Annotated in this window: 50 protein-coding genes, 2 pseudogenes and 1 riboswitch (1 of these 53 running past the window's edge); of the genes and pseudogenes, 38 read left to right on the top strand and 14 right to left on the bottom strand. The window is 41.5% G+C overall.

Features of this window, described 5'->3' with window-relative positions:
• A protein-coding gene (gene pyk / locus IPP77_12475) for a pyruvate kinase (protein ID MBL0310450.1) crosses the window boundary here: on the bottom strand, positions 1 to 1,285 show its 5' portion. 146 nt of this gene lie to the left of the window's left edge; the window shows 1,285 of its 1,431 coding nt (coding positions 1-1,285); it begins with the start codon at positions 1,283 to 1,285; its stop codon lies beyond the left edge, outside the window.
• 6 nt (positions 1,286 to 1,291) lie between these two features.
• Positions 1,292 to 1,756: an IPExxxVDY family protein gene (locus tag IPP77_12470; protein ID MBL0310449.1), complete on the bottom strand. Its 465-nt coding sequence runs from the start codon at positions 1,754 to 1,756 to the stop codon at positions 1,292 to 1,294.
• A 345-nt stretch (positions 1,757 to 2,101) separates the two neighbouring features.
• Here IPP77_12470 and IPP77_12465 point away from each other — a divergent pair.
• Both IPP77_12465 and obgE read left to right on the top strand, forming a co-directional pair.
• Positions 2,102 to 2,676 (top strand): annotated as a pseudogene (locus IPP77_12465) (adenylate kinase).
• 73 nt (positions 2,677 to 2,749) lie between these two features.
• The gene (gene obgE / locus IPP77_12460) at positions 2,750 to 3,763 is read left to right on the top strand and encodes a GTPase ObgE (protein MBL0310448.1); all 1,014 of its coding nucleotides are present in this window, start codon (positions 2,750 to 2,752) and stop codon (positions 3,761 to 3,763) included.
• Here obgE and IPP77_12455 read toward each other — a convergent pair.
• Positions 3,760 to 5,298 carry a glycosyltransferase family 39 protein gene (locus tag IPP77_12455; GenBank protein ID MBL0310447.1) on the bottom strand — a complete coding sequence of 513 codons (1,539 nt, stop codon included), beginning with the start codon at positions 5,296 to 5,298 and terminating at the stop codon, positions 3,760 to 3,762. The genes obgE and IPP77_12455 overlap by 4 nt on opposite strands.
• Positions 5,299 to 5,569: 271 nt before the next feature.
• Between IPP77_12455 and IPP77_12450 the strand changes: the two genes are divergently transcribed.
• From IPP77_12450 to IPP77_12425, 6 genes are all read left to right on the top strand, one after another.
• Positions 5,570 to 5,758 (top strand): YHS domain-containing protein, encoded by a 189-nt coding sequence (locus tag IPP77_12450; protein ID MBL0310446.1) that lies wholly within the window; start codon positions 5,570 to 5,572, stop codon positions 5,756 to 5,758.
• Between the two features lie 9 nt (positions 5,759 to 5,767).
• A complete protein-coding gene (locus IPP77_12445; protein MBL0310445.1) occupies positions 5,768 to 6,766 on the top strand; it encodes a ketoacyl-ACP synthase III in 999 nt (332 codons plus the stop codon).
• A gap of 753 nt (positions 6,767 to 7,519) precedes the next feature.
• Positions 7,520 to 8,212, top strand: coding sequence for a hypothetical protein (locus IPP77_12440; protein ID MBL0310444.1), 693 nt, complete (start codon positions 7,520 to 7,522; stop codon positions 8,210 to 8,212).
• Between the two features lie 116 nt (positions 8,213 to 8,328).
• Positions 8,329 to 8,565 (top strand): hypothetical protein, encoded by a 237-nt coding sequence (locus IPP77_12435; protein ID MBL0310443.1) that lies wholly within the window; start codon positions 8,329 to 8,331, stop codon positions 8,563 to 8,565.
• Positions 8,528 to 9,034: a hypothetical protein gene (locus IPP77_12430; GenBank protein ID MBL0310442.1), complete on the top strand. Its 507-nt coding sequence runs from the start codon at positions 8,528 to 8,530 to the stop codon at positions 9,032 to 9,034. Before IPP77_12435 ends, IPP77_12430 begins: the two co-directional genes overlap by 38 nt.
• Positions 9,035 to 9,045: 11 nt before the next feature.
• A complete protein-coding gene (locus IPP77_12425) occupies positions 9,046 to 10,500 on the top strand; it encodes a hypothetical protein (protein ID MBL0310441.1) in 1,455 nt (484 codons plus the stop codon).
• 650 nt (positions 10,501 to 11,150) lie between these two features.
• Here the strand turns inward: IPP77_12425 and IPP77_12420 are convergent.
• The 5 genes from IPP77_12420 to IPP77_12400 all read right to left on the bottom strand — a co-directional run bounded on the left by IPP77_12420 (position 11,151) and on the right by IPP77_12400 (position 19,449).
• Positions 11,151 to 12,575 (bottom strand): efflux transporter outer membrane subunit, encoded by a 1,425-nt coding sequence (locus IPP77_12420; GenBank protein MBL0310440.1) that lies wholly within the window; start codon positions 12,573 to 12,575, stop codon positions 11,151 to 11,153.
• Positions 12,565 to 15,792, bottom strand: a complete 3,228-nt coding sequence (locus IPP77_12415; GenBank protein MBL0310439.1) for an efflux RND transporter permease subunit — start codon at positions 15,790 to 15,792, stop codon at positions 12,565 to 12,567. Before IPP77_12415 ends, IPP77_12420 begins: the two co-directional genes overlap by 11 nt.
• A gap of 26 nt (positions 15,793 to 15,818) precedes the next feature.
• Positions 15,819 to 16,904, bottom strand: coding sequence for an efflux RND transporter periplasmic adaptor subunit (locus IPP77_12410; GenBank protein ID MBL0310438.1), 1,086 nt, complete (start codon positions 16,902 to 16,904; stop codon positions 15,819 to 15,821).
• A 127-nt stretch (positions 16,905 to 17,031) separates the two neighbouring features.
• On the bottom strand, positions 17,032 to 17,484 hold the full coding sequence (locus tag IPP77_12405) for a hypothetical protein (protein ID MBL0310437.1): 453 nt from the start codon (positions 17,482 to 17,484) through the stop codon (positions 17,032 to 17,034).
• Between the two features lie 906 nt (positions 17,485 to 18,390).
• The gene (locus IPP77_12400; protein MBL0310436.1) at positions 18,391 to 19,449 is read right to left on the bottom strand and encodes a hypothetical protein; all 1,059 of its coding nucleotides are present in this window, start codon (positions 19,447 to 19,449) and stop codon (positions 18,391 to 18,393) included.
• A gap of 122 nt (positions 19,450 to 19,571) precedes the next feature.
• Between IPP77_12400 and rplD the strand changes: the two genes are divergently transcribed.
• The 5 genes from rplD to rplV all read left to right on the top strand — a co-directional run bounded on the left by rplD (position 19,572) and on the right by rplV (position 22,149).
• Positions 19,572 to 20,204, top strand: coding sequence for a 50S ribosomal protein L4 (gene rplD, locus IPP77_12395; protein ID MBL0310435.1), 633 nt, complete (start codon positions 19,572 to 19,574; stop codon positions 20,202 to 20,204).
• Between the two features lie 27 nt (positions 20,205 to 20,231).
• Positions 20,232 to 20,522, top strand: a complete 291-nt coding sequence (gene rplW, locus IPP77_12390; GenBank protein ID MBL0310434.1) for a 50S ribosomal protein L23 — start codon at positions 20,232 to 20,234, stop codon at positions 20,520 to 20,522.
• An 87-nt stretch (positions 20,523 to 20,609) separates the two neighbouring features.
• On the top strand, positions 20,610 to 21,434 hold the full coding sequence (gene rplB / locus IPP77_12385) for a 50S ribosomal protein L2 (protein ID MBL0310433.1): 825 nt from the start codon (positions 20,610 to 20,612) through the stop codon (positions 21,432 to 21,434).
• A gap of 31 nt (positions 21,435 to 21,465) precedes the next feature.
• Positions 21,466 to 21,738: a 30S ribosomal protein S19 gene (rpsS, locus tag IPP77_12380; GenBank protein ID MBL0310432.1), complete on the top strand. Its 273-nt coding sequence runs from the start codon at positions 21,466 to 21,468 to the stop codon at positions 21,736 to 21,738.
• Between the two features lie 21 nt (positions 21,739 to 21,759).
• Positions 21,760 to 22,149, top strand: coding sequence for a 50S ribosomal protein L22 (gene rplV / locus IPP77_12375; protein MBL0310431.1), 390 nt, complete (start codon positions 21,760 to 21,762; stop codon positions 22,147 to 22,149).
• Between the two features lie 136 nt (positions 22,150 to 22,285).
• On the opposite strand, the gene IPP77_12370 is transcribed toward rplV, so the two are convergent.
• The 3 genes from IPP77_12370 to IPP77_12360 form a co-directional block, all read right to left on the bottom strand.
• A complete protein-coding gene (locus tag IPP77_12370; GenBank protein MBL0310430.1) occupies positions 22,286 to 23,032 on the bottom strand; it encodes an outer membrane beta-barrel protein in 747 nt (248 codons plus the stop codon).
• A gap of 71 nt (positions 23,033 to 23,103) precedes the next feature.
• Entirely contained in the window at positions 23,104 to 24,735 is a 1,632-nt protein-coding gene (locus IPP77_12365; GenBank protein MBL0310429.1) for an NAD+ synthase, read from the bottom strand.
• Positions 24,736 to 24,744: 9 nt separating this feature from the next.
• Entirely contained in the window at positions 24,745 to 25,470 is a 726-nt protein-coding gene (locus tag IPP77_12360; protein MBL0310428.1) for a PorT family protein, read from the bottom strand.
• Between the two features lie 32 nt (positions 25,471 to 25,502).
• Between IPP77_12360 and IPP77_12355 the strand changes: the two genes are divergently transcribed.
• The 5 genes from IPP77_12355 to IPP77_12335 all read left to right on the top strand — a co-directional run bounded on the left by IPP77_12355 (position 25,503) and on the right by IPP77_12335 (position 29,023).
• On the top strand, positions 25,503 to 26,609 hold the full coding sequence (locus IPP77_12355; protein ID MBL0310427.1) for a hypothetical protein: 1,107 nt from the start codon (positions 25,503 to 25,505) through the stop codon (positions 26,607 to 26,609).
• 60 nt (positions 26,610 to 26,669) lie between these two features.
• Positions 26,670 to 27,527: a hypothetical protein gene (locus IPP77_12350; GenBank protein ID MBL0310426.1), complete on the top strand. Its 858-nt coding sequence runs from the start codon at positions 26,670 to 26,672 to the stop codon at positions 27,525 to 27,527.
• 138 nt (positions 27,528 to 27,665) lie between these two features.
• Entirely contained in the window at positions 27,666 to 28,091 is a 426-nt protein-coding gene (locus IPP77_12345; GenBank protein MBL0310425.1) for a hypothetical protein, read from the top strand.
• A gap of 154 nt (positions 28,092 to 28,245) precedes the next feature.
• Entirely contained in the window at positions 28,246 to 28,626 is a 381-nt protein-coding gene (gene gcvH / locus IPP77_12340) for a glycine cleavage system protein GcvH (protein ID MBL0310424.1), read from the top strand.
• On the top strand, positions 28,613 to 29,023 hold the full coding sequence (locus IPP77_12335) for a VanZ family protein (protein ID MBL0310423.1): 411 nt from the start codon (positions 28,613 to 28,615) through the stop codon (positions 29,021 to 29,023). Before gcvH ends, IPP77_12335 begins: the two co-directional genes overlap by 14 nt.
• Here IPP77_12335 and IPP77_12330 read toward each other — a convergent pair.
• Entirely contained in the window at positions 29,013 to 30,176 is a 1,164-nt protein-coding gene (locus IPP77_12330; GenBank protein MBL0310422.1) for a DUF3078 domain-containing protein, read from the bottom strand. The two genes, IPP77_12335 and IPP77_12330, sit on opposite strands and share 11 nt — an antisense overlap.
• Positions 30,177 to 30,286: 110 nt before the next feature.
• Here IPP77_12330 and IPP77_12325 point away from each other — a divergent pair, with 110 nt between their 5' ends.
• The 5 genes from IPP77_12325 to IPP77_12305 all read left to right on the top strand — a co-directional run bounded on the left by IPP77_12325 (position 30,287) and on the right by IPP77_12305 (position 37,380).
• Positions 30,287 to 30,499: a hypothetical protein gene (locus IPP77_12325; GenBank protein MBL0310421.1), complete on the top strand. Its 213-nt coding sequence runs from the start codon at positions 30,287 to 30,289 to the stop codon at positions 30,497 to 30,499.
• Between the two features lie 504 nt (positions 30,500 to 31,003).
• Positions 31,004 to 31,333, top strand: coding sequence for a hypothetical protein (locus IPP77_12320; protein ID MBL0310420.1), 330 nt, complete (start codon positions 31,004 to 31,006; stop codon positions 31,331 to 31,333).
• A gap of 1,050 nt (positions 31,334 to 32,383) precedes the next feature.
• Positions 32,384 to 33,964 (top strand): site-specific DNA-methyltransferase, encoded by a 1,581-nt coding sequence (locus tag IPP77_12315; GenBank protein ID MBL0310419.1) that lies wholly within the window; start codon positions 32,384 to 32,386, stop codon positions 33,962 to 33,964.
• Positions 33,965 to 33,967: 3 nt separating this feature from the next.
• Positions 33,968 to 34,765, top strand: a complete 798-nt coding sequence (locus tag IPP77_12310) for a Fic family protein (GenBank protein ID MBL0310418.1) — start codon at positions 33,968 to 33,970, stop codon at positions 34,763 to 34,765.
• Positions 34,765 to 37,380, top strand: a complete 2,616-nt coding sequence (locus IPP77_12305) for a DEAD/DEAH box helicase family protein (GenBank protein ID MBL0310417.1) — start codon at positions 34,765 to 34,767, stop codon at positions 37,378 to 37,380. Before IPP77_12310 ends, IPP77_12305 begins: the two co-directional genes overlap by 1 nt.
• Positions 37,381 to 37,437: 57 nt before the next feature.
• On the opposite strand, the gene IPP77_12300 is transcribed toward IPP77_12305, so the two are convergent.
• A complete protein-coding gene (locus IPP77_12300) occupies positions 37,438 to 37,911 on the bottom strand; it encodes a hypothetical protein (protein MBL0310416.1) in 474 nt (157 codons plus the stop codon).
• A 188-nt stretch (positions 37,912 to 38,099) separates the two neighbouring features.
• On the opposite strand from IPP77_12300, the gene IPP77_12295 reads away from it, so the two are divergent.
• Together IPP77_12295 and IPP77_12290 are read left to right on the top strand one after the other, a co-directional pair.
• Positions 38,100 to 39,236 carry a Fic family protein gene (locus tag IPP77_12295; GenBank protein ID MBL0310415.1) on the top strand — a complete coding sequence of 379 codons (1,137 nt, stop codon included), beginning with the start codon at positions 38,100 to 38,102 and terminating at the stop codon, positions 39,234 to 39,236.
• A 564-nt stretch (positions 39,237 to 39,800) separates the two neighbouring features.
• Positions 39,801 to 40,493: a fibronectin type III domain-containing protein gene (locus IPP77_12290; protein MBL0310414.1), complete on the top strand. Its 693-nt coding sequence runs from the start codon at positions 39,801 to 39,803 to the stop codon at positions 40,491 to 40,493.
• A 267-nt stretch (positions 40,494 to 40,760) separates the two neighbouring features.
• On the opposite strand, the gene IPP77_12285 is transcribed toward IPP77_12290, so the two are convergent.
• Positions 40,761 to 41,228, bottom strand: coding sequence for a low molecular weight phosphotyrosine protein phosphatase (locus tag IPP77_12285; GenBank protein MBL0310413.1), 468 nt, complete (start codon positions 41,226 to 41,228; stop codon positions 40,761 to 40,763).
• A 161-nt stretch (positions 41,229 to 41,389) separates the two neighbouring features.
• Here IPP77_12285 and IPP77_12280 point away from each other — a divergent pair, with 161 nt between their 5' ends.
• From IPP77_12280 to IPP77_12220, 13 genes and pseudogenes are all read left to right on the top strand, one after another.
• Complete coding sequence (locus IPP77_12280) at positions 41,390 to 42,355, top strand: Gfo/Idh/MocA family oxidoreductase (GenBank protein ID MBL0310412.1); 966 nt, start codon at positions 41,390 to 41,392, stop codon at positions 42,353 to 42,355.
• Between the two features lie 48 nt (positions 42,356 to 42,403).
• Positions 42,404 to 44,257: an asparagine synthase (glutamine-hydrolyzing) gene (gene asnB, locus IPP77_12275; GenBank protein ID MBL0310411.1), complete on the top strand. Its 1,854-nt coding sequence runs from the start codon at positions 42,404 to 42,406 to the stop codon at positions 44,255 to 44,257.
• On the top strand, positions 44,244 to 45,476 hold the full coding sequence (locus tag IPP77_12270; protein MBL0310410.1) for a glycosyltransferase: 1,233 nt from the start codon (positions 44,244 to 44,246) through the stop codon (positions 45,474 to 45,476). Before asnB ends, IPP77_12270 begins: the two co-directional genes overlap by 14 nt.
• A 120-nt stretch (positions 45,477 to 45,596) precedes the next feature.
• On the top strand, positions 45,597 to 46,931 hold the full coding sequence (locus IPP77_12265; protein MBL0310409.1) for a hypothetical protein: 1,335 nt from the start codon (positions 45,597 to 45,599) through the stop codon (positions 46,929 to 46,931).
• A gap of 4 nt (positions 46,932 to 46,935) precedes the next feature.
• Positions 46,936 to 47,723: pseudogene (locus IPP77_12260) on the top strand (glycosyltransferase).
• Positions 47,724 to 48,767 (top strand): DUF354 domain-containing protein, encoded by a 1,044-nt coding sequence (locus tag IPP77_12255; protein ID MBL0310408.1) that lies wholly within the window; start codon positions 47,724 to 47,726, stop codon positions 48,765 to 48,767. It begins immediately after the preceding pseudogene.
• 4 nt (positions 48,768 to 48,771) lie between these two features.
• Entirely contained in the window at positions 48,772 to 49,917 is a 1,146-nt protein-coding gene (locus IPP77_12250) for a glycosyltransferase family 4 protein (protein MBL0310407.1), read from the top strand.
• A gap of 67 nt (positions 49,918 to 49,984) precedes the next feature.
• Positions 49,985 to 50,080, top strand: a riboswitch (SAM riboswitch).
• Positions 50,081 to 50,164: 84 nt separating this feature from the next.
• A complete protein-coding gene (gene metH / locus IPP77_12245) occupies positions 50,165 to 53,851 on the top strand; it encodes a methionine synthase (protein ID MBL0310406.1) in 3,687 nt (1,228 codons plus the stop codon).
• A gap of 65 nt (positions 53,852 to 53,916) precedes the next feature.
• On the top strand, positions 53,917 to 54,930 hold the full coding sequence (locus IPP77_12240) for a fatty acid desaturase (protein ID MBL0310405.1): 1,014 nt from the start codon (positions 53,917 to 53,919) through the stop codon (positions 54,928 to 54,930).
• The gene (locus IPP77_12235) at positions 54,927 to 55,271 is read left to right on the top strand and encodes a hypothetical protein (protein MBL0310404.1); all 345 of its coding nucleotides are present in this window, start codon (positions 54,927 to 54,929) and stop codon (positions 55,269 to 55,271) included. Before IPP77_12240 ends, IPP77_12235 begins: the two co-directional genes overlap by 4 nt.
• A gap of 274 nt (positions 55,272 to 55,545) precedes the next feature.
• Complete coding sequence (locus tag IPP77_12230; protein ID MBL0310403.1) at positions 55,546 to 55,917, top strand: hypothetical protein; 372 nt, start codon at positions 55,546 to 55,548, stop codon at positions 55,915 to 55,917.
• Between the two features lie 116 nt (positions 55,918 to 56,033).
• Complete coding sequence (locus tag IPP77_12225) at positions 56,034 to 56,981, top strand: hypothetical protein (GenBank protein MBL0310402.1); 948 nt, start codon at positions 56,034 to 56,036, stop codon at positions 56,979 to 56,981.
• A gap of 1 nt (position 56,982) precedes the next feature.
• The coding region (locus IPP77_12220) for an O-antigen ligase family protein (GenBank protein MBL0310401.1) at positions 56,983 to 57,671 on the top strand (689 nt) is incomplete at its 3' end.

Genomic DNA, 57,671 nt, shown 5'->3' with positions numbered 1-57,671 from the left:
CTACAAATTTGTCATAGTAAAAGGCGCGTACTCCCCAACACAAACTGAGCGAATTCAACAAGTCGGCATTTTCTGTGAAGATGTATATATCTGCCTTAGGCCGAAAACTGGATAGCATGAAACCGGTGTATCCGCTAAAAGTCATGCCAACAATCGCTTTGGCACTCAACTCTGAACTTAAACGGGCACCATTATAGCATATAGCATCACTGACAAATGAATCCGAAGACCGATGTGCTTTTTGCTCCTTATCATAGATAATATTGGTGTGTTCGATGTTGGTTAGAATCTTTTCCATCACCTGAATCACCTTGACCGGGTGTTTTCCTACCGATGTTTCACCACTCAACATAACCGCATCAGCACCATCTATTACTGCGTTCGCTACATCAGTAATTTCTGCACGAGTAGGATTTGAGTTTTCAATCATACTATCCATCATTTGCGTAGCTACCACTACCGGTTTGGCGTATTTAATACAGCGCAGAATGATGTTTTTTTGAATCATAGGCATTTTCTCCTGAGCCACCTCGACCGCCAGATCTCCCCGGGCTATCATAATACCATCTGCTACTTTTATTATCTCATCCAACTCTTTTAAAGCTTCCGGCTTTTCAATTTTAGCCATCACCTTCATGTAGGAATTCTTTCTGCCGATGATTTTTTTCAGATCCAGCACATCCTGTGGTGAGCGCACAAAAGAAAGCGCAATCCAGTTTGCCCCATTCTTGATAGCAAACTTTAAATCCTTTTGGTCTTTAGGAGTCAGAGCCGGAACCGTGGTTTTTGTATCAGGCAGATTAACACCCTTGTTATTGCTAATTTTTCCACCATTGATCACTTTGGCAGTAATGGAATTGCGACGATTTGTTTTCATCACCCGCAATTCAATTTTCCCATCATCAATCAATATTGAATCACCAATCTCTACTTCTTTAGGTAGCCGTTCATAGCTGATAAAAATCTTTTTAAAAGTACTAACACATTCTTTATTAGTGATTTCTACCAGTTGATCCTTTTCCAGCACTTCCATATTGTCGCGTACCTGCCCGATACGAATCTTCGGACCCTGTAAATCGGCAAGGATAGCAATATTCAGATTGTGCATTTTATTAATGACCCGCACCTTATTGAAGCCCTCCAGATGCACCGATTCCACCCCGTGGCTCATGTTGAAGCGAAAAACATTCACACCTGCAGCTACCATCTTCTCCATGGTAATGATGTCGCTGCAAGCAGGTCCATAAGTGGCTATTATTTTTGTTTTATTGACATGTACTTTCATAAATTCTTAACTCTTTTGGGATTTGAAGGATTTGCGTGACGGCTTCTCTTCTTCATAGATGAGCCGTTCGCGATTTTTTATTTTTTTCAGTGGTATTTCTGCAACCATTAACATGTCGGGAAGTGCCTGAAGGTCATCGGTCGTTTGTTTCATCTTTTCATCAGAAAATCTGCCATCCACCCGCACAATAAAATCAAAATTATTAACCTCCGGCAGAAGAAATGCTCCGGGGATTTTATTTGCAAATACCGTAAAACAAATTTCGTCTGTTTCACGTTCTGCCCTAAAAACTCCAAACAGATTATTTCGGCTGCTATCGGAAGTCTCAAATGAAATATCCTTAAGTTTCTGGAAATCACAGCATAATATCTGATTCAGTTGAAAACAGAATCTGTACTCCTTGAGTGCCGAAGCCACCCCTACCAGACGGTAACCGGTCTCTGGCTCATTTTTAATTTTTCTATCTGTCACAAGTGTTCAAATGCGATATGAAATTAGAATTACTTGGGAGAACTAATCTGATACCTAGGTTAATAACCGATAATGTTATCTACCTATCGTTCTATTCATAGAATGCGACATTAGCACCCACAAAAGCATTAACTTCTCCTTCTCAAAGAATTAGTTCCATACCGCATTTGGTTTAATCATCATTTACAGTTCATAAAGTTAGCCAACCAAGCCGGTAATTTCATCCGAAGTTTTGATTCAAGGAATATATGGCGACCTATTCTCTTTGTTTAATAGTCCACATTGCAAATTTGGATATCGTTCAATTTTCTATTTATTTATATTCGCCGCCAATAATCCTGAAACATGCTCAATATCATTTTATTCGGCCCCCCGGGGAGCGGCAAAGGAACGCAAGCAGAGAACATCATTTCACAGTATGGATTGATTCATCTTTCCACGGGAGATATGTTGCGGGCTGAAATCGCCGCACAAACCAATCTGGGATTAGAAGCAAAGACCCTGATGGACAAAGGCGCGTTAGTGCCTGATGTAGTGGTTATCGGAATGATTGAATCGAAACTAGTAGCAACAAACAGGCTAAAGGCTTTGTATTCGATGGGTTTCCCAGAACGGTCAAGCAGGCAGAAGCTCTGGATGAACTGCTAAAAAAATATAAGTCACCGATTAAATTGGTGCTCTCTTTATATGTATCTGAGCAAGAGCTTACTGCTCGTATTCTGAAAAGAGGGCAATCGTCCGGCAGAGCAGATGATCAGAATGAGGAGATTGTCCGAAATCGCGTGGCTGAATACCGTAACAAAACAGAACCGTTGGTCTCTTTTTATCGGAACCAGCATAAATTACAACAAATTGTCGGTGAGGGAACCATCGAAGAAATATTTGCGTTGCTTTCCAAAGAAATAGATAAGGTGAAATAGTTGCGAGTTAAAAGTCCATAGATGGTACTCCGATCTGACTTTAAACTAAAACCTCGTTAAACTAAATAATGCTATGGCTTCCGAAAACTTTATTGATTACGTAAAAATATTTTGCAAAAGCGGAAAAGGTGGTGCAGGAGCCTCGCATTTTCACCGGGAGAAATTTATAACCAAAGGCGGGCCGGACGGAGGTGATGGAGGCCGTGGAGGACATGTCATTCTGCGCGGAAACAAGCAACTGTGGACGCTGCTTCATTTGAAGTATCAAAAGCATATAATAGCAGAGGACGGTGATAGAGGGCAAGGCACCCTATGTTCGGGCAAAGGTGGCGAAGACAAAATTATTGAGGTGCCAATTGGCACCGTAGCACGTGATGCGGAAACTGGACAGATAGAGGTGGAAATTACTGAAGAGGGGCAAGAATACATCATCATGGAAGGAGGCAAAGGGGGCTGGGGCAACCACCATTTCCGTTCTCCCACTCGTCAAGCACCCACCTATGCGCAGCCGGGAATACCCAGCAAGGAAGGTTGGAAAGTATTGGAATTGAAACTGTTGGCAGACGTGGGCTTGGTAGGCTTTCCAAATGCCGGTAAGTCCACATTAATATCAGCGGTATCCAATGCCCGGCCTGAAATTGCGGATTATCCTTTCACCACGCTTGTGCCTAATCTGGGAATGGTGAATTATAGAGGCGGCAAAAGCTTTGTAATGGCTGATATTCCCGGAATCATTGAAGGAGCATCAGACGGTAAAGGATTAGGATTGAGATTCCTGCGTCATATTGAGCGAAACGCGCTCTTGCTATTTTTAGTTCCGGTAGATAGCCCGGACATTATTAAGGATTATCAGATTCTGCTTTCAGAGTTAGAAAAGTTCAATCCTGAATTGTTGACGAAAGACCGGATGCTGGCCATTAGTAAATGCGATTTGGCGGATGCCGAATTATTGAAAATGATAGAGAAGGATTTGAAAAAGAAGAGGTCAATTAAATTGCCTCCGGTGCTGTATATCTCTGCCGCTACTAATCTCGGAATAGAGAAGATGAAGGATGAAATAATGAAATTGTTGCACCGGAACAATTAATCAGCTACCCGAAGTTTCATTTCATAGGGCAATTTCAAAATCAAGCTATCGTTGCGGATATAATCAGGCAAATCTTCTCGATTAAAGACAGCCAGTTTCACCCCTCGACTATGTAAATCTTGAACCTTATATTCCTCAATAGGACTATACGCGGTGTTGCCCGTATAAAACATACATTCCACTCGCTCGAATCCGTTGCACCAGATTATTACATAATCCTTGGGCAAAGTGAGTCTTGCTGCCTTAAACGATTCGGTATTGATTTTCTTCGCTAACCGGTTGCGACCATAGTAGCTTTCATCCATCAATGAAGACCAGAAAATATGATAAAGACGAAGGTTTTGGTATGCTCCAAGGCTCAGAAGAATAAAAAGTAGCGCGTGAAAAACCTTTCCCGGCAGACGAGCAAAGAGCCATTCAACCACCCATACAAATCCGCTGGCAATCAATAAATACATTAAAGGCATCACCATCAACACATATCCCGGCAATTTCGTAGCGGCCAAAGAGAAAAAGATATATACGGCTAATACTCCAATGAATAGGGGGAATGAAAATTTGAACTTCTCTTTCCTTAAACCCAAAGTACCTATTCCAACAATAATAAAGGGAAACAGCATCTGATACTTGGAGGTAATTTGTTCTACATAATACCAAATAGCATGTTTGTGATCTTCTAGGACTTCAGAAAAATGTCGCGCACTAAAAGAATATTCCCAGACAGCTTCCTGATGAAATGACAGAAGAATATATATCTGCCAAGGCAGCGCCACCAATACGCAAACCAGCAACCCTTGCAACAAGACCTTGAATACATTTCGAGTGAAGAAATCTTTTTGAATAAACAAGTGGCCGAAGCCAAACATTCCAAAAACCAACATCCCCGTTACCCATTTACATAGTACCGCCGCCCCCGCCAAAGCACCCATCAACCAGACCCATTTAATGTTTTTACTTTGTTCATATTCCAACCAAGCCCAGATTGACGCAGTAACATAAAACATGAAACTGATATCGTTATGATCCATTCCTTCAACTCCCGTCACCAGCATCATTAACGGAAACGATGTAGCTATCAGTAAGCCGCCTACATATCCGGTTCGCTCATTAAATGCGAGGCTTCCAATTCGATAGGTTATGAGTACAAGCAGGGACGATAAAACAATAGACGGCATCCTTACCGCCATTTCATTCACTCCAAAAACAAATACAGACAAGGCTATCTGCCACAGAAATAAAGGTTGCTTATGTACCCAAATATGATTCCCCGTCCAATCTTTAAAATCAATGGGCAGTACCGGACGCTCAACCATCGTTGGTTTCCAGGGGTGAGCAATCAAATTCTTTCCCACCAAAGCATGAAAGCGCTCATCCCAATCGTTCAAATAGGGAAATAATGTGGCGGCCCAATACCGGGTGAGGAAAGCAGCGATCACCAAAATTGCCAGAGATAATTTCTTCTTCCCTGCCAGAAAAAGAAAAATGCTCGCCAGATATAAAACGCATGAAACTAAGAGTATCTTTTGCTCTATCACGGAGCTATATTAGTATGAATTGATTCATTAAGAATTATCGTCCAAAAAAGATTCGATAAATTTCATTCCGATATGCTCCATCCTGATTTTGAAAATGCCAACCGCTTACGGTATTTACAATTATAGTTTAGCTTTACGCCTCAATAAATTACAACGGATGAATAAAGCAATTATTTTTTGTATGCTGACCGGCCTATTTTTGGTCATGAGTTCTTGCGATTCGCTGAAAAACAAGGCTGGTGATGAGCAAGTCAACACGGTTCCAAAGCCTATGGAAGCCACGATAGATATTCCGGTCACTGCGTTGGCGACCAACAAAGACTTCGTTTGCGGCATGAAAGTAGAAGCAGGTCAAATTGCTGATACGGCCACTTATGAAGGAAAGATTTACGGCTTCTGCTCGAAAGAGTGCAAGGACGAGTTTGTTAAAGATCCGAATTCATATTTATCTCAGAAGTAAGCCCTAATTATGCCCTCAAGTAAAATTACCGGAGTGGGAATGTATGTTCCCGAAAATATAGTAACCAACCATGACTTGGCGAAGCTTTTTGATACCAATGATGATTGGATTACGGAGCGGACGGGCATCAAACAGAGAAGGTTTTTTAAAGAAGGCGATGATTCGGTGTCTAAGATGGCCGCTCGCGCTTCGCAGATTGCGATAGACCGCGCTGGCAAAAAACCGGAAGATGTTGATTTGATTATTCTGGCTACCCTGAGTCCTGATTATGACTTTCCCGGTTCCGGTGTGTTGTTGCAACGCAAGTTGCCTTTCAGAAACATCGCAGCCTTGGATTTACGCGCCCAGTGCTGCGGTTTTGTTTATGGCTTATCTGTGGCCGATCAGTTTATCAAAAGCGGCATGTATAAAACCGTTTTGGTGGTGGGATCCGAAGTTCAGTCTAACTTATTTGAAATGAGCGACCGAGGTCGCAACATGGCGGTTATTTTTGGTGATGGTGCCGGTGCCGCTGTTTTGGAAGCAACCGATGAACCCGGTAAAGGAATTCTCACCACTAAGATTCACAGTGATGGAAAGTTTGCTGAAGAACTCTATCTGGAAAATCCGGGTGGGCGCAAAAAAGTAAGAATCACGAAAGAGATGATTGATAAAGGGGAATTTCTTCCCTATATGAATGGCAAATTGGTGTTCATGAATGCCATTCGTTTTTTCCCGGAGGTGATTCGTGAGGGCCTGAGAGAATGTAATTTGAAAGAGTCTGATTTGAACTTAGTCGTTCCGCATCAGGCCAATGCGCGCATCACTGCGGCAATCAAAAAGGAAATGAACCTGACGGACGATAAAATCGTTTCCAACATTCATAAATATGGAAACACCACCGCCGCTTCGGTAGGTATCGCGCTTTGCGAAGCCTGGGAAGAAGGCAGAATCAAAGATGGTGACTTGGTGGCTCTAGCAGCTTTTGGAAGCGGCTTTATGTGGGCAAGCGCTATTATTCGCTGGTAATAATAAAAGACAGTTCCTGCGGAACTGGGTCTCTACTTTTTACGAAGGTTACTCTATCGCGGTTTTTAAATCCCGTCGTCATGCCAATACCTCTGGCAGAAACTATACTTGCCCATTTATCTAATCTCGCAGGGGTAAATAATTAAAACATAAAGCCTGACAAAAATCACCTTGAATTCCCCTTAACAAATATTAGGAGGTTTGGCTCTATCTATTATTTTCGTTGTAGAATACATAAGGAATTCATTTGCACAAAATGGTTTTTTCTACAAACAAAAATTCTTTTTCCCCCTCTGAAACACCGGTTACTCGTGGTGCTAAGGTAGGTCATTTAACTGCCCTCCTCCCCCAATACCCTTTTATAATATGCAGTAGCTCGCTGCTTGTTGCGGCTGAATTATTCCACGAAATAGCTTTCGCATTTCAAAGAATGAGTCGCTCGCGAGTGGTCGCGGGACTCTCGCGAGGCCTCGCGAGAGTCCCGCGAGTGCTTGCGGGTCTTTCATTTCTGCTTGGCGAGGCTTCATTTCCAAGAATGAGCCGCTCATTTCAAGGAATGAGTCACTCATTCCTGCTCGCGAGCAACGCGCGAGTACTCGCGAGAAACTCGCGAGCAGGAATGGAGGCCTCCATTTTCGAAATTGGCGCGGCATTTCTCAAAATGAATCACTCATTCTTCAAAATGAATGCTTCATTCTCTCTTTTCAGAACATCTCGATTCTCTATTTTTTAACCAAAAAACCACAATTTAACATGGAACAAGGTATTTTCCCTTCAAAAGACGCTGAATTCAGCGTTTATTTCAACATCGCTAGTCCTTATTTAAGTTCTAACGAAGCCCGACTGATGATAGACCCTTCTAAAACAAGTTCGCTGTCGGGTATTATTGTGACTTGGAACGACGTTTTTCCGCGAAGCGTGAACCCGGACACGAACACCACGACCGTCACCAACCAGAAAAATCAAACGAGAGTGGATGCGGAAGTGCTTCTTAGAGATATTTATGCAAACATTCCAAGAAGTTTGCTGAATGAAAACGACAAAACAACTCTGCATCTCGAAGATGCTGACCACGAGCCAACCCCTTCGGGCAAACCCACCAATGCGCCGGTGGTTTCTGTTGCCAAGATTATTCACCGCAGCCACACGCTGCGTTTTCAAAACCCCGATGACCCTAACTCGCATGCTAAACCCAAAGGAGTGCAGAGCGTAGAGGTGTATAAAGCCATTCGGCCCGTGCCACCGTCCGTGCTCGAAACCACCCCTTCGTTGCCACCTTTGACCGAGAACGATTTTCACCACGTAGCCAGCACCGGCAGATACCTCGTTACCATCGAACACAATATGGAAGACGTAGGCAAACTGGCCTATTATCTCGTGCGCTATAAAAACACTCGCGGAGAGTTTGGCCCTTTCTCTCAGGTTTTTTCGGCAGTGATTGCGTAACGGATTGAAACCTTCCAAGTCTTAAAGACTTGGAAGGTTTTTTTAAAAAAAACCCAGGTAGCCGAAAAGGGGATATAGAGTAGGCAAAATAGTATTTACAATTAAATTAATTAAACATGAAAACAAGAGCATTGATTTCCGTATTCTTATTAGGGATTGTAATATTAAAGGCACAAGGGCTTGAAGAAGACGGAGCGTCACAAATAGTCCAACAAGTTTACGTGCCAAGTATTAATACAACATATTATTCTGCTTGTAATATTATGCAGCAGTGCCCAACACGAACCTCACTTATATCAACAGGCGTATTTTTAAATGACGGTCAAGCAGGAATTGCTTCAACCCCCTGTTGATATCCCTGGCAGATTAAATAATATATCAGGACCTGGCGATGCAACAGTTATTATTGAATGCTTACCTTCTAAAGAAATTTGTTTTAAGATTAATCAGATAGCAAATTTCCCATCTGACTTTTTATCTTTAATTGGAGACACAGGGTATGTATCTATTTCTGTTAGTGTAGCATCTGATAATCCTGTACCTGAATCAGCTAATAGCTATATTTCTCTCCGCAACACAATATATCACCAAGCAATGACAGAAACTGAATATAATCATTACAAAAGTTTGTATGGCCCTGCTCAAGAAATTCAAGTTTATGGAACCCTTAGCAGCTATGTTCATGAACCGGGAAGCGAGTTTTATTATATCCAATGTACACCCAGTCCCAGTTGGTGCATTCGTTATGCAAAAATTCCTAGGGGATCTATGGGTGGGCTAACAAGTTTGGAAGCTATTTCAAGTATTATTCACCCTGAATAAAATCTATTCTGATGAGGAGTGTATTTTTTTATTTTTTTTTGGTTACTGGTCTTTCAATTTATGGACAGTCAGATTGCTTAGATTTCAATCTGAGAAAAGAAAAGCCAGTATCCGTAGTTTTTACTATTTATGGTAACGATTGCTTTAATTGTTATATAGGCGCATCGAATGCTTATCAACAATTATATGGAAAGTATCCTGTAGTATTCCTATTAGGAAATGTGCCTAAAAGAATAAAGACCGAATTTGTCTCTACTAAAATTGGCAAAATATCGCCTATTGATACAGTAATAATTAATGACAGTTTATTTTCTTGTTTAAACCCAGAGATAGTTTCTAAGGTATTTATTCTGAAAAATGAAAAAATTCTTTGGAGTTCTGATTTTAAAAATTCATTAGTAGGTGATACTATTGTGGATATTATTTCATCTTTTATTGATGACACCATTGATGTAAGTAAATACGTTGGCACGAAACGAACAAAATTTAATCTTGCAGACGACGGCTACATCTACATTACAAACGACCTGAATTCAAATACATATTGTATAGATGTTGAGAAACGAAAATTAGTTAAGACATATAACTTTAACTTCCTAAGAGATTCCATTCAACTTTTTATTAAAGAATGTGTAATGCTAGACTCAAATGAGCAAGCAAGCAACGTTCTTGCAACAGATCGAATAGATTCAAAAATGGGTAATAGGGTTAATATCATGCCGCCAATTTTTAAAAACCAAAAAATTTATTTGCCTCTAACGTTTTTAATTGAAAAGGCAAGTCCAAATGGGGATGTAGGATGGTATCACGCTCCGTATATAGCCCAATTAAGTTTAGACCTTACTGTTGAAAAGGTATATTCATTACATTATTCAATTCCTGGAAGTGGCAATGTTTTTAATTATCTCAATACTATTTTTGTCCGAGGTGATACATTATTGATGATGACAAGTTCAGAGAATAATGATTCTTTAATTGCTCAATATTACTTTACAAAAGATGGGCTAAAACTTGAGAACGTATTTAATTTAAGCTACCCAGATTATTTTCCCATTAAGAATAGTAGCTCAAAATATCGAATTGCGTATACTGGATATTTCGGGTATATGATAAACCAGCCTTTTTTTGTTTTTAACGTTGACCCAACTCTTTATTTCTTCAATAAACATAATAGCGTCCGTTTGACAGGCCTTGACAGTACTCATTTTAATAATAGTCCGTCAAGTAATTGGATTGACATTGTTTATTCCAATATTGAAAAAGTTATAATGGTTGGGGGTCTTTCCAAAGGTCCAACTTATTATTTTGAATATATTCCCCAATCTTACATTTTACAAAGGAAAGTAATGATTTCAGATAAACAGATAAACGTGTTTGGATACTTTAATGAAAAATTATTCTATAAAGAAATTACAGATGAAGATGCTTGGATTATTGTTAAGGATGTTAAGTATCTGATGGAATAGCGACATCCAACTCTGACAAATTCTAAATTTGTCAAAGCTAAAGCCAACGAAAGCCCCCACTGCGCGTAAACTTCAAACTACAAAAGTCTCTAAGACTTTTGTAGTTTATTAAACTCAAAGTCCCGTTCCGATAGCTATCGGGCGGGGCTTTTTTTACCCTACCGGTAGGGGTCTCACCACCTTGTTCGGAAGACGACCATACCTTTGCTGCACGTGCATTTTAGCTCCGTCGGAGCTATGCGTTTGGTAGTAAATAATCAGCCTCTCTTTTAAAGTTCCAGAGGGACGTTCGATAGAAAACTTGGGTCGCCCCGATGGGGCTTTGTATATATGACCTGAATATTTCTACCAAAGGCTTTGACCCTATGGGTCAAGAAACCAGTGCTACACGGCATTATAAAGTCTTCGCCCGTGATAGTGATTGAGATGTTTCCCACCTGCCCGGCGGCATGTACTTTGTCAATAACAAGAAATTTGTGAAGGAGTGAGAGAGAGCTATGAGCTACTAGCCTTTAGCCGTGAGAAAAAAACAAGGCCTGCATTCTCTCAAGGCTAAAGGCTAGTAGCTCAAGGCTTCTATTGGCTCAAGGCTCGTAGCTAGTGGCTTAATAGGTTCAAAAAATTGTCGCAGAATGAGAACGCAAGTTGGTTTAATTCCAACCGCCTCCCAGTGCTTTATAAATATTGACTTCGGCATTCAACTGTTTCTTCTTGATTTCGATGAGTTGCATTTTCGATTCCAGTGCTTCGCGTTGGGTCAATAATACTTCCATATAATCTGCCCGGGCAGAACGGAAAAGATTGTCGGAAACGGCCACAGATTGTGTCAGAATTTCCACCTCGCTCGACTTGGTTTCAAAGCTCTTCGTGTATTTGTCAATACCCGAAAACTGATTGACTACCTCCATGTATGCTTTCAGGATAGTCTGCTCGTAATTATAAACCGCCTGCACCTGTTTTGCTCTCGAACTCAGGTAGCCTGCTCTAATAGCATTTCGGTTAAGCAGGGGCGCCATCATATCTGCAAAGAAATTGTAGAGAATAGACTGCGGCCGGAACCATACGGCAGGATTAAATGCCTGAAGACCTACCGCTGCGGAAATGCGGAAGGAGGGAAAGAAGTTGGCTTTGGCAACCTTGACGTCCAGTTTAGCGGCGGCCAGTTCCTGCTCTGCCTGCCGAATGTCGGGACGGTTTTCTAATAGCTGGCTGGGAATACCGGTCGAGATAGAATCGAATACGCGACTGTTAAACGACAAATCATTTCTTAAAACAGGTTTCGGAAAACGCCCCGTCAAGAAGTTGATTTTGTTTTCGGTCTCTACCGCTTGCTGCTGAATCTCATACTGCAAGTTTTGCGTGTTGAGCAATTGTGCTTCAAAACGGTTGACGGCCAACTGTGTAACCCGGGCTGCATCTTTTTGTTGCCTGACGATTTGCAGCGCGTTTTGCTGAATTTCAATGTTCTTACTGATAATAACCAACTGGTTATCTAAGGCCACTAGTTCGTAATAGGAGTTGGCAATTTCGGATATAAGGTTGGTCACCATAAAGTTCTTCCCTTCTATACTGCCCAGGTAGCGCGCCAATGCGGCATTTTTGGCGTTGCGCAGTTTCTTCCAAACATCCAGCTCCCACGAAAAAGCAACACCGAGCATAAAGTCGCCTATGTATTTTGGTTTCGAATGGTTTCCTTTCCAATCTTCTTCCGACTGGCCGTTCCATGTGTACTTGCCTGATCGGTCAACGCCGCCATTGAGGCCGATGCTTCCATAGGGAAGGTACTCCCCTTTTTTAGCTCTGACTTCACTACGGGCAATAGCAATTTCCTGCATCGTAATATTCAACTCCTGATTGTTTTTCAGGGCGGTATCAATCAGCGCAATTAAATTGCTATCGGTAAAGTACACCCTCCATTTGACATTGGCCGAGTTGGTCGTATCCTTTGATTGATAGTAGCTGTCGGGCACCGATTTGTTCTCAGACCTCATCGGAGCTTTAAATATTTTACACCCCCCACTTGAAAGCAGGATGAAAGCTACCACGGCGGGTTTAATAAATAATTTACAATTCATTTCTTCTTAAGATTTTAGCTATTAGTTTTCTAACGTTTCTGGGAACCGCTGGTTGATGTTGTGTTTCTACAAAGTCTTCGGTTAGCGGATTTATGTCTTCGTCATTAATCAACCGTTTGCCCTCTTGCAGTTTTCCAAATATGTAGTAAAGCCCCGGTACCAGAATGACTCCGAAAACAGTTCCGAACAACATACCGCCTAATGCAGAGGCCCCAATGGTGTGGTTACCGACTGCACCGGGACCGGTGGCAACGACCAATGGAATCAAGCCGGCAATAAAGGCGAATGAGGTCATTAGAATAGGGCGGAATCGGACCCGTGCGCCTTCAATGGCGGCATCCAGTACCGTTGCCCCCTGACTGTGTTTTTGAACAGCGAACTCCACGATCAGCACCGCATTTTTACCTAACAATCCGGTGAGCATAATCAATCCCACCTGCGCATAAACATCATTGGCTAATCCCATAGTTTTTAATAGAACGAACGAGCCAAAAATTCCGGGAGGAATAGAAAGAATGACCGCAAACGGCAAAAGAAAACTTTCATACTGCGCCGCGAGAATTAAGTAAACGAAGAACAGTACCACCAGAAATATGTAAAGCGCTTCATTTCCTCTGCGTGCCTCATCATACGAAAGGCCTTCCCAAGCAATGTCATATCCGCGAGGCAAGGATTCTTTAGCCACTTCGCGTATCGCTTTAATGGCATCCCCCGAAGAGTATCCAGCGGCGGGGGTTCCGTTAATTAGAGAAGAGATATAGAGATTGTATCGAGATATTTCATTGGGGCCCTGCGTCTTGGTTATTTTCATAAACGCTGAATAAGGAACCATTTCTCCCTGGTCGTTTTTAACGAACATATTCAGTAGGTCTGAAGGTTGTTTTCTGAATTCGGGACCGGCTTGGGTGTAAACTTTATAATAATTATTGAACCGGATAAATCCCTGTTCGTAGGTACTGCCAATCATGACATTCAGGTTTTCCATGGCGTTTCCTATAGTAACTCCCTTTTGCATGGCCAACTCGTTATCTATGGTTATTTCGTATTGCGGATACTTGGCAGAATAAAACGCAAACAATCCGCTCAATTCTTTTCTTTTTCTCAACGCAGCCACAAAGTCGCTATTCACTTTATCAAACGCCTGATAATCTACATCTCCGTTTTTATCTAATAAGCGAAGAGAGAAACCATCAGACGTACCATAGCCGGGTACAGCCGGTGGTTCAAAGTATTCAATATTGGCCGCGAGGTCTTTTGTTTTTTCTTCCAGCTCTTTAATGACTTGCTTTACTGAATGTTTTCGTTCCGACCAGTCTTTCAAATTTATCAAACAGGTTCCGGCATTAGAACCTCTTCCCTCCGTGAGGATTTCGAAACCTGCCAACGCTGTTACGGATTGAACGCCATCCACCTTTTTGGCAATGAGTTGAAGACTTCTTGCTATTTCATTGGTCCGTTCAAGAGTTGTTCCCGGCGGCGTTTGAATAATAGCATATATCTGTCCCTGATCTTCGTTAGGAATAAAGCCTGCGGGAAGAATTTTATTGATGCCTACAATCCCGAAAGCAAAAGCCACCAATATGCCGTAGGTGATTACTTTCCGGTTGACTATCAGTTTGAGCAGGCCTGCATATTTTCCAGTAACTTTTCCAAAGCCTTTGTTGAACCAGTCAAGAAAAATGCTGATTGGTGTTTTACTTTTAGGCTGCCCATGCGTGTTTTTTAATAGGATGGCGCATAGAACAGGTGTCAACGTGAGGGCCACAACTCCAGAGAGGATAATGGCAGTTGCCATGGCAATCGAAAACTGACGGTACAATACCCCTACCGGTCCGGACATAAATGCTACCGGAACAAAAACTGCAGTCATAACCAAGGTAATGGCGATAATCGCACCGCCTATTTCTACCAGTGCTTTTTTCGATGCTTTGTACGGAGATAAATTCTCTTCCTCCATTTTAACGTGCACCGCTTCCACGACCACAATGGCATTGTCCACAACGATACCAATAGCCAAAACCAGCGCAAACAGTGTGATTAGGTTGATGCTCAGTCCAAACATTTGCATGAAGGCAAACGTGCCGATAAGAGATACCGGTACAGCCAAGATGGGAATAAGGGTAGATCGCCAATCGCCGAGAAAAATGAAGACTACCAAGGCTACTAGTATGAAAGCTTCCAATAGTGTATGAAGCACTTTTTCAATGGAAGCATCCACGAATTTTGAAACGTCGTAGTTGATTTCATAATTCATCCCGGCAGGAAAATCTTTCTTTAGCTCTACCAATTTTGCTTTTACATCCTCAATCACCTTGTTAGCATTACTGCCCGGGTTTTGTTTGAGCACCAACGAAGCAGACGGATAACCATCCTTGTTGGAGTAGATGTCAACGAATTCACTTCCTACCTCTACTTGAGCAATATCTTTAAGTTTCAGTATTTCTCCCTGTGCATTGGCCCGGAGGATGATTTCCTGGTACTGTTCCGGAGTGTTATACCATCCCTTATAAGTAAAAACATACTCCTGAGACTGTGCGGTTTTCCCGGAACTCAATCCTACTCTTCCCGGTCGTGCCAGTACACTTTGCTCGTCAATTGCTTTCAAAACTTCGTCAGCCGAAATTTTATAAGCCCTCATTCTGTCGGGATTTAACCAGACACGAATAGCAAAAGCACGGCTACCAATCGCCTCGGCCATACCCATACCACTGATCCGCTGGATTTCAGGCAAGATATATGTGTTGGCATAGTTGAATAGAAATTTTTCGTCCGTACCTTTTTCTGTGCTGTAAAGATTCAGGTACATCAGCATGCTGGGCTGCAGCGGTTTGATGATAACACCTTCCCGTTGCACCAAGGGAGGAAGGTTGGTCATCACCTGATCCACTCTCGATTTTACTCTGGCTGCGGCAATGGTCGGGTCCGTTCCGGGTTCAAATACTATATCAATACTCGCCTCGCTGGCACTGGTGGCATCCGACAGGATGTATTGCATTCCCTGAACACCATTGATGGCTCTTTCCAAAATAGTTAAAGTAGATTTAACTAATACATCGGCGTTAGATCCCGGAAATTCAATGAAGATAGTGACTCGCGGAGGAGCGATTTGCGGGAACTGGGCTACCGGTAGTGTCGTGATGGCTAATAGCCCCATGAAGACTATTCCAATAGATATGGCAATGGCAAGAACCGGCCTTTGAATGAATTTATTAAACATCTTTTCTTTGTTTTTTGGTTCTTGCCTTATTCGGCGTGTAAATTATTTAGGTCGGATAACGCCTTTTCAAAAGACACAAACTCAGTTTCTATTTTTTCATTGTTTTTTACCTTGCCTAATCCTTCTAGAAGGATTTTGTCGTTAACGTCGAGGCCTGAGCTAACTACATATAGATGGGGCATTTCCTGAGCTATCGTAATTTGCTTTGACTTCAACACGTTGTTGTTATCCAGCACATAAACGAACTTCTTATCTAGGATATCAAAAGTTGCCTTTTGAGGAATGATGATGGCGTTTTTAAGGTGCGTCGGCATCAGTATGGTGCCCGTCTCTCCATGTCGCAAGATTTTATCGGGATTAGAGAAAGTGGCACGGAAAGCAATGTTTCCGGTTTCATTGTTAAAGTCCGCCTCTATCGTTTCTACCGTTCCCTCGCGTGAAAATATTTCACCGTTGGCCATACGCAGCTTTACCTGCTGCTTGCCTGTTTTTGCGGTGCGGGAAGCGTAATCCAGATATTCCGATTCGGGGACATTGAAGTACACCCACATTTTGCTGTTATCTGAAAGAGTGGTGAGCAATTCACCTTCATCTACTAAACTGCCCAGTCGCTGATAAAAGCGGTCCATGATGCCATCGAAGGGAGCGCGTATATCTGTAAATGCCAAATGTGCCTGAGCCAGAGCCAACTCTGCTTTCTCTTTATCTAATGTTGCTTTACCCAATGCCAATTCATTCTTCGACACGATGTTGCTGTCAGCAAGATTCTTGGTATTCTGATATTCAATCTCAGCAAAACTTACATTGGCCTTTGCCTTTTCCATTTCTGCCTCGTATATCAAAGGCATAATTTGAAACATCTTCTGTCCCTTTTTTACATTCTGTCCTTCGTCCACGTAAACGTTCTGCAGGTAACCCCTTTCCTGCGACCTTATTTCAATGTGGCTGATGGCATGAATCTGGCACACGTAATCCTGATAAATCATCGTGTCCATTTGAACCGGACTGGTAACCAGAAATTTAGCTTCTGCTTCCTTTATATGTTTTTCATTATTACAGCTTGTGAACACCAACATAGTTGAAAGGCTCAGGAGCATTACGACACTCTTCATTTTACTTTTGATTTGTTTTGACGAAAGACTTATTAGAACATCAGTCTCTGCTACATAGCAGAGTACTATACAGATCATTAAATACATGGAGCGTACCATGTAAAACAATCTCTGGAGAATTAGAAAATTAGGAGAGGAAACTCTTCCAAGAATGGTAGAGTATGAAAAGAGGAACCGTGGATCGGTTTTGTAAAGAATCTACTACTAATGAAAATACAATTCTTCCAGAAGGAGGGATTAACACCCCCTCCAGTGTCTGGCATCCTATAGCTAGAGTACAATCACTACCCAAATCATCTTCACTATCCTTCTCAGTGGGATCATACTGAGGTTGGGGATTCGGGGTTGATTCAAACGGCAGATGAAGTGGTGAACTCAGGATACTAATAGAGTGTCCCGACAAAAGCACTCCTAAATCCATCTTTATGTTGGACTCTTCAGTGCTACTATTAGCAAACGCAGAGCGCTGTCCTACTGAAAATAAAAACACCAAAAGGCCAATGGAACAGTACTTTAAAAATAGCTTAAACCCTAACTCCGGTTGACTATCTCCAGTAAAATAATTGCGTTTCGCTGTCATTATCAGGGTGCGAAGTTAGAAAGCAATTTGCAGCATTTGAGATTATAACATTTTTTAAAACTAAATATATACCGATCAAATTTGAGACCGGGTTTGCTATATAAATCCAATCAGAATAATACCCTTTAGAAAATCAAATTGTTTTTTCTCTGCCGCTGAATTGATTGACACATAAAGGCAAAGCCATTAAGTTAAGTCATGCGGTTTTCCGTTTTCAACTGTTCCCCCCAACCATCCATCTCTATTCTCTTGCTTTTCCCTAAATCTATTGATATTGTCTTACGGGGTTGAATCATTTCTTTAAGAGATAAGCTCAATCCCTATATGTTTTAGTGATATTCTTTCTGCAAATCTCCTTTTTGCTTAAGAGATTCCTGCAATTCCTTAAAGAACGGAGGCTTTCCTTTAAGGAATCGTGTATCAATCATTAAGAGAAAGTAATTTTCCTTTAAGGAAAAGAGACTTTCCTTTAAGGAATTCCTTCTTTTCCTTAAGGAAAAGAAGGAGAGTCTGTATGCAAAATCCAACTATTTGGAGCAAAATGACGACAAAATGGAGGATTCATTACAAATAATGTCTCGGCAAGAAGTAGGCCAAAAACACCGATTTCTGTCAGTTTCGATACAAAAAGAAGCCGTTTGAAGCAAAACATTTCGCGTTTGCATTGAAACACTTCGAGTTTGTATCGCTTCGTCTTGAGTTGGGTGTAAAAGCCGTCTAATAGGGTATTAAAGGAGTCTGCAATCATCCCGGGAAGAGATGGATTCCCCTCATTTAGACAATGCCGGCATATATTTTTGTAGCCAGCATCTTCAAACAAGGAAAGAAGCAGCCCTCACTATTACCTTACTGTTTCTTAACTTAATGGTATGCCACATACGAGATGGCTTACCGTAGCGTCTTAGCCTACTTCTCCTTCAAATCTTCGGTCAGCAGCCTCAAACTGTTACGCACTATTGCCCCCATTGAGTGACAATCCAAAAACGACTCCTCCTTGTAATGTATGGCAAGCTCTTTGGCTAACTGTTTCACCTTTTCTATGGGGGCAATGGTGTCGCGGTCCATCACGTCTATCAGATTTGTGAGGCGGTAGTGAGCCGAAATACTTCGGCGGGCAACGAGGGTTCTCTCCTCTTTTTGGTACTGAAGAATTGTTTCGGGGGATAACAACTTTAAGGTCAACTGCACCAACACGGCATTTTCTTTAAAGAACTGGGGTAGATACAAACTCTTCTTTCCCTCATAACTTTGCTGGTCAAAATCAATGGCGCGAATACGGAATTGCACTTCCTCAAAATCGGGCGTGATATCAAACACATAATTATAGGAGCGCATATCGCCCAACAAGCGGATGAAACAGCGCTCATTGAACTTGACAAATTCTTTGGCTATGCGCACCTGGTTGAAGCCGGGATTTTTCAAATGCACTTCAATAAACTGATCCCCCGGAATGCCCGCTATATGTTCTTCAACCAAGGTATGCTGATCCACAAAAAAATTGATGCGGGCAGGAGTCAGAATATGCTCCAACTCTAAGCCATAGATGCGCGAGGCATCAGCCTGTTTGATGTAGAAGTAGTCGTAATTGTCGTTGAAATTGTTGACCACCTTAATCCGAAATGGATTAGAGTTGCCAAAGGTGCAGTAGTCTATCCGCTCTATTTGCAGGTGCTTGTGTACGGAGGTGTCGCCCCCTGTCTTGAGAATAGAATAAATTTGTTTCAGCCCCTCATGAATATGTTTTAACTCGTGCGGCGGATACATAGCGGCTTCCCAAAGAGTATCAATACCCCGTTTGTCACGAATAGGTACTCCTCCGTTAAAATGCTTGAGATCTCCATAGCTAACTGAGAGACTGATTTCTCGCTGATTATCCAATAAATATTGGCGCAATTCCCTATTGATAGGGTATATCTTCTTCTTTTTGGTGATAATCTGTTGCTGGTAATGTTTCGGGGTCTTCATAATGTTAAGCCTGAGTGGGCTGCTGATTTTTTATCCTTAACTATTTGGAACTATGTTGATAAAGTATATTTTTGCGTTCCCTTTTTCGGAAGGGATGCGATTCTCCCTAAAAATTTTGAATAATGAAGGTAAAAGTTTTAAACAAAGACGGTGCTGAAACCGGAAGAGAAATCAATCTTTCGGACGATATATTCGGTATAGAACCTAATGACCACGCGGTATATCTGAGTGTGAAGTCCTACATGGCTGCACAACGTCAGGGAACGCACAAGTCCAAGGAAAAATGGGAGGTATCGCGTACCACCAAGAAAGCATTTCGCCAGAAAGGCACCGGTGGTGCCCGTCGCGGTTCGATGAAAGCTCCCGGATTGAAAGGGGGTGGTCGCGCATTCGGCCCTAAACCTCATGACTATGTTTTGAAGGTGAATAAAAAGGTGAAAGACATTGCCAGAAAAAGCGCCCTGACCTACAAAGCGAAGGATAGCAATCTGATAATAGTAGAAGATTTTAATTTTTCTGCTCCTAAAACAAAGGACTTTGCAGCGGTAGTAAAGGGATTAAAACTGAACGGCGTGAAAAGCGTGTTTGTAATGGATAGTGCCGATAAGAATACTATTCTTTCGGCCCGCAATATCCCTACACTTAAGGTGACCGAAGCAACGAACCTGAACATATATGATGTGATGAACTGCAAAAAGCTGGTGTTGAGCGAAGGAGCAGTAAAGTCCATAGAAACTAATTTCGCTAAAAACTAATCAAGTAAGGAGACAACCATCATGGCAATAGATATTTTAATCAGACCGGTTATAACCGAAAAGTCAACCAAAAGCGGCGAAAAAGCAGGCAAGTATGTTTTCCGCGTAGCGAAGGATGCCAACAAGTTGGAAATCAAGAAGGCGGTTGAAACTACCTATAATGTACAGGTAGAAGCCGTAAATACCTTGGTGAATCCGGGTAAAAAGAAAGTTCGTTTCACAAAGCAAGGTGTTGCCTCTGGCATGAAGCCTTCTTATAAGAAAGCAGTAGTGACCTTGAAGAAGGGAGAAGCTATTGATTTCTACGGAAGCGTATAAACGATAAACAGCAGAACAAAAAGTATTCTTTAACTATAGTGGACATCCTACCACTGAAAAGACAAAAAGGATTAAAAGAAGAATAAAATGGGAATTAAAAAATATCGCCCTACCACCCCGAGCATGAGGTTCACAGAACTTCTAACGTTCGATGAAATCACCACTAACAAACCTGAAAAAAGCCTTTTAGCTCCGCACAAGAGCAGTGGTGGTCGTAACGGCGAAGGTAAAATGACCATGCGCTATATGGGTGGTGGCCATAAGAAGCGTTACAGAATTATTGACTTCAAGAGAAATAAATTTGACGTTCCTGGAACAGTCACCTCTATTGAGTATGATCCAATTCGCACCTCGTTTATCGCCCTGATTGCTTATGCTGATGGCGAAAAGAGATACATCTTGGCTCCGAATGGTTTGAAGGTAGGACAGAAAGTGATTTCAGGAACAAAGGTTGCCCCTGAGGTAGGAAACACATTGCCTCTGGCAGAAATTCCTTTAGGAGCTATCATACACAATATTGAATTGCATCCCGGAAGAGGTGGAGTCATTGTGAGAAGCGCCGGTGGCTCTGCACAACTTTTAGCTCGCGAAGAACGCTATGCCGTTATCAAATTGCCTTCCGGCGAATCAAGAAAATTATTATTACAGTGTGTGGCCACTATCGGCAGTGTTTCCAACGCTGACCATAATCTTCAAAGCCTCGGCAAAGCAGGGCGTAAACGCTGGTTAGGTCGCAGACCAAGAACAAGACCGGTAGCAATGAACCCTGTGGATCACCCGATGGGAGGAGGTGAAGGTCGTGCATCAGGAGGACATCCTCGCTCTCGCAGAGGAATAAAGGCTAAGGGTTATAAAACTCGGGCGCCTAAGAAGAGTTCTTCTCAGTTCATCATGCAGAAAAGAGGTAAGTAATCAATCATCAATAGAAAATAACCAATAGAAAATGGCACGTTCAATAAAGAAAGGTCCTTACATCGCTTTCAAACTCGGAAAGAAGGTCAATAAAATGAATGAAGGCGGGAAGAAGACAGTAATCAAAACCTGGAGCCGCTCCTCCATGGTGTCTCCCGATATGGTAGGGCATACATTTGCAGTACACAACGGAAATAAATTCATTCCGGTTTATGTTACCGAGAATATGGTGGGACACAAACTAGGAGAATTTGCTCCTACCCGCGTATTCAGAGGCCACTCCACCAAGAAAGTAGTATCCTAATCAATCTCAAATTAAGAAAACATGGAAGCAGTAGCACATTTAAATAATAACCCCACCTCTACCCGCAAGATGCGCCTCGTGGCTGACCTCGTGCGTGGCAAGAGTGTATATGACGCTTTGAATATTTTGAAGTTCAGCAAGCAGGAAGCCTCTGTAAAGCTCGAAAAGCTTTTGAAGAGTGCTATCAATAACTGGGAGCAGAAAAACGAAGGACAAAAACCAGAGGACAATGATTTGATTGTTTCTGAAATTCAGGTGAATGCCGGAACTATGCTGAAGAGATTTCTTCCCGCACCACAGGGCCGTGCTTATCGTTTGCGCAAACGCAGCAATCACGTTACTATCAAAGTGAACAGCAAAAATGCTGCTCCGACAACTAAAGAAGTAGCTGCCAAAGAAACAGCAGAATAATAAATTAAGAAGCTTTTTATCTCAGAACCCTTGCCGGATGGCAAGGGTTTTTTGTTTGTCTAAGACACTGCATACACCGAGAAGTCCTTGTAGATTGTCAGCTATGAGTTAGTTTCAGGATTGAGAGATTAATCCCTTACAATCCGTTAAACGAAATCCCGACGGAGAATTCGTTTGCCTTAGGGCCTTTCCCTCCTTTGAAAACGTTCAAGACTCCATAATAAGCCGTCACGTTAAAGACACTGTAGCCAACCCGAATCGTAGGACCGAAGCGGAAAAGGTTGAAATCAGGAAAGCGCCGCTCAACATAAGTTTTCTTACCCGTTTGGTCTTTGATGGTTTGTCGGGTGTGTACATCCACTCGAACACCTCCCTTTACCCCAATTGCTACTTTCCAGAAGTTGTTGAACTTGTCCGGGTTAGATCGGATACGCAATTCGAGCGGAATCTCTATATACTGAATGGTCACTTTATTCACCTTATAATTTGATAAAGTGGCCTCGGGCAGCGGCTTAAATACGGTGGAGAAAGCAGCCGTAGTATCATCTTCCACCAGTTCATGTCGGCTATAAATATTCGTGACACTGTAGCCAAAGCCAGGTGCAAAACTGACGCGGCTGCGCTTGAAACGAAAATCCCAATAGAAATACAAATTGATTCCCCGTGAATACCACTTGGTGCGCAAACCGTTCATGCCTGCTGAGTTGGGGTTATAAATCCAGTTCGTGCCCAGCAAATCAACAGCAATGCGATCTTTAGCTATACGAAGAAACTTCTTCTCTAATTCAGCCTTTTTCGCCGCCCGTTTGATTTTGGTAGAATCCTGTGCAAAGATTACTACAACAGAGAGCGCAAATACGAGAACAGCAAATATTTTTTTCATTCGGAGTAATTAGCCAATAAAACGGCGGGCAAAAGTAATTATTTTAAGCCCTTCTGGGGCGGTCCCGAACTTTAACTCAGATACTTTCCTTCCATGGGCATTCTTCTTCCGCTACCAAATGCTTTAGGCGAAATTCGCAAGGCAGGTGGCGCCTGGTTTCTCTTCCATTCAGAGCTATTCACCAGTTTCAAAATACGGTTGACCAATACCTGATCAAAACCCATGGCAACAAGTTCTTTGGGACCCCTTCGTTTCTCGATATACTGCAAAAGTATTCTATCGAGGACGGGATATTCCGGTAGCGAATCAGAATCTTTTTGATCAGGACGCAATTCGGCAGAAGGCGCTTTGGTTATAATATTTCGCGGAATGATTTCTTGGTCACGATTGATATACTCCGCCAGTTCGTACACTTGAGTTTTATACACATCACCAAGAACCGCGATGCCTCCGCACATGTCCCCGTATAGGGTGCCATACCCCACAGCCGCTTCGCTTTTGTTGGTGGTATTGAGCAATATATAGCCGAACTTGTTGCTGAAGGCCATCAGCAGCACTCCGCGAACTCTAGCCTGCAAGTTTTCTTCCGCCACCGAAAAGGGCAGGTCCTTAAAATATGGATGGAGTGTTCCGAGAAGAGACTGGTAATTATTCTCGATGGGCAGCACTTCAAATTTAATTTGTAGATTTTCCGACAACTGCTTTGCATCATCTAACGAGTGTCCGGTAGAAAAACTAGACGGCAGCAAGAGCGACATCATATTTTCCTTGCCAAGTGCTTCGGCAGCCAAGCAAAGAACCACCGCGGAATCAATACCGCCGCTCAATCCCAGAATGGCCCTTTGGAACCCAAGCTTTTTAAAATAGTCACGAATCCCTAACACCAGTGCATCATGAATCATAGCAATCTTAGAATGCTGAATGTTGATAGCTGATTTCTGAGAAAAGGGAAAATCAACCAAATGAACTTCTTCATTAAAGAAATCCAATTGTTCCATCACCTCTCCTTTTTCATTCATCACCACACTGCCCCCTTCAAAAATCAACTGTGTCTGCGCTCCTATTTGATTGACATAAACCATCGGCAAATGGTAGCGTATAGCATTAGTACGAATCACATGTATCCGGTCCTCATATTGCTCATAACTAAATGGTGAGGCCGAAAGATTGATCATCAGATCGGGCTGCTGTTTCATCAATTCGTCCATCGGACAAATAGTATAGAGCGGATTATCATTACCGATGTTCCAGATATCTTCACAGATGGTAACAGCCAGTTTCTTCCCTTTAAAGCGAATCACATTGAATACATTACCCGGTTCAAAGTATCGGTACTCATCAAAGATATCGTAATTGGGCAGTAAGGTTTTGTCCACGATTTGCTTTACCACACCTTCGTACAAAAAGAAAGCCGAGTTAAATAAATCCTTTCCTTCGATCACCGGGTTCTTCCTCGGGCATCCTATCAGTGCGGCAACTTTTGTAGTATAAGGTGCAATATCATTCAGTGACTTTTCACACTGTTGGATGAAGTCGTCAAATTCCAGAAAATCTTGTGGAGGATATCCGCTAATACATAGCTCGCTGAATACAATTAAATCGGCAGACTGCCTTTCAGCTTGTTGAATGGCCGAAACAATTTTTTGCTTGTTGGAATCGAAATTTCCAACATGATAATTCAATTGGGCTAAAACAATTTTCATTTCTAGCAATTAGAACAATACTCCAGCTTTTAAACTGAAGAAGCGCATGACATTGGCTTCTTTCTTCACGTCATGGTCAATAATATTATTGATAAAGCCGTTGTGGTAGAAAAGGCCGCCGAAAAAAGAAGTGCGGTCGTCAAAGCGATATTCCATTCCCGCCCCTGCGCCTAGCCGAACATCGAAGAAATTGGAATGAAATTTTGGAATGATAGTAGCAACATCGTTATTGGGACGAAGAATTTTTTCCTGTTCAATCAAAATATTATTCCCATTGATGTCAGGAATGGAGTCGCTATAATTCGCCCGGGCGCTCAAGGTAATATTGATTGTAGCTCCTACTTGTCCCCAAAAACAAAACTTACTTCCCTTAATGTCGTTGGATTTCATTTTGATGTACGCCGGAAGTTCCAGATAATGAAAGCCATATTTCTCGGTTATCTTTCTAACCTGAATTCCATTCTCAATTTCAAACTGGTCCCGTCCTTTGACATTACAACCGTCAAAAGCTCCATTTATCCCGCTGACCAATCCATAGTTTCGGGCGAACCAATATTCGAGCACAAAACCATAACTAACTCCAAACCGAGGTCGGCCCTTGTTCAAGTCTTTCCCCATCGGTTTCGACCAAGCAATGCCGGGCGAAACTGCCAAGCCCATTCTTATCCGATCACTCAAGGCCTGACTTTCAATGGCTGTAAAAATGAAAAGGATAACTACCAGATACTTTTTCATAGGGTTTGTGTTTAAATTTCTGAGCGAAGAAAATGATTTCAAGAGAACCACACTTCATTTTTTTGCATTTTCGCCCCATTATGAATTATAAATATGCAGTGGCAGTCTTGTTATTGATATGGGGTATTTCAGGATGCCAAGGTTGCAATAAAAAGAAAGGAAGAGATAAACCGGATGTGTCCGGAATTAACGCAGAGGTCTCCATACTGCGTTTTGATTTGGACTTGCAGGGATTTTTGAAACAAGATTTCGAGGCACACCAACAGATGATGAAGAATAAATACGGAGCATTTTACCACTTTTATACTGCTCAGTTTATCGCCGGTACAGACCCCGAAAGGGATTCAAGCGACGTGGCACAGGATATCATCATAAAATATCTTTCCGACCCTTATATACACCGCGTTCAGGATTCCATCAATAAGTATTATGCCGATACCAAAGATATAGAGAAGGATTTGTCACAGGCACTCAAATATTTCAAGTATTATTTCCCTACCATTAGTATCCCTAAAGTGATAACGGTCAATTCCGGCTTTTCATTAAGTGCCTTTACCTATGATGAAAAATATCTCGCGATAGGACTTGAGATGTATCTCGGCCCGCAAAATCCGGATTATGATAGTGTGGGCATATATCAATATCTCCGCCACAAAATGAGTAGAGAATATATTGCGCGCAACTCAATGGAAGCACTTTGCAATTTATATCTGGAAAAATCCGAGTCTTCTCGTGAAAACACATTGATGGAAGCTATGGTCGAAAAAGGGAAGAAGTTATACTTGTTATCCTATCTATTCCCCGATGCCCCAGATAGTCTGCTCGTAGGATTCACGACGGAACAAACCCTCTGGTGCGAACAAAATGATTATGAGGTTTGGAAGTTTTTAAACGACAAAGACATCCTTTATAAAAGTGATTTTATGGACCAAAAAAGATACTTAGACGAAGGACCTACCACCCAGGGAATGCCGGCTGAAGCACCGGGCAATATCGGAAGTTGGTTGGGTCTGCAAATCGTTCGGAAATTTGTCAAAGAATCTGGACGGACTATTCCTTTATCCGAACTTATCTTAAAATATGACCCGAAAACAATAGCCGCCAAGGCTAAGTACCGGCCTTCAAAATCTGTATTCTAACAGCGCAATAGTTGTTCAAAATAATATCTTTGAACACAAAATTTTCCTGCGGGACTGAAAATGGATATAGCTAACAAGGAAAAATGGTATAATAAACTCTTTAGGATACTCAACTCTTCAATTTGCTTTTCTTTAGCCTACACCATCATGACCTACGGGGGGTATTTTGCTATGGGTTTGGTAGGCAAAGTATTCAAGTTTGATGCCAACATATATTATTATGGAGTTCGGTTTCTGCTCAACCAAAATAAATGGACTAAATTCAAAATCACATTAATATTTACCACTTATCCGTTCTTTGCGCTAATTTTTGGATTACTGATGTTATATCTATTCTCAAAAATCAAAGAAGTGCGCACCGTACTGAATCTTTTCTTCGTTTGGTGCTTTGTTATCGGTTCCTCCATCTTTGTATCTCAAGGTCTGGTCGCGACCATGGGCGCCAATGAATTTAATTCCCCCTTCTATCAGCATTTTTCAGTGGTATTTGCTTGGTGGTTTATGCCTCCGGCCTTTGTCTATGCTCTTAATTTGCCCTTCATCGTGCTTTTCTTGTATTTCACGATTCACTATCCAAAATTGTTTCTCCGGTTCAGCTATTCTTATTCGAAGGTGAACAAAGTATCCCGGCGCCGGAAATATTTTGCAGAAATAGCCATCGTTCCTTTTATTATTGGTTCGGTAGCAACTACCATCCTCACCTTTCCGATGAACATCTTTATGCACTTCGTCTATTTAATGTTCATCAGCATCAGTCTGATTATTGGTTGGGTAGCGCTTCATTATCTCGAAATGATGCGCGATGATGTGTTGCGATATAGGTCATTACAGCAGTTCAACTATTTCCTTCTAATCGCGGTTATTTTAGTCATGGGCTATGTGGTTGTCACTTGGCGAGGCATATTCCTATCCCTATAGAACGTCATGTTTACCCCACTGCTTAAAAAACTGACCCCTAATCTACAACTCATAGCTGTCGGTAATTTTTTCTTAAAATTCTTCTTCATTTATGCTCTATGGAAGGGGTTTTCCTTTTTAGTTGCTATAGAGGGTACAGTGCTTCACGATCTCTGGATTTCATTAAACAACTGGCTAGCGGCAAAAATGGCACAGCACACAGCTTTTTTACTAAAAAGTGTTTTGGGACATGAATTGATTTTCAATCGGCGAAATGTAATCATATCCGGCACCGAAGGTTTTTATATCGCCAATCATTGCCTTGGAATTGCCCCTATGGTAATTTTCGCCGGTCTTATAGTCGCCTATCCAGGCAAATGGCTCCAAAAAATCTGGTATATCCCAGTGGGGATGTTCTGCATATATGCTATTAACGTAGTCAGACTGGTAGCGCTCGGTGCTACACAAGAATGTTGCGCCAAGATCTTTTTTGAGTTGGCGCACTCAAGTGTATATCTATTGTTTTCATACGGAATGTTTTTTCTCTTGGTCGTTTTGTGGATGAACTTCCTTTCAAAAAAATAATATCCATATCTTATAAAACTACCGGAATCTAAACCCTACGAGAACTAGAAGATAAGACTTCAACAACTAAAAACCTCTATTCCCGCAAATCAGGCTTCTCCAACTACCAAGGTTTTCTATTTTTGCCGCTTCATAAAACTTAAACTAAAAGAACATGAATTTCCCTACAGATTTGAAATACAGTAAAGAACATGAATGGGTGCGCGTTGAAGGCAGTACCGGTACCATTGGCGTAACTGATTTTGCTCAAAAAGAACTGGGCGATATTGTCTATGTAGAAATTGAATTGGTGGGTTCAACTGTAGAAAAAGAGGGTGTATTCGGAACAGTGGAGGCAGTAAAAACCGTTTCCGATTTGTTCATGCCCCTGAGTGGAAAAGTGCTGGAGAAAAATGATACGCTAAATGATACCCCTGAAGTAGTAAACAACGACCCCTACGGCAAAGGTTGGATGATTAAAATTGAAATCACCAATCCCGCAGAACTTGCAGGGCTGATGGATGTTGAAGCCTACAAAAAGCATGTCGGCCAATAAGGGCACTATATATCCCGCCGCTATCAACTTCTTAAAACACAACTGGCCGTCCATCTTTTGGGCGGCTTTTGTTTTATGGCTCAGTCTATCACCAGCAAAAGGACTGCCACATATTGCGATCCCACAATTCGACAAACTGGTTCATTTCTCTTTCTATTTCATCCTGGCGTCCCTGATGTATTACGGATGGAAAAAACAGAACACACTGGCGCTACTTCATCAAAACCCTTTCCTGAAAATCATACTCATTGCTTCGCTATATGGACTCAGCATAGAGGTGCTTCAGGAAACGGTAACGAACGACCGTTATTTTTCCTTATGGGATGAGTTGGCAAACATCCTAGGCGCACTGTCGGGCCTATGGATAAGCCGTAAGCTGTTTCCGTTTAAAACTTGAACGACAAGCCCACTCCAAACTGCTCGAATATCTGTAGCTTGCTATGTGCGGTAATTGATTTGTCGAATTTGTCTATGTCCGTCACTCCATCGGCTCCCTTAGCACCGGTGCCGTTCGTGCGTTTGTCAATAGGAACCGTCGCATTATATTGATAAACAAAGCGCGCCGACAAAGTGGCACTCAAGAATTTATTCACCTTAAACACGAGGTCATTATCCCAACGAACCACCGGTATATGAAGGTTAGAGGAAGAAATGGTCATAGAGCCCAGTGAGTCTTCGGCCTCATAATACTTGGGCATGGTTGTGTTGAAATTTGGATTCAGATAAGCGCTGAAAACCTTGAGCCTTGATTCGATGCTGACATTTTTAACCACTTCTTTTTGAAACAATATATCTAATTCGGCACCAAACTCTCCCATAAAACCTTTGCCCGCCAACAAGCCGAAACGTGTTTCGTCCACGTCTTTGTAATACCGGTCGGTAAATCTCCCATCGGGCAGCGTATCCATACTTCTCATTGGACTATCTTTCGTCACAAAAGTCATCTTTCCGGTAGCCGGTGAAAAAGACAGCGTAAACCACTCTTTAGGTTTCCAAGTAATGCCCGGTCCTATGGTTAGAATGGCCGGTGCGGCAAATTTTGAAACCGTCAACTTTCGATAGGCTCCATTGGCTGTATCGGTTTGCGAATAATCATAACTCGGCGTAAACTGACTTTCAAATCCTAACCGCGCCGAGACGTATAATTGTTTCGTAATCTCATAACCGAAATTTGATTTGAAAGAAAGCAGATCAATGTTTTTCTGAAAATTCCTTCGTGCCAAGCCAGATTTTCTAATCAACCCGTTGGCCACCAAACCCCATTTAGCATCGAGGCTATTATCCCATACTATTTTGTCCTTTTTATAATTGGCATAAGCATTGGCCGACAAAAGAATAGCAAAACTATTGGTTCCACCTGGCCCCCACTGATAAAGAGCTGTTTGGCTAATGGTGGCTCCTAAAAAGCCTCCTACTTTCCATATTGAATCGCGCAGATAAATGCCATCGCCACCCAACACCACTTTCGGCTTTTTCTTTATTTCAGCCGTCTGGGCAGATAAAGAACCCACCCATAAAATAACCGCAAATAGCAACATTACTTTTTTCATATCTGATTCATTTTGTTCGCACAAAAATAGCTCTCCTTCAAAAAATCAAACCAAATACTTCTTCAGTTTTCCCTATTGCCGGAACGAATCCTCCTATTTTTGCGACAGACTTGCCTATTTCTACCACAGAAATAGCTATTTCCGCCGCTGACTTCCCTATTTCCGTGGCGGACTTCCCTGTTTTTGCGACGGACTTAGGTATTTCTGCGGCGGACTTAGCTATTTCCGTCGCAGACTTCCCTAATTTCATGACAGACTTCCCTCATTCCGTCACGGACTTACCTCATTCTGTCGCGGTTTTGCCTCATTCTGTGACAGAATGAGTCTGGGTATTCGCGAAAAATCCATGAATTAACAGAAAAGCGAAAATAATAGGCTAATTAATCTACTTTTTGATGATACGTTAAGGAGTTATCTTGGGAGACAGGTTTTTAATAAATCGCAAGATGGATGGAGGTGAAAAATCTAGTTTTTATTCATAATATATTCCCTCCGAAGAGCAATGTCATTAAGTTAAGGAAGTGCGACCGCGATGCGGTCGTATGTTTATAGCGAACGATATGCTATAAACATACGACTCCAAAGGAGTCGAACGCAATTGCAGATTGAATGACGGTGTTGACGGGAAGGAGATGGTCAGGGTTTTTTGCATGGAATTCTTCAGCTATAAACTGAATGCTTGGTAGGGTGTAGGCAGAGCCTACACCCAGGGCGGGCTATCCCATTTTGCATGTTATTCTTCCAACATACTTTCCACCGCTCGCTTCTAAAAGATTAGTACCCGCCAACAAAATTGTAGTACCAATGTAAATAATAATGCTGAAGGCGTGATTAAGAAAACAACTGATGTAATCAATATAGCGGATGATGTGATTAATAACGCAAAGCTTTTGATCAAGATATCGGAAGATATGATTAAGAATGCCGCCGTTTTGATTGATATAACGGCCCTTATGATTAAGAATGCGGCTATCGTGATTACAATAACGAATGACTTAATCAATAATGCGGCTACCTTGATTAAGATAGCGGAAGATGTGATTGATTTAACGGCTTCTTTAATCAATTATCCGGGGAAATTGATTAAGAATCGGGGGATTATGATTGATTATCGGGGGATTATTGTTGATAATCGTTTACTAGAAAGCGGATTATGAACAGATCGGTCAAATTGTGTGTTTTATTAATGGGTATCGGATATTTGGGGGTGGAAAAGGATGGACATTTTGGCGGAGAGGTCTAGTGTTCAATAATCTGTGTCGTACTTTATATAAGGATAGGCAGACGGATATACGCAACCCATACTTGCGCATATCCGTCGCTTTATGGCTGGATATACGCTATAAATTATACTTTAGTAACGCATAATAGATGTTGCTCTGCAATTGATGGGTTCACCCCCAGTAAGCAACGGAAGTTTTAGTTGGCAAAGGAGTAAAACCGACGGAAGGAGTGTAGCAGAAAGGATGGCGGATAAGCTGTGCAGAAATTACAGCAGCAAAGAAAATACGCTGATTTTATTTTCAAGCAGTCGCGAGGACAACTCGTGAAAGAAAAGTCTTTCAAACGATTGGCATCGTAACGACTGCTTGTGAGGCAAAGTGAGCGGAGAAAAACGAGCCATTCAAATCCGCTCAATTTGTCGTTCTGCTGTAAATGATGTTTTTGGTAGAGGGATTCACCGGTTCCAGTTAAAATCACATCCGTCCGCACTCTAATGATTACCTGCAAACTACCGCACAAAAAGACTGCGCAAATCGGGGATTTACGACAATATTTTTGCGCTAAACTTCCGGTACTTGTAGGAAAATTGAGTTCACCCATCCACTGTTCCTGTTGAGCTCCTTGGACGGATTCAACAGCAGACAACAAGAAATTTACGAGAATAATTTTTTCTCTTTTACTATTGTGGTAAAAATTACTTCGTAAATTTCTTTCCGTTAGGTGCAAGCGTAAAGGACGACACAACCGACAACAAACTAACAGAAAAACAGACGACAAAAATGCCAACGCTTCGTAAAATTAAAAGAGCTGCAAGCCGACACACAATCCAACGCTTTTGCAGCACATTTAATTTTACCCAACCGCACCCAAAGCCCACCCACCACCCGACCAGTGGACAATGGACAATTTGAGTGCAACTTTTGACAATAACAGGGTTTTAAAAATTATCTTTACGACCAATAAAAACGAATTAAAAATTATAGATGCCAACATTACACTGGATAGGAAAAGATAAGGTCATAAATCATCACATGGATGTTCCGTTTAAAGTATTGGAACACGCCTACGGCTTTAACAACGGAACACAAACAGACCAAGAAACCAAAAGCAGAAATAAAATAATACATGGCGACAACTTGGAAGCCTTAAAAGCCTTATTGCCCGAATACGAAGGAAAAGTAAAGTGTATTTACATAGACCCACCCTACAACACAGGAAACGAAGGTTGGGTGTATAACGATAATGTAAACGACCCGAAAATTAAAAAGTGGCTTGGCCAAGTAGTAGGGAAAGAAGCCGAAGACCTTACAAGGCACGACAAATGGCTTTGTATGATGTATCCACGTTTGAAACTATTACACAAACTATTGGCAGACGATGGGGCAATTTTCATTTCAATTGATGATAACGAACAAGCGAACTTGAAATTGATTTGTGATGAAATTTTTGGTGGAGGTAATTTTATGGCAAATGTTATTTGGGAAAAAAATTATTCGCCAAGAAATGATGCTAAATATTTTTCCGCATCACATGACTTTATTGTTGTTTACGCTAAATCAAAAAATTCATGGAAACGAAATTTAGCACCAAGAACGAATAAACAAAATAAATTCTATAAGTATGATGATAAGGATGGAAGGGGTTTATGGAGACCTGACAATGTTCTCGTAAAATCCTTTTCTGAAACTGGGGTATTTGGAATTAAGAACCCAAATAATGGTAAAGAACATTTTCCACCTAAAGGTAGCTGTTACCGATTTAACGAAGAAAAATCGAAGCAAATGTTAGCTGAAAATAGATTTTACTTTGGGAAAGACGGAAATGGAAAGCCGCAATTAAAAAGATATTTATTTGAAGTAAATGACGGAGTTGTTCCTCAAACAATTTGGAAGTATGATGAAGTATCGCATAATCAAGAAGGCAAAAAAGAGTTAAATAAGATTATAGAAGGCAATGTTTTTGACAGTCCAAAACCATATCAATTAGTAGAAAGAGTTTTGCAAATAGCCACTAATCCAAATGATATAATTCTTGATAGCTATGCTGGTTCTGGTTCAACTGCACACGCTGTTTTAAACTTAAATAAACAAGATGGCGGTAATCGCAAATTCATTTTAATAGAAATGGAAGATTATGCCGAAACAATTACAGCCGAAAGAGTAAAAAGAGTTATCAAAGGTTACGGAACAACAGAAGCAACAAAAGGAAATTTCAACTTTTTCACACTCGGACAACCCATGTTCTTAGAAGATGGCAATTTGAATGAAATTGTAGGCGTTGATAAAATCCGCCAATACGTTTACTATACGGAAACCAAAACACCATTAACTGAAACAAAGCACAAAGACAATAAACATTTCTTGGGCAAACATAATGACACAGCGTATTACTTCAACTACGAACAAGACGAAGTAACTACCTTAGACCATGCTTTCTTAGCCACCATGAAAACCAAAGCCGAGCAGTATGTAATTTATGCCGACAACTGTTTGCTAACAATAGATTTCATGACAAAGCATCACATCATTTTCAAAAAAATACCAAGAGACATAACAAGGTTTTAAACGATGGAAAAAACATTTGAAATTCTGCCTACTGAGCTTTTAGCAGCGTATTGCGAAAACATGAGCGATACTTTTTTAAAAAAATACGAGCAATTAGAAGAAAGCGAATTATCTATTGATACTTTCAGTTTCTACACTTCTGTATCTGCTGTTTTCTCCTCTAAGATTGAGGGAGAAAACATTGAGTTGGATTCGTATGTAAAGCACAAACGGTTTGGCATAGAATTTTTACCCGATTATACCCGCAAAATAGACGACTTATATAATGCCTATCAATTTGCAAAAAAACAAAAATGCAATGCAGAAAATATTTTGACCATTCAAAAAATGCTAACCAAACATATTTTACCAGCAGGCAGACAGGGCGAAATAAGAACCGGAAATATGTATGTAACCACTGCCGATGGAAGAATAGAATATGTTGCAGCCGCTCCTTCTGCAGTTAAAAGCGAATTAGAGAAACTATACACCGAACTTGACAGTTTATTAAACATGAAATTGACAGTGCAGGAGGTGTTCTACTTTGCTTCGCTATTGCATTTGGTATTTGTAAAAATTCACCCGTTTGATGATGGCAACGGAAGAAGCTCCCGACTGATTGAAAAATGGTTTTTAGCAGAAAAATTAGGAGAGAACGCTTGGCTCATTCAATCAGAAAAGAACTATTATATGCAACACCAAACTTACTATAAAAATATTCGGTTGTTGGGGTTGGAATACGAGGCACTTGATTATTCAAAGGCATTACCTTTTTTGCTGATGCTTCCACAATCGCTAACACTTAACGAAGAAATCAAGTAATGGAATTAAAACCCTATCAACAGCAAGTAATAAACGACCTTTCAATGTTTTTGGAGCAAGTGCAAGAAACCAAAGACGTGAAAGACGCTTTTTATAATTTTTGGGCAAAGCACCCAAAAACTCCTTTGTTTCCATTTGTTGGCACAGCCATAGAACCCTACAAAAACAATGTGGCACGAGTGCCACATATTTGCGTGAAAGTGCCTACCGCAGGCGGTAAAACTTTTATTGCTTGCAACGCCATCAAAACAATTTTTGATGCTTTTGCTTACGACAAACCCAAAGCGGTTGTTTGGTTAGTTCCGTCTATTACCATTTTAGACCAAACCATTAAAAACTTAAAAGACACCAATCACCCTTACCGACAAAAAATAAATTCACACTTCGGCAACAAGGTTGAAGTATTTGACAAAGCTGCACTGTTGCAAGGAAGCGGATTTAACGCTACTTCGGTAAAAGAACAGTTGAACATTTTTGTATTGAGTTTTGATAGCATTAGAACAGCCAACAAAGAAGGAAGAAAAGTATTTGAGCAAAACGGTTCATTGCAATCATTTGAAACGCTTTTAGGCAAGGACGAAGAAATATCGTTAATGAAAGTAATGCAGTTCTTAAATCCTATGATAGTGGTTGACGAAAGCCACAATGCTGAAACAGATTTAAGTGTGGATATGCTCAAAGAATTTAATCCTTGTTTCATTCTTGACCTTACAGCCACTCCAAGAAAAAACAGCAACATCATTAGTTTTATTGATGCCTTGGAATTGAAAAAGGAAAACATGGTGAAACTGCCTGTAATTGTTTACAATCATCAAGACAAAACAGAGGTAATCAATAGCAGTTTACAACTTCAAAAACGCTTAGAACTACAAGCCATTGCAGAAGAAAAAAAAGGCGGTAAATACATCCGCCCTATTGTGCTGTTTCAAGCACAACCCAAAAACGGAAAAGACTTTTTAAACGAAGAAGAAGAAAAATCAAATGTTCAGAAACTGAAAGAAAAACTCATTGAGTTGAAAATCCCTGCTGAACAAATCAAAATTAAGACTGCAAACATCAATGAAATTAAGGGTATTGATTTAATGAGCGCAGCATGTGAAGTTCGTTACATCATTACCATAAATGCATTAAAAGAAGGTTGGGACTGTCCGTTTGCTTATATCTTGGCATCATTAGCAGACAAGAGTTCAGCAGTAGATGTTGAACAAATTTTAGGCAGAGTTTTACGACAGCCTTATGTAATGAAACATAATTTTCCTTTGCTCAATTTGAGTTATGTTTTAACAGCATCATCAAAATTTTTGGACACATTAGACAACATTGTGAAAGGCTTGAACAAAGCAGGTTTCAGCGACAAAGATTATAAATTGGCTGACCCTGCCATGTTGGAAGAAGCCAAGAAACAAGACCCTTTGCAACAATTGACCGTTTTCCCAACAAGCGAAGAAACAGCAGAAGATATTACTTCCGACATTGATACCTCACGAATTTCAGTTCCTTCGGAAACTGAATTACCAAACACACCCGTTTCGGAAATTGAAAAATCAGCAATAGAACAAAATGAAGCCTTTGAAAAAACAGTTTCTGAAATGGAAGCAAACAATACAACGGCTTTACCAAACGAAATACAACAGCTTGTGAAAACATATAGTATCAAAGACATTTTCAAAGAACAAGCTGAACAGATAAACTTACCACAGTTTTATTTAAAAGTTCCTGCAAACGATTTATTCGGACAAAAAGAAGAAGAATTACCTTTAGAAAAGGAAAATCTTTTAGATGGTTTTGCATTAAGCAAAGCCGACACAAACATTGCTTTTGACAGCATTACAGCAGAACTCTACAAAGTTGACTTAGACGAAACTAAAAAAGAACATACGCCAACATTTGTAAGGCTTGACGGAGAAGTAAAAGAGAGTGTAATGGCTTACATTCTTGACCCATCAAGAAAAGACAGCAGAGTAAAGAATTTCACAAAACGCTTAATGGATTTAATTGGCAATATGTTTCCAATTCCTGACAAGGAAATTGAAAAATACATCAACCGAATTTTAGAAGATTTTAAAGACGAACAATTCAGCGACTTGGCAGCACACGATTACACCTATAAAGACAAAATCAAGTATAAAATAATTTCCCTTTCAGAACAGTTTGCAGAGAAAAAATTCAAGGATTATTTAGACACAGACAAAGTTTTCATAAAACCATCTTTCACTTTACCAAAAAACATTTCACCGGGCGACACAGCCAAAGACATAACAAAATCGCTTTACGAGAAAGAAGGAAGCATGAACGGTTTTGAAGAACGTGTAATCAACGAAATTGGCAACATGACAAACATTGCTTTCTGGACAAGGAACATAGAACGCAAAGGTTTTAGAATTAACGGTTTTGTAAATCATTATCCAAACTTTATCATTCAGACAAAAAGCGATAAGACAATTTTATTAGAAACCAAAGGCGACCACTTAGACGCAGAACAAAAAATAAGACTTGGCGGACAATGGGCAAACAAGGCAGGAAATAATTATCGTTACTTCATGGTTTACGAAAGACGAACAGTTGACGGAGCATATAAATTAGAAGACTTTTTAAACATCATCAAAGACATTTAGCCAACGCTTTTGGTGGCACTTTTGCACCGATACCATCCCTTGGAGGGATGGTATCGGTTAGTACAGCCCCCACTCATCTTCATGCTTATCCTTTTCAAAAGTCTGCACCCATTTCTGGAAAACATCTTTGAAGGCTTCAATTTCTTCGCGCAGCACCAGGATGTATGGTTGGGAGATGCCGGTGTCATCACCATGTTCGTTCTCCATTTCCAACCCATATGTGAAAGATTGCATTTGCCGCATGTGTGAACGGATGATGGAGGCATTTTCCATGTAGAGCAGGTACATATCACCACCCCGTGCTCCGGCAAGCTTGGCATCAACCAGCCATGAGTCGCAGAGCATCATTTCAATTTGAGATTTTGTGAGTTTATCTTCATCACCGGTTATATCCAACATGGATTGCAGCGTTACTGAAATTTTTTTGATGTGCTGCCGCAACTCGTCGCTCAGCTTATAAATGGGCTTCCAAAATTCACCTTGTGTATCATCTTCCTCCTGTTCGTCGAAGTCGTCATCAAAAGATTCCATGATGCAATTTTAAGGGATTTTAATTTTAGAATAAAGTTATGACCCTCCCAAGATTCGCCACTTCCTTAACATAATAGACCTCTTATTGGTTGCAGTTACGACATTAACAACAACTAATAATATCCATAGTTGCAGGAAGTGCGATAACTGCAACTATAAATATTTATATTTGCGGGAAATTGGCGAAAATGGAGATCAGAAAATTCAAATCGGGAAAATATGAACAGCAATTTCAGTACAAGAGTTTTTTGCCAGAAAAGATAAACCATGTATGGGTCACCGATGACCCCCTGACTCAAAAGCTATTGAGCGAAGCGGATATAAAATTAGGAGAACTGAATGCCTATTCTCAATTAGTGCCCAGTGTGGACTTGTTCATACGGATGCACATCCAAAAAGAAGCCCTCACGAGCAGTAAAATAGAAGGAACACAAACCACCTTGGCAGAGGCTGTGCAGCGTTCAGAAAATCTGGCACCCGAAAAAAGAGACGATTGGCAGGAAGTTCACAATTATGTTGAGGCGATTAATAGGGCCATCGAAGAGTTGAATCATTTGCCTCTCTCGAACCGGCTTATTCTGAAACTGCATAAAATCCTGATGCAGGGGGTGAGGGGTGAAAAAAAAACACCCGGCGAATACCGGCGAAGCCAGAACTGGATAGGAGGTGCCTCTATTAATGACGCAGGATTTATTCCGCCACATCACGAACATCTGGCCGACCTCATGCATGATTTGGAGTTATTTATACATAATGAACACATCCAAGTACCGGATTTGGTGAAGGCCGGCATCCTGCATTATCAATTTGAAACCATTCACCCGTTCTTGGATGGCAACGGACGAATAGGGCGGCTTTTGATAACCCTATATTTAGTAAGCAAACAAAAACTTTTGAAACCGGCACTCTATCTTTCAGATTATTTTGAAAAACACAAGACACTCTACTACGATAATTTGACCATCGTTCGTTCTAAAAATGATTTGAACCAATGGCTGAAGTTCTTTTTTGAAGGAGTGTGGCAAACCGCTCAAAGTTCTATTGACACATTCAAAAGAATCATTGTGCTGAAAGAAAAATATGAAACTGAAAAAATTACCCGGCTGGGTAAAAAGACAAAAACAGCCCAGTTGCTGCTAAACGTTTTATACAAACACCCGGTGATAGATGCAAAAGATGCGGCTAGGTATCTAGAGGTAAATAAAACAACAGCCCATAAACTGATAGACGATTTTGTGCGGTTGGAAATGCTGAAAGAGATTTCCGGATTTAAGCGGAATCAGATTTTTGTATTACATGAATACTTAGACCTGTTTAAAAACTAAAGTAGCACAGGATATATCCCTGTGTCTGAATACAAACAGGCATCCTTTTAGTCCCTGCTGATAATTTTTATTGCCTTGTCTGCCAAGGCTTTACAAGCAAGATTGAACTATTTTTTCGTTCCGCTATTGACTTTGGTATTTTGGTGCTTATATTTGTATTGTCGTTTAGTTCAGAACACCGATAAAAAGGCTCGGAACGAAAAAGACAAACCCACCGAAAGGCGGGTGAAGCAAACCGCCGCCTCCCGGTAAAAAAAGGAAGCAAGGGCCTGACACCCTAACAATTTTGCCAATGAAAACCTACTGATTCAAGCTGTACCCTGAATCAGTAGGAGGGGTACAGTTTCAGAAGCAAAAGATCAGTTTTAAGAGGTTCCCAAGCGCTACCTGCATTGCCAGCCGGCGCGGGCAAGGGAGGTCGGATGTTTGCTAATGACAATAGCTGTTTTATGGATAGCTAAACAAAAACAGCATCCTGTTTCAAGGGATAAAATTCTGCCATAGGCGGAGGCTTACGAACGAGGTGCTGCGTATTTTTTATTCAAATTTTAAAACAAAAACAAAATGAAAAAGAACAAAAACAAAAAGGGCGGGAGCGCAAAGCGTACCGTCTGCCAGCACATTGCTGTATTTATCGTATCCTTTATTGTCAAACTGGGCTTTCACCTGCTGACCGTGCCACAAAAAATCATCCTGGCTCGCCGAGTAGTGGAATTCATGAACGGCAATCCCAACTTTGCGGTACCGTCTCCCACCTTGGCTGATATCACCACAGCTATAGATGCACTCGAACTGGCACAGCAGGCCCTTCCCGGAGGACCGGCAGCCACCGAGATTCGCGACCTGCGCGAAGCAGATCTGGATATATTGATGTCCGATCTACAGATTTACGTAGAGGGCGAAGCAAAAGGAGATCCGGAAATTGCACTCAGCTCCGGTATGGATATTCGGGATTCTAAAAGTCCAATTGGCATTCTTAATTCTCCTGAAACTCTGGTAGCCAAGCAAGGCGCAGCGGAGGGTTCTGTGAAGTTGAAATGGAAAGCGGTGAAGAAATCATCCGGTTATCGCATCGAGGTAAGTACCAACCCTACACAGGGTTGGCCAATGGTGTACCAATCTGAAAAATCTTCTATCAAGATTTATGATTTAACACCCGGCACCAAGTATTATTTCCGTGTGGCAACCCTCAGCCATGCAGGATATGAGGGCTACAGTCCGGTGGCTACCCTCCGGCTCAGTTTACCTCAAGACTAATAAAATCCCATTTTAGTCTCGGTTAGGCGCTCTCGAAAGGGAGCGCCTTTTTTATTTTTACCTGCTTGAAGCTGTTTGGATTTGAACAACCGAATTTGTTATGAATCTGATATGTCGCACGGAGAACACAGAGGTATTTCTCGCCGGATACCCATTTTTACACAGAAATCTAAACAGCCTCTTAAACCCTATAAATACTTCCGCAAGATGAGGTAAGGCGACGGACAGCGGGAGGCCACACTCACCGTGACTAAACAGCGCCCCCTTTCATGTTTTCGTATGACACGAATATCTTTCCAAAATCTTTTCTGTTGCTTCATCAAGCAGTTGATAAACCCTCTCAAAGCCTGCGTCGCCACCGTAATAGGGGTCGGGCACTTCTGCTCCTTCGGGATAAATTTCGCTCAATAGCAGCTTCACCTTGTTCATGTCTTCCTCGTTTCGTGCCATTCGCTCTACATTTTCAAAATTGCTGCGATCCATTACGTAAATGAGGTCAAACTGTTGGAAGTCATCATAAATGATGGGTCGGGCACTTTGATAAGTAATATCAATGCTATGTTTTTTCATGCAGGCAATGGCGCGGTGGTCGGGCTGTTGGCCCCGATGCCAGTCGCCGGTTCCGGCAGAGTCCACCTCCCAATCCATTCCGCGCTGTTCAACTTTGTGTTGCAATAGTCCATGCGCCATAGGCGAGCGGCAAATGTTTCCGAGGCAAACCATCAGTATTTTCATAGGAGCAAAAATGTCATAAAGACACTAAGGAACAATAAGGATCTTTAAAATCAGATGTTATCAGCCATATCTTATCATTTGTGCGCCATATCCTTTGACTAGTAAATGAATGCTCAAATTTTCCCATTCTCACATCATCACATTCTCATTATACTTGCGTCATGAAGAATTTCGTACTCATTGGAGCCTCCGGCTATATCGCTCCTCGCCACCTCAAGGCCATAAAAGATACCGGAAATAATTTATTGGCCGCCTACGACCCTTTTGACAGCGTCGGGATTATGGACAGTTATTTTCCCTCCTCCGATTTTTTTGTAGAGTTTGAACGCTTTGATCGCCACGTGGACAAGTTGCGTCGTCACGGAACCAAGGTGGACTATGTTTCTATCTGCTCGCCCAATTACCTGCACGATTCGCATATCCGGTTCGGGCTACGCAACGATGCCGATGTGATTTGTGAAAAGCCGTTGGTATTATTTCCTAAAAACGCAGAGAACCTGATTGAATTAGAAAAGGAAACAGGAAGAAAAATAAATAACATTCTGCAACTGCGTTTGCATCCGAATATCATACAACTGAAAGAAGATATAGCGAACAGCCCGAAGGATAAAATCTATGAATTTGATTTGACCTATATCACTTCGCGTGGCAACTGGTACTATACCAGTTGGAAAGGCGATGTAACAAAAAGCGGAGGCATAGCTACCAATATCGGTATTCACTTTTTCGATATGCTGGGCTGGCTTTTTGGACCGGTGAAACAAAATATAGTACATGTTCACACCCACGACCGCGCAGCCGGTTATCTGGAGTTTTCAAAAGCCAAGGTGCGCTGGTTTTTAAGCATCAATGCAGATATGCTGCCCGAAGCGGCGAAGAAAAAAAACATGCGCACCTATCGCTCTATGACGCTTGAAGGGAAAGAAATTGAATTCAGTGATGGCTTTACTGATCTGCATACCAAGAGTTATGAGCAAATCATTGCCGGAAATGGTTATACGGTGAAAGATGCCTTGCCCAGTATTGAAATTGCCTGCGACATCCGCCGACAAACACCGATTGGACTGAAAGGCGACTATCATCCGTTTGCTAAAGCAGCACTGAGCAAACATCCATTCGATTTATAGATGTTACTCAGGATGGTTCTAATTTCTAATTTCTAATTTCTCACTGCTATGTGCGGCATCGCCGGTTTCTATTCTCCATCTCATCAGTTCAGCCGCCAAGATTTAGAAAAGATGACGGCACGGCTGAGCCACCGAGGGCCAGATGCAGAAGGATTTTATATCAATGACGAAAAAACCATTGGGCTTGGACATCGCCGATTGAGTGTCATTGACCTGAGTGCTGCTGCCAACCAACCGCTTTGGTCTCACGATGGACGCTATGCTATTGCCTTCAATGGCGAGATTTATAATTATCGGGAGATAGCAGAGAAACTTCAGATTCAAACCCGCACTACCTCCGACACGGAAGTGGTTATTGAAGCCTTTTCTAAAGTGCGTGAAGAACTGCCCCGAATGATGAATGGCATGTTTGCACTGGCTATTTATGATGCCATACATCAGCAACTTCTTCTTTTCCGTGACCGGATGGGGGTGAAGCCGCTTTACTATTTTTTTGATGGAAAGAATCTGGCTTTTGCATCGGAAATGAAAGCCTTGCTAACCAATGATTATATAAAAAGAAATATCCGGCTGAATAAAAAAGCAGTTTATACATTTTTGTATGCTGGATACATCCCCGAGCCTTCTACCATTTATGAAAACATCTATCGCCTTCCGGCCGGAAGCTATGCGACGGTAACAAGCAAGGGACTTGAAATCAAAAGTTACTGGAAGCCGGAGGAGCGAATCAGGGAAGGAATCAAAGAGGATTTTGATTCGGCAAAAATAGAGTTGAAGGAATTATTGACTAGTTCAGTCCGCTATCGCATGATTAGTGATGTTCCTTTCGGAACTTTTCTGAGTGGAGGAATTGATTCAAGCACGGTGACGGCCATTGCCCAAAGCATTTCTAGCCAACCGGTGAAGACTTTCTCGATTGGTTTTAAAGAAGCGAAGTTCAATGAAAGCGAATATGCCAGGAAAGTTTCCAAACATCTCGGTACCGAACATCATGAGTTCATGGTTACTGAAAACGATGCCTTAGAAATGATAGACCGGATGCTGACTGTGTATGATGAACCATACGCAGACTCATCGGGAATACCTACTATGCTGGTTTCCAAATTAGCGAGGAAGCATGTTACCATGACTCTGAGCGGTGATGGAGGCGATGAATTATTTATGGGTTATGGAGCTTATGATTGGGCAAAGCGTCTGGATAATCCGCTAATAAAGGTTTTAAGAAAACCCATTAGCGCTTCGCTTTCTTTGCTCGGCAACCGTTATAAAAGGGTAGCAAAAGTTTTTGATTATAAAAACACAGAACATAAAAAGAGCCACATATTTTCGCAGGAACAATATTTTTTCAGCGAGGCGGAACTGAAAAATATTCTCCACCCTGACTTCAGACATGAATTGCTATTTCAAGAGCAGTTTAAAACCCGTCGGCAACTATCAGCGGCTGAATCGCAAGCGCTCTTTGATTTGAAATATTATTTGAAAGATGATTTGCTGGTGAAGGTGGACATAGCCAGTATGCAGTTTGCCCTAGAGGCGAGGACTCCGTTTTTAGATTATCGGGTGGTAGAGTTTGCCCTTAATCTTTCCGAAAATCTGAAGAAACAAAATGGAATTTCGAAATACCTGCTCAAAGAAGTATTGTATGATTTTGTCCCTAAAGAAATTTTTGATCGGCCTAAATGGGGCTTTTCCGTTCCACTTGCGCGTTGGCTAAAAAGCGATTTGAAGTATTTGATAGATGATTATCTGAATGAAGATGTGATTCGGGAAATAAATGTGGTGGATGCCGATGCCACAAAACAGCTCTTGAAAAGATTTAATCAGGGAGAGGACTTTCTGTATAACCGGATATGGTCTTTATTGCTACTTCACAAATGGATGAAAGATAATGCAGCCTGTTGAAGTCCTATACATGAGTTATGACGGTATGACCGACCCGTTGGGACAAAGTCAAGTGATACCCTATTTGCAAGGCTTGTCGAAAAAAGGCTACCGGTTTACGCTCATTAGTTTTGAAAAGAAAGAGCGGTTTGAAAAATTCAGAGAACAAATCTCGTCCTTGTTAAAGCAAAGCAATATTGAATGGATTCCGCTTTCCTATACCAAAAGGCCATCGGTACTTTCTACTGTGTATGATGTACTAAGGTTGCGGAACAAAGCCTTTGCATTACACAAACAGAAGAATTTTCAAATCGTTCATTGTCGCAGCTACATATCTTCATTAGTAGGGCTCGAAATGAAGAAGAAAACAAGAGTGAAATTCATTTTTGATATGCGTGGTTTTTATGCTGACGAACGAGTGGATGGTGGTTTATGGGATTTGTCAAATCCGGTGTATAAGCGAGTGTATGATTTTTTCAAACGAAAAGAAAAGCAGTTTTTAGCCGAAGCAGACTATACTATTAGCCTGACTGATGCTGGGAAAAAAGAAATACATTCTTGGAAAGAGATAAAGAATCAGCCGATTCCAATACAGGTAATCCCTTGTTGCGCAGATTTGGAAAAGTTTTCACAACAAAACGTGAACCAGAAGTTGCTGAATGAATTACGTCAGCAATTTTCAATTGAGAAAGACGATTTTATTTTGAGTTATCTGGGCAGCATCGGTACTTGGTACATGCCCGACGAAATGCTGGATTTCTTCAAGTACCTGCTGGAACAAAAACCCAAGGCTCGCTTTTTATTTATAACAAATGAGCCAAAAGAACTGATTCTGTCTATAGCAAAAATCAAAGCAATTGATCCGGATAGATTTATTTTTGTTTCAGCACCGCATCCATTAGTGCCCACTTATCTCGCGCTTGCAACAGCCGCCATCTTTTTTATCAAACCAGTATTTTCAAAAAAGGCATCTTCACCCACCAAGCAAGGCGAGATTATGGGAATGGGAATACCCTATATTTGTAACGGAAATGTGGGAGACGTGGAAGAAATAGTCAAGGATACCAAATCGGGTTTTACAGTGAATGAATTTTCTTCCGTTAGTTATTGTGGGGTTATTGATAACCTGTTAAATGAAAAACGCTCAGAAGGGGACATTCGCAATGGAGCTTCTAAATATTATTCGTTGGAGGAGGGGGTGAAACGGTATGCATCGGTATACCAAAAATTATTAGTGTGAGAATTACACATGGATGTCTGGCGGACATAGTTATACCAGTTTTACTTAAGGATTGTTTTCTTTGCTTTGTTTCTTCTTCTAATTATGCGCGGTAGCAGTTTATTGCCTTATTTTTTCTTTTTGGCTATCTATATTATCGGATATGGCCCCTATTTCCTATTTACCCCTCTACCTGAATTTCAGCAAGATGCCTACATCTACTTTTGGGGCGCATCATTAATCAGAGATGGAATTATCCCATTACCCAAATTTATTATTGATGTACCGGTAGGGTATCCATTCTTTATATGGGCTATTAAATCTTTGTTTTCGACCACAGGTGTAGTAGTTATTGCGCAGAATGTAGTTTTTGTTGCGGTATCTCTTTATTGCATCTTTTGTTTTTCCCAATTGAAAAAAGGTTTCGGATGGATGGCGGCCATTGCACTTGCCATTTTTGCCATTGATAATTTTTCCATCCGGATGAATACCTCATTGTATACAGAAAGTCTGTATTCATCCACCTTAATTTTTATTGGCGGAAGGATCGCTTTGCTCTTTCGCAACTTTAATACTTCAAATATTATATCCCTCACACTCTCGTTGCTTCTTCCTGGCCTATTACGACCCAATGGGATTTTCATATTTATCCTTATCCCGATTATAGGAGCCTTTATCCTTATTTCAAAAAGGGGTTTATCCGATATTCGGGTGCTTCTGTTTTCATTTGTCGCTGTTTTGCTACTGTGGTCATCAATCAATTATGTATTTAAAGGTCTATTCTTACCATCAGACCCCTATCGCCTCGCTTTAGTTTATGATAGGATGCTTAAAAAGGAGGTGAAGAAGCCGATATCAGACGAAAAAAATCTGTCCTATAAAAAGCCAGTACAGTCACCATCTCGGCTTCAATTGTTGTACCAAAACGCCACGGCATTTTCACAATTAAACCCTTCATTTTATTTTACCTACCTCCCGGACAGATTTAAAATGATCTACGTGGATGATATGTACCATGATCCGCAACAAAAACTGTTTAACCGCCTTTTGGTAGATACTGCTGCGCCGGGATTAAAGAAATATATGCTTGGAGAATTTGTTAGTGACCAAAAAAACTTCTCCCAAATTGAGACAAGTTGCAATTTACAAAGCGCACACCGAAACAAATGGATGTTTTTGAATCACCTCTTTTATAAAATCCATGGCTATATTTTTCGAAACTATATTTGGGTATTCCTTTTCTATTTCATTGGCATATTGTTTATCATGAAGATTATTCGAGGTAAGGTCCAAGACACTAACAGTTGGCTGATTATCACATTGTTTTTAATGCATTTGGTATCGATCATTATTATAGCTTTTGGCCACGACAGATTTCAAACTCGATATGCTCATGCATCAGAAATGTTTTTCTTACTTACTCTATTCGTGGGCTTTTATTCTTTATTTGGCCAACAAAAAGAAAAAGCGTTTTGAGCATATGTTAAACGGAAAGACAATTGCAGTGGTAGTCCCTGCATACAACGAAGAAAAGCAGATTGGGATGGTGATTGAATCCATGCCAGATTTTGTAGATAGAATTGTAGTGGTTAACGATTGCAGCAAGGATAAGACATCCAATACGGTTCAGGAGTATATACGGACATCAAAGGGCAGTGACTTGCCACTTTCCAATAAGACAACCTGATTCACCGAAGCGCTTGGCTTGTAATTCCAAGAGTTCGCTTTTTTGGAAATTCTATTCTCTCCATTTTGACAAAATTAGCTTCCGGCTATTGGAGAGTCAGCGATACACAAACCGGCTATACAGCCATTTCAAGGGCTGCGATAAATGCAATCAGATTGCATGAGATTTATCGTTCTTACGGAATGCCAAATGACATGCTGGTCAAATTAAATATAGCGATGTGTACTCTTCGTGAGGTGGAGATAAAGCCCGTTTATGACGTTGGGGAGGAAAGTAAAATGAAACTTTTTAAGGTAATCCCAAGAGTTAGTTGGCTATTGTTCAAGTCTTTCATTAAAAGACTTTGGATTAAGTATTTTTTCAGAGATTTCCATCCTTTGTTTTTACTTTACAATCTTTCCTTTTTAATGTTGATTGTAGCTACTCCACTAGGAATTAAAATATTAAATAGGTTGATTGAGGGAATCTCTATCAATCCAATAACACTACTTGGTTTTGGGTTTCTCACACTGACCGGAATGCAATTTCTTCTATTTGCAATGTGGATGGATATACAGGATAACGAACGGTTGTATAAATAGATGAAGAAAGTACTTATAGATATCAATCACCCCGCCTACTTTCATTTGTTCAGAAATCTGGCTGCTGAACTCAAAAAGCATGGGGTCGAAATTATCATCACAGCTAGTAAAAAGGATATAACCCTTGACCTCCTTAATAAATATAACATACCCTATATTAATTTAGGTACGTATGGTGAATCCTCAATGGAGAAGGCATTTAAGGTTCCGGTTATGGCAATGAGAGTACTCCGTGTGGCGTTAAAGCATAAGCCGGACTTAATGGTTGGGGCAGCATCTAGCAGAATTGCTCACGCGGGCGTTTTGACTGGAATTCCGAGTTTCGTATATACAGATACAGACCATGCCAAGCTGGAAATCATGCTTTTTAAGCCGTTTGCCACGAGAATTTATACTCCCGATTGCTTTCTCAAGGACCTGGGCAGAAGACAAGTTCGACACGCCTCGTATAAAGAGCTCTTCTATCTACACCCCAACCGCTTTACTCCAAACTTTGAACCGTTGAAAGCCTTTGGGATTAATGAGGGGGAAAAATTTTTTATCGTTCGTTTTGTGTCGTGGAATGCCATCCATGATATTGGCCACAAAGGATTTACTGCTGACGGCAAATTAAAACTAGTTAAGATGCTTTTGCCTCATGGCAAGGTAATCATTTCGTCTGAAGGACATCTTCCAGCAGAATTACAAAAACATACGCTAAAGATACCGATAGAGCACATGCATCATTTCCTGCATTTTGCGGAGATTTGTATTGGAGAAAGCCCCACAATGGCCAGTGAAGCAGCGGTATTAGGAACCCCCTCAGTGATAGTGTGTCCGTTACAGCTTTGTTATCTGGAAGAGTTAAATCGAAAATATAATATGGTCTTTCAATATAAAGATGAAAACGATGCCTTGGCTAAGATATCCAATTTAGTAATTACCCCTGGGATTAAAAACGAGTGGGAATTGAAACGCAAAAAATTGCTACAGGATAAAATAGACGGCACATCGTATTTGGCCGCAGAAATCTTACGCTTTCTGCAGGACAATTCAAAAAATTAGCTTTATGGTTGTTACTCATTTTTTACGAAAGTCCTCGCAAATAGGAACTCCTTTTATTACCAATCAGATATTGAATCTTCAGAGCTATGCCCCCTCAATCGTTTATAAGCAAGATACAGGAGCGAATCGTGGATTCGCTGAGTTTGATTGGAATAACTTTCCAACATTAAACCTCTCTGAAGGTAAAGGATTCCAATTCAATTTTTACTTTTTTAAAAAGATCGGAGGTGTAGACTGCGCAAAAGTTTTAAATTTTTTAAAAGAAAAAAAGTCCCGTTTGACACATTTTCACTTCGGCACGGATGCATATATCTATGCTGATGTTATGGCCAAGTCGGGATTGCCTTCCGTTATCTCATTTTATGGACACGATGTTAGTTTTTTCCGTTCGTTGCCCCTTGGGCTCGGCCATCCATTTTTCAGGCAGGCCATCCAACATGCTACAAAAATATTAGCTATGAGTCCTTACATGAAAGAACAACTAATGAACTATGGTTGTCCCGAGAATAAAATCCTCATTCACTACCATGGAATCCCAACCAACTTTTTTCAGAGCATAAAAAGAGAGCACCTGTTATCAGAGCAAATTAATTTATTGTTATTAGGCAGACTTGATTATTCGAAGGGCCATATATTTCTATTTAGAGCTTTAAAAAAAATGATCGCTACAGGTATAAAAAATTTCAAGTTAAACGTCGTTGGATCCGGACATTTAGAAAAAAGGTTTAGGAATTTATCAAACAAATATGGACTTGATCAATTTGTTCACTTTGCCGGTCCGGTTAAATATCTTTCAGACGAGATGTCTCGATATTTTTCCGAGGCCGATATTTTTGTTCACCCCTGTGTTCCAGGCCCAGGAGGATTCAGGGAAGGCATCCCCGGCACCATTGTCGAAGCGATGGCCAGCGGCCTTCCTGTCATCTCAACTTATCATGCGGGAATACCCTATGTCATTGAAAATGAAAAGACAGGCCTGCTCGTCGAAGAGTGGGACGTAGATGCTCTTGCCAATGCAATAAAAAGGTTGATGGAGGATCACCTGCTTAGAAAAAAATTGGGAGAGGCTGCCAGAATTCATGCTTGCGCAAATCTTGATTTAATAAAGAAAGAACAGGAGTTGGAAGCTATATATGATTCCCTCCTTTAGTGTGGAGCTAGGCTATATTTTGACATCTCATCTGATTCTCCTACATTTGCTCTGCTCTTTGATGTATTGCTTATCAAGAAAGACGGAGGGACAGGCCCTATGAAGTCTTGACAACCTTCCCGATTATGTCGGGAAAAGGTGCCAATTCCTGTTTAGATAAGAGAATCATTTCTCTCCTGAACTAACCTTCTTTATATCTCCTGACAAGTATGCACAATAGGCATTATGATCATTTAATCATTAAAGCATGAGTAGTATAAAACCAAATCTTACATCTGAAATTGAGAAGCGAATACTTGTACTGGATGGTGCCATGGGGACTATGATACAGCGACATCCGCTGACCGAAAAAGATTTTCGCGGCGAACGATTTAAAGATCATTCGCATGACTTAAGGGGAAATAACGATTTGCTTTCCCTCACACGACCGGACATTATCAAGGAGATTCATGCTGAATATCTTGAAGCCGGTGCGGATATTATTGAGACTAATACCTTTTCGTCCACTTGGATCGCGCAACAAGACTATAAATTAGAAAAGCTGGCCTACGAGCTGAACTACGAATCGGCAAAAATTGCGAAAGAAGTAGCAGAAGAATTTACAAAGAGGAATCCCTCCAAGCCTCGATTCGTTGCCGGAGCCTTCGGGCCAACAAATCGGACCGCCTCTATTTCACCGGATGTAAACAATCCCGGTTTCCGTGGAATTAGTTTTGAAGAACTGGTGGATGCCTATACCGAACAGGCGAAAGGTTTAATAGACGGCGGAGTAGACTGGCTTTTGGTAGAAACCGTTTTTGATACCCTGAACTGCAAGGCGGCTTTGTTTGCTATCAACAAGGTTCAGGAAGAGAAGGGAACGAAGTTACCAGTTTCCGTTTCAGGAACTATTACCGATGCCAGCGGCAGAACGTTGAGCGGACAAACCACCGAAGCCTTCTGGATTTCGATTAAACATGCTAATCTGTTTTCGGTCGGTTTAAATTGTGCCCTCGGCGCCAAAGATATGCGTCCCTATCTCGAATCACTTTCACAGGTAGCGCATACTTGGGTCAGCGTCTATCCCAATGCCGGTTTGCCCAATGCTTTCGGAGGATATGATGAAACACCGGAAGCGATGGGTTCAGATATTGAAGATTTTTGCAAAAGCGGCTTTGTAAATGTCGTAGGTGGATGTTGCGGTACCACTCCAGACCACATCCGCGCTTTTGCTCAGGTAGCAGCAAAATATTCGCCGCGTAAGAAACCTCATCGTTTTGAATTTATGCAACTCAGCGGACTGGAACCGGTGACGCTTACCAAAGAATCTAACTTCATGAATGTAGGCGAACGAACCAATGTAACCGGTTCAGCCAAATTTCTGAAACTCATCAAGGAAGATAAATATGAAGATGCATTGGCCGTAGCAAAAGATCAGGTGGACGGTGGTGCACAGGTGATAGACATCAACATGGATGAAGGAATGTTGGATGGTGAAGAAGCCATGAAAAAATTTATCAACCTCTGCGCCTCCGAGCCAGACATCGCCAAAGTTCCGGTGATGATTGACAGCTCTAAGTTTCACATCATCGAAGCCGGATTGAAATGTTTGCAGGGAAAAGGAATCGTGAATTCCATTTCTCTTAAAGGTGGTGAGGAGGAATTTATCCGTCAGGCAAAATTAGTGCATGACTATGGCGCAGCGGTAATTGTGATGGCGTTTGATGAACAAGGCCAGGCAGATTCTTACGAAAAAAGGATTAAAATCTGCGAACGCTCTTACAAAATCCTTACCGAGCAAGTAGGCTTCCCACCCGAGGATATTATCTTCGACCCAAATATTTTTCCGGTGGCCACCGGCTTAGAAGAACATCGGCAAAATGCCATGGACTTTTTCCGCGCCACCAAATGGATAAAAGAAAACCTTCCCCATGCACACGTCAGTGGTGGGGTGAGCAACGTTTCTTTCTCTTTCCGTGGAAACAATGCCGTTCGAGAAGCCATGCACTCGGCTTTTTTATATCATGCCATCAAAAACGGAATGGACATGGGCATCGTAAACCCCACCATGCTCGAAGTATATGATGACATCCCTAAAGATTTATTGGAGCGCGTGGAAGATGTGCTACTCGATCGCAGAGAGGATGCCACCGAACGATTGTTAGTCTTTGCTGAAACCGTGAAGAAAAAAGGCAAGGTAGAAATGGCTGATGAAGAGTGGCGCAAAGGGACGGTGGAAGACCGCCTAGCTCATGCCTTAGTAAAAGGCATAGTGGAGCACATTGATGTGGATACGGAGGAAGCGAGACAAAAATATCCCAAACCCTTAGAGGTCATTGAAGGGCCGCTCATGGCTGGAATGAACATCGTCGGTGATTTATTTGGCAGCGGAAAAATGTTTTTGCCCCAAGTGGTGAAGAGTGCCCGCGTCATGAAAAAGGCGGTAGCCTATCTACTTCCGTACTTAGAAGAAGAAAAAAAGCGGACGGGTAATACTTCAAAAAATAATGGAAAGATTTTGCTTGCCACCGTGAAAGGTGACGTGCATGACATCGGCAAAAATATTGTAGGTGTGGTATTGGCCTGCAATAACTATGAGATTATAGACATGGGGGTCATGGTTCCCGCCGATAAAATTCTGGAACGCGCCCGCGAAGAGAACGCCCAGATCATCGGACTGAGCGGTTTGATTACGCCTTCACTCGACGAAATGGTCCACGTCGCAAAAGAGATGGAACGCATCGGTATGACGCTGCCCCTGATGATTGGCGGTGCCACTACTTCCAAACTTCATACCGCTGTAAAGGTGGACCCTTTCTATAATGGGAGTGTAGTACATGTGCTCGATGCATCTAAGGCAGTGACCGTTGCCAGCAGTCTATTGAGCAAAGATGAGAGTGCAAATTTCGTCGTCAAAGTGAAAAAAGAATATGTCGCCATGCGTGAGATTCACGCCAACCGTAAAAGCAACATAGAATACGTTTCGCTCGAAGATGCCAGAGCCAATAAGTACAAAATTGATTGGGATAAAACTGAAATTACTAAGCCATCTTTCATCGGAATAAAGGTATTTGATGATTACAGCTTAGAAGAGTTGTCAAAATATATTGACTGGAGTCCTTTCTTCAGCACTTGGGAAATGAGTGGTAGCTATCCCCGTATTTTTGAAAGCGAGAAATATGGTAAAGAGGCCAAGAAACTTTTTGACGATGCGCAATCACTGTTAAAGAAAGTCATAGCTGAAAAGTGGATCACCGCACAAGCGGTGATTGGGATTTTCCCTGCCTCCTCCAAAAATGAATTTATTGAAGTGTTTGACGAAGCAGGAAAACAACTCACCACCTTCCATCAAATGCGCCAGCAAACCAAAAAATCTGGCAGTCAACCAAACTATTGTCTTGCTGATTTCATAAAACCTGCAAGCAACAACCAGCAAGCAGCTACTGACTATTTTGGAGCATTTGCTGTTACCGCGGGACTAGGCATCGAAAAATGGATTGAGAAGTTCGAGAAAGATCACGATGACTATAATTCTATTATGCTCAAATCTATGGCTGATAGATTGGCCGAAGCCTTTGCAGAAAGAATACACCAGCGGGTCCGGAAAGAATTCTGGGGATATGCCAAAGAGGAAAACCTGAGCAATGAAGATTTGATTTCTGAAAAATATCGTGGCATTCGTCCCGCACCGGGCTACCCCGCCTGTCCCGACCATACGGAGAAACCACTTATCTGGAACCTGCTGAACGTGGAGAAAAACACCGGCATGAAACTCACGGAATCCAACGCCATGTACCCCACGGCTTCGGTCAGTGGCTGGTACTTCGCCCACCCGGAAGTCAAATACTTCGGCATCGGCAAAATCCAGAAAGATCAGGTAGAAAGTCTCGCCAAAGCTAAGGGATTTTCATTGGCTGAAATGGAAAGATGGCTGGGTCAGAATCTGGCGTATTAAGCCGCCAAAAACGACCTAATAAACATCATTTCCCTAATCCCGATTGCTGTCTTATCTTCGCACCTATGAAACAAGAAAATTTCTATCAGGCTGAACATGATCAGCCACATCCGGAACGTACACGCGCCATCATGAAAGCACATCCCGAAATCAGGAAACTGATTGGCCGAAATCCATGGACTGCTTTGATCATGGTTTTCGTACTATCCCTTCAAACCGGTATCGCCTACGGGGTCGGGCACTTATACGCTACCGGGTTCCAATACTGGTGGCTCGTGGCTTTGGTGACCGCCTATGCCATCGGCGCCTTCGCCAACCACTGTATGTATGTTATCATCCATGACTCGGTTCACAACATGGTTTTCACCGGCAAGGTATGGAACAAGATGACCGCTATTTTTGCCGACATGCCCAACCTTGTTCCCGCTGCTATGGGGTTCAATGTGTATCATTTAAAGCACCATGCACATCAGGGCGATTATGAATATGATGCCGATGTTGCCAATCGCTGGGAAGCAAAACTGATTGGTAACAAATGGTATGGAAAAGCTTTTTGGATGCTCTTCTTTCCGGTATTTCAAATCACTCGCCCTCCGCGCCTCAAAGCTATCACTCTGTTCAGCAAATGGACCTTCATCAATTTAGCCTTCTCCCTTGCCTACGATATTGCTATCGTCTATTTCTGTGGATGGGCCGGTTTGCTTTATCTTGTTTTCTCTTTCTTTTTCTCCATCGGTCTGCACCCTGTTGGTGCCCGTTGGATTCAGGAGCATTTCACCTATAACCCCAATCAAGAAACCGCCAGCTATTATGGACCGGTCAACATCGTGGCTCTAAATGTAGGCTACCACAACGAGCATCATGATTTCCCAGCCGTACCTTGGAATCGCCTCCCGAAAATTCGGGAAATGGCTCCGGAGTATTACAACAACCTGACCTACTATACTTCTTGGACTAAGCTCTGGCTCAATTTCATTTTTGATGAGCGCTATAGCCTTTTCTCTCGCGTAGAAAGAATTAAGGATGGCAAAGTAAGCCTTCAACAACGCAAAAACAAAACCACCCAAGCTGTCGCATGAGAATTCTTTTTTCAGTTTTATTATTAGCGGGCGTTTGCTTTTCAAATGCTTCTGCACAAACCGAAGGCGGCTATGCTACCATGCGCGTTTTTGACTGCAACCGATCTGTAGGCATGGGCACCGGTTTTATCGCTGCAAAAATTTTTATCGTTTATGAAGATGCAAGCACCGAAGAAGTAAAGCTATTGCCTTATACCGAAAAAAACGAAATAGAAAACCTCAAGACCATTAACCAAACTATCAACAACCTCAAGAAGAAGGGCTACTTTCTCATCACCCAATACACCACCGGTGAGCAAGGAAACCTTGTTAGCGACTACACCTTCCTGAAACAGCGATAACTAAGAGTGCGTCAAACCCTGAAATGGTCTCGTACTATTCTAGCTGGGCATAGCCCCATGCGATAAATTATATTGTCTCAATTAGAGAGACTGTTCTACCAACATGGTCAAAGTTGAAGTAGTCTAACCAGTTGTTAAAGTGCTCGAAACTAATAACAAAAACAGAGAACGCTGGTCAACGGAAAAGAAAGTTATTTGTAGTTGATATTTCATCCTAACCAAGGACTGGTTTCTTTTTTCAAAAAAAAATTTCCATGTTTGGATTTCAATGGGGTTGGACGAGGAAATATATAAGTCACTGCACGACGATCTTGAGATTTGTCGTGATTATATCCGGCAGATTGCCTTGGGAATGATTCGAGGTCACGTATCGAAGTATCCGATTTTTGTGGCTACACGCAGTGCCAGCGATGTGGACTTGGGTTTGCCCATCGTTCAAAAAGAGGATTTTGACATCGGTTGGAACTTCAGCGCCTCCCACTTGGAAGATTTTGTAAATAAGGGTATTGTTCACAAAGAAAAATCCTCGGATTTCATTAAGACTTACAAGGCTCCGGAGCAGTTTATGTGTGTATTTGTAGCCGATGAGGCATCGCCCAGCTTTGTATTTATGCCTTATGACCGTACGAAGACGAATCTCAATTGATAGATTCGCAGCGGAAAAGGCTCTGCTCTAAAATCTGAATTTGTTGCCATTTAGTGCTGTGTTCCAATGTCGCTTTACAAATTATTTTACTTTTGCCCGCCTCAAAAAAACTACCAATGGATAAAGAGTTCAACCTCGTCGCTGCCATCCGCATTATTTTAAAATGGAAAACCCCTTTGTTGGTGCTGACCTTGGCTTCAGGAATCATTGCTGGTTTGTTTTCGGTCTTTGTGATGGATGAATATTATCTGTCCTGGTCCACCTTCTATCCTACCAACCAATACCTGAGCGACCGTTCCATGATTTTCAATACAGAAAGCTCTGGTGGGCAGGTGGAATATTTTGGTGGCAAAAGTGATATAAATCGGGTGCTGACCATCGCCAATTCTGAAACCGTTATCAATTTTATTATTGACTCATTTAATCTGACCGATCACTATAAAGTAAGTCGGAATAATAAATTCTATAAAACGATTGTACGTAAGCAATTTGAAAAGAACTACAAGGCGCTCAAAACCGAACGCGAAGCGATTGAAATATCTATCTATGACACTGACCCCAAACTGGCCGCAGCTATGGTCAATGTGATCATCGAAAAAGTAGATGAATTGAATATGAGGCACGTGTTGGAAACCAAAGAGAAACTTTATCAAGTATTGAGCGCTCAAATTGAGCAGCAAAGAGAGAAGGTAAACGATTATGTAACCACGCTGGCCACCCTTGCTACTGAATTTGACATTAAAGTTTCTTCAGCAGCTGGCAGTACGGTATTGGTGGAAGGAAAAAACTTCAGAGCAGTTCAAGAATATAAGGCCATGCTAGAGAAGCAAGAGAACGCTATGAAGGAGTTTAATAATCGTAGCAACATTAAGGAACAGATGGAAGTGGCGATGCAATCTATTTCTTCATCCCTCTTCATAGTCGAGAAAGCATTTCCCGCCGACCGTCGCGACAAACCGGTACGTTCACTGGTCGTATTAATTACCATGCTGGTCACTGCATTCGTTTCCACCATCGGCGTGTTTCTGATTGAACAGTTCAAGGAATTAAAAGCGCAGCTTTAATGTGATTAGGACCTTTGACAGGACAGAACTGGGCCTATTTACCTTTCTTGGTGCCGCCACGGTGGTATCTGTACTCGCAGCTCTTTTTACCGAACAGTATTATCTCGCCCTGATTCCTTTTGGCCTACTCACTATTTATGTAGGGGTGATTAATTTCAAACTGCTGTATTATCTGCTGCTTTTCACGATTCCTTTTTCTATTGAATACAGTTTCTCTGAATCACTAGCCACCGACTTGCCCGATGAGCCGCTGATGATTGGATTGATGTTTGTAACCGGCATTTTTGTATTGACCAATTACAAAGCATTGCCAAAAGGGTATTTTGGGCATTTACTTCTAGTGGCGCTGATGGCCCATCTCTTTTGGATTTTTATTTCAGCACTTACTTCCATTGAAACCATCGTATCTTTCAAAGTGTTTCTATCCAAGATATGGTATACGATGACTTTTTCGGTGCTAACGGCTATAATCGTTCGCACAAAGGAAGATTTGAAAAAAGCATTTTGGTGCATCTACATCCCACTCACGCTACTGATTATTCAGGTAATCATCCGGCATGCCATCAATGGTTTTGCTTTTGATGATATTAACCAACCTATGGCTCCGTTCTTCCGCAACCATGTGAACTATGCGGCTATCGTTACCATTTTTTTCCCCTTCATTTTGTTGGTTAGAACTTGGTATGAGCC

It is taken from the genome of Bacteroidota bacterium, from assembly GCA_016722375.1.
In the GTDB taxonomy this organism is placed as follows: Bacteria; Bacteroidota; Bacteroidia; order Chitinophagales; family LD1; genus Bog-950.
Note: the sequence above shows the minus strand (reverse complement) of the source record. Positions and strands in the feature narration are given on the sequence as shown.

Excerpts from the sequence above, each read along its gene's own strand:
- obgE (MBL0310448.1), top strand. The coding sequence starts at position 2,750 with ATGGCTTCCGAAAACTTTATTGATTACGTAAAAATATTTTGCAAAAGC.
- IPP77_12450 (MBL0310446.1), top strand. The coding sequence starts at position 5,570 with ATGGAAGCCACGATAGATATTCCGGTCACTGCGTTGGCGACCAACAAA.
- IPP77_12445 (MBL0310445.1), top strand. The coding sequence starts at position 5,768 with ATGCCCTCAAGTAAAATTACCGGAGTGGGAATGTATGTTCCCGAAAAT.
- IPP77_12440 (MBL0310444.1), top strand. The coding sequence starts at position 7,520 with ATGGAACAAGGTATTTTCCCTTCAAAAGACGCTGAATTCAGCGTTTAT.
- IPP77_12435 (MBL0310443.1), top strand. The coding sequence starts at position 8,329 with ATGAAAACAAGAGCATTGATTTCCGTATTCTTATTAGGGATTGTAATA.
- IPP77_12430 (MBL0310442.1), top strand. The coding sequence starts at position 8,528 with ATGACGGTCAAGCAGGAATTGCTTCAACCCCCTGTTGATATCCCTGGC.
- IPP77_12425 (MBL0310441.1), top strand. The coding sequence starts at position 9,046 with ATGAGGAGTGTATTTTTTTATTTTTTTTTGGTTACTGGTCTTTCAATT.
- IPP77_12420 (MBL0310440.1), bottom strand. The coding sequence starts at position 12,575 with ATGAATTGTAAATTATTTATTAAACCCGCCGTGGTAGCTTTCATCCTG.
- IPP77_12415 (MBL0310439.1), bottom strand. The coding sequence starts at position 15,792 with ATGTTTAATAAATTCATTCAAAGGCCGGTTCTTGCCATTGCCATATCT.
- IPP77_12410 (MBL0310438.1), bottom strand. The coding sequence starts at position 16,904 with ATGAAGAGTGTCGTAATGCTCCTGAGCCTTTCAACTATGTTGGTGTTC.
- IPP77_12405 (MBL0310437.1), bottom strand. The coding sequence starts at position 17,484 with ATGACAGCGAAACGCAATTATTTTACTGGAGATAGTCAACCGGAGTTA.
- IPP77_12400 (MBL0310436.1), bottom strand. The coding sequence starts at position 19,449 with ATGAAGACCCCGAAACATTACCAGCAACAGATTATCACCAAAAAGAAG.
- rplD (MBL0310435.1), top strand. The coding sequence starts at position 19,572 with ATGAAGGTAAAAGTTTTAAACAAAGACGGTGCTGAAACCGGAAGAGAA.
- rplB (MBL0310433.1), top strand. The coding sequence starts at position 20,610 with ATGGGAATTAAAAAATATCGCCCTACCACCCCGAGCATGAGGTTCACA.
- rpsS (MBL0310432.1), top strand. The coding sequence starts at position 21,466 with ATGGCACGTTCAATAAAGAAAGGTCCTTACATCGCTTTCAAACTCGGA.
- rplV (MBL0310431.1), top strand. The coding sequence starts at position 21,760 with ATGGAAGCAGTAGCACATTTAAATAATAACCCCACCTCTACCCGCAAG.
- IPP77_12370 (MBL0310430.1), bottom strand. The coding sequence starts at position 23,032 with ATGAAAAAAATATTTGCTGTTCTCGTATTTGCGCTCTCTGTTGTAGTA.
- IPP77_12365 (MBL0310429.1), bottom strand. The coding sequence starts at position 24,735 with ATGAAAATTGTTTTAGCCCAATTGAATTATCATGTTGGAAATTTCGAT.
- IPP77_12360 (MBL0310428.1), bottom strand. The coding sequence starts at position 25,470 with ATGAAAAAGTATCTGGTAGTTATCCTTTTCATTTTTACAGCCATTGAA.
- IPP77_12355 (MBL0310427.1), top strand. The coding sequence starts at position 25,503 with ATGATTTCAAGAGAACCACACTTCATTTTTTTGCATTTTCGCCCCATT.
- IPP77_12350 (MBL0310426.1), top strand. The coding sequence starts at position 26,670 with ATGGATATAGCTAACAAGGAAAAATGGTATAATAAACTCTTTAGGATA.
- gcvH (MBL0310424.1), top strand. The coding sequence starts at position 28,246 with ATGAATTTCCCTACAGATTTGAAATACAGTAAAGAACATGAATGGGTG.
- IPP77_12335 (MBL0310423.1), top strand. The coding sequence starts at position 28,613 with ATGTCGGCCAATAAGGGCACTATATATCCCGCCGCTATCAACTTCTTA.
- IPP77_12330 (MBL0310422.1), bottom strand. The coding sequence starts at position 30,176 with ATGAAAAAAGTAATGTTGCTATTTGCGGTTATTTTATGGGTGGGTTCT.
- IPP77_12315 (MBL0310419.1), top strand. The coding sequence starts at position 32,384 with ATGCCAACATTACACTGGATAGGAAAAGATAAGGTCATAAATCATCAC.
- IPP77_12310 (MBL0310418.1), top strand. The coding sequence starts at position 33,968 with ATGGAAAAAACATTTGAAATTCTGCCTACTGAGCTTTTAGCAGCGTAT.
- IPP77_12305 (MBL0310417.1), top strand. The coding sequence starts at position 34,765 with ATGGAATTAAAACCCTATCAACAGCAAGTAATAAACGACCTTTCAATG.
- IPP77_12300 (MBL0310416.1), bottom strand. The coding sequence starts at position 37,911 with ATGGAATCTTTTGATGACGACTTCGACGAACAGGAGGAAGATGATACA.
- IPP77_12295 (MBL0310415.1), top strand. The coding sequence starts at position 38,100 with ATGGAGATCAGAAAATTCAAATCGGGAAAATATGAACAGCAATTTCAG.
- IPP77_12290 (MBL0310414.1), top strand. The coding sequence starts at position 39,801 with ATGAAAAAGAACAAAAACAAAAAGGGCGGGAGCGCAAAGCGTACCGTC.
- IPP77_12285 (MBL0310413.1), bottom strand. The coding sequence starts at position 41,228 with ATGAAAATACTGATGGTTTGCCTCGGAAACATTTGCCGCTCGCCTATG.
- IPP77_12280 (MBL0310412.1), top strand. The coding sequence starts at position 41,390 with ATGAAGAATTTCGTACTCATTGGAGCCTCCGGCTATATCGCTCCTCGC.
- asnB (MBL0310411.1), top strand. The coding sequence starts at position 42,404 with ATGTGCGGCATCGCCGGTTTCTATTCTCCATCTCATCAGTTCAGCCGC.
- IPP77_12270 (MBL0310410.1), top strand. The coding sequence starts at position 44,244 with ATGCAGCCTGTTGAAGTCCTATACATGAGTTATGACGGTATGACCGAC.
- IPP77_12255 (MBL0310408.1), top strand. The coding sequence starts at position 47,724 with ATGAAGAAAGTACTTATAGATATCAATCACCCCGCCTACTTTCATTTG.
- IPP77_12250 (MBL0310407.1), top strand. The coding sequence starts at position 48,772 with ATGGTTGTTACTCATTTTTTACGAAAGTCCTCGCAAATAGGAACTCCT.
- metH (MBL0310406.1), top strand. The coding sequence starts at position 50,165 with ATGAGTAGTATAAAACCAAATCTTACATCTGAAATTGAGAAGCGAATA.
- IPP77_12240 (MBL0310405.1), top strand. The coding sequence starts at position 53,917 with ATGAAACAAGAAAATTTCTATCAGGCTGAACATGATCAGCCACATCCG.
- IPP77_12235 (MBL0310404.1), top strand. The coding sequence starts at position 54,927 with ATGAGAATTCTTTTTTCAGTTTTATTATTAGCGGGCGTTTGCTTTTCA.
- IPP77_12225 (MBL0310402.1), top strand. The coding sequence starts at position 56,034 with ATGGATAAAGAGTTCAACCTCGTCGCTGCCATCCGCATTATTTTAAAA.